The 52,974-nt window shown below is 71.4% G+C and carries 40 protein-coding genes; 24 read left to right on the plus strand and 16 right to left on the minus strand.

Going from position 1 to position 52,974, the window contains the following annotated elements; genetic code table 11:
- The first annotated feature begins 252 nt into the window (after positions 1-252).
- From DSC45_RS34080 to DSC45_RS34090, 3 genes are all read left to right on the plus strand, one after another.
- A complete protein-coding gene (locus DSC45_RS34080) occupies positions 253-1,107 on the plus strand; it encodes a GNAT family N-acetyltransferase (protein ID WP_205571491.1) in 855 nt (284 codons plus the stop codon).
- A gap of 64 nt (positions 1,108-1,171) precedes the next feature.
- Complete coding sequence (locus tag DSC45_RS34085; protein ID WP_119295917.1) at positions 1,172-1,714, plus strand: GNAT family N-acetyltransferase; 543 nt, start codon at positions 1,172-1,174, stop codon at positions 1,712-1,714.
- A gap of 72 nt (positions 1,715-1,786) precedes the next feature.
- Positions 1,787-3,481 carry a proline--tRNA ligase gene (locus DSC45_RS34090; RefSeq protein ID WP_119295918.1) on the plus strand — a complete coding sequence of 565 codons (1,695 nt, stop codon included), beginning with the start codon at positions 1,787-1,789 and terminating at the stop codon, positions 3,479-3,481.
- A gap of 155 nt (positions 3,482-3,636) precedes the next feature.
- On the opposite strand, the gene DSC45_RS34095 is transcribed toward DSC45_RS34090, so the two are convergent.
- Genes DSC45_RS34095 through DSC45_RS34105 form a run of 3 tightly spaced genes read right to left on the minus strand, consistent with a single transcriptional unit; the run spans position 3,637 to position 5,704 of the window.
- A complete protein-coding gene (locus DSC45_RS34095) occupies positions 3,637-4,536 on the minus strand; it encodes an aminoglycoside phosphotransferase family protein (protein WP_119295951.1) in 900 nt (299 codons plus the stop codon).
- 56 nt (positions 4,537-4,592) lie between these two features.
- Positions 4,593-5,126 (minus strand): ferritin-like domain-containing protein, encoded by a 534-nt coding sequence (locus tag DSC45_RS34100; protein ID WP_119295919.1) that lies wholly within the window; start codon positions 5,124-5,126, stop codon positions 4,593-4,595.
- Complete coding sequence (locus DSC45_RS34105) at positions 5,123-5,704, minus strand: hypothetical protein (RefSeq protein WP_119295920.1); 582 nt, start codon at positions 5,702-5,704, stop codon at positions 5,123-5,125. Before DSC45_RS34105 ends, DSC45_RS34100 begins: the two co-directional genes overlap by 4 nt.
- Before the next feature lie 263 nt (positions 5,705-5,967).
- Here DSC45_RS34105 and rimP point away from each other — a divergent pair, with 263 nt between their 5' ends.
- From rimP to DSC45_RS34150, 9 genes are all read left to right on the plus strand, one after another.
- Complete coding sequence (gene rimP, locus DSC45_RS34110; RefSeq protein WP_119295921.1) at positions 5,968-6,495, plus strand: ribosome maturation factor RimP; 528 nt, start codon at positions 5,968-5,970, stop codon at positions 6,493-6,495.
- A 2-nt stretch (positions 6,496-6,497) separates the two neighbouring features.
- Positions 6,498-7,499 (plus strand): transcription termination factor NusA, encoded by a 1,002-nt coding sequence (gene nusA / locus DSC45_RS34115; protein ID WP_119295922.1) that lies wholly within the window; start codon positions 6,498-6,500, stop codon positions 7,497-7,499.
- A gap of 164 nt (positions 7,500-7,663) precedes the next feature.
- Positions 7,664-7,942: a YlxR family protein gene (locus DSC45_RS34120; RefSeq protein WP_119295952.1), complete on the plus strand. Its 279-nt coding sequence runs from the start codon at positions 7,664-7,666 to the stop codon at positions 7,940-7,942.
- A 144-nt stretch (positions 7,943-8,086) separates the two neighbouring features.
- Positions 8,087-11,167 carry a translation initiation factor IF-2 gene (gene infB / locus DSC45_RS34125; RefSeq protein WP_119295923.1) on the plus strand — a complete coding sequence of 1,027 codons (3,081 nt, stop codon included), beginning with the start codon at positions 8,087-8,089 and terminating at the stop codon, positions 11,165-11,167.
- Positions 11,168-11,302: 135 nt separating this feature from the next.
- Complete coding sequence (locus DSC45_RS34130) at positions 11,303-11,596, plus strand: DUF503 domain-containing protein (RefSeq protein ID WP_119295953.1); 294 nt, start codon at positions 11,303-11,305, stop codon at positions 11,594-11,596.
- A gap of 127 nt (positions 11,597-11,723) precedes the next feature.
- Positions 11,724-12,173 carry a 30S ribosome-binding factor RbfA gene (gene rbfA / locus DSC45_RS34135; RefSeq protein WP_119295924.1) on the plus strand — a complete coding sequence of 150 codons (450 nt, stop codon included), beginning with the start codon at positions 11,724-11,726 and terminating at the stop codon, positions 12,171-12,173.
- Entirely contained in the window at positions 12,170-13,129 is a 960-nt protein-coding gene (gene truB / locus DSC45_RS34140; RefSeq protein WP_119295925.1) for a tRNA pseudouridine(55) synthase TruB, read from the plus strand. Before rbfA ends, truB begins: the two co-directional genes overlap by 4 nt.
- Before the next feature lie 270 nt (positions 13,130-13,399).
- Positions 13,400-18,292 (plus strand): hypothetical protein, encoded by a 4,893-nt coding sequence (locus DSC45_RS36690; protein WP_240435007.1) that lies wholly within the window; start codon positions 13,400-13,402, stop codon positions 18,290-18,292.
- Positions 18,293-18,416: 124 nt separating this feature from the next.
- Positions 18,417-19,361, plus strand: coding sequence for a bifunctional riboflavin kinase/FAD synthetase (locus tag DSC45_RS34150; protein WP_119295926.1), 945 nt, complete (start codon positions 18,417-18,419; stop codon positions 19,359-19,361).
- 118 nt (positions 19,362-19,479) lie between these two features.
- On the opposite strand, the gene DSC45_RS34155 is transcribed toward DSC45_RS34150, so the two are convergent.
- From DSC45_RS34155 to eccB, 10 genes are all read right to left on the minus strand, one after another.
- On the minus strand, positions 19,480-20,469 hold the full coding sequence (locus tag DSC45_RS34155; RefSeq protein WP_119295954.1) for an ABC transporter ATP-binding protein: 990 nt from the start codon (positions 20,467-20,469) through the stop codon (positions 19,480-19,482).
- Positions 20,470-20,623: 154 nt separating this feature from the next.
- The gene (locus DSC45_RS34160) at positions 20,624-21,601 is read right to left on the minus strand and encodes an ABC transporter ATP-binding protein (protein WP_119295927.1); all 978 of its coding nucleotides are present in this window, start codon (positions 21,599-21,601) and stop codon (positions 20,624-20,626) included.
- Complete coding sequence (locus DSC45_RS34165) at positions 21,598-22,554, minus strand: ABC transporter permease (RefSeq protein ID WP_119295928.1); 957 nt, start codon at positions 22,552-22,554, stop codon at positions 21,598-21,600. The genes DSC45_RS34160 and DSC45_RS34165 overlap by 4 nt, the downstream gene beginning before the upstream one ends.
- Positions 22,551-23,624 carry an ABC transporter permease gene (locus tag DSC45_RS34170; RefSeq protein ID WP_119295929.1) on the minus strand — a complete coding sequence of 358 codons (1,074 nt, stop codon included), beginning with the start codon at positions 23,622-23,624 and terminating at the stop codon, positions 22,551-22,553. The genes DSC45_RS34165 and DSC45_RS34170 overlap by 4 nt, the downstream gene beginning before the upstream one ends.
- Positions 23,625-23,627: 3 nt before the next feature.
- On the minus strand, positions 23,628-25,493 hold the full coding sequence (locus DSC45_RS34175) for an ABC transporter substrate-binding protein (protein ID WP_119295930.1): 1,866 nt from the start codon (positions 25,491-25,493) through the stop codon (positions 23,628-23,630).
- 256 nt (positions 25,494-25,749) lie between these two features.
- A complete protein-coding gene (locus tag DSC45_RS34180) occupies positions 25,750-29,421 on the minus strand; it encodes an SCO5717 family growth-regulating ATPase (RefSeq protein WP_119295931.1) in 3,672 nt (1,223 codons plus the stop codon).
- Between the two features lie 352 nt (positions 29,422-29,773).
- Positions 29,774-30,073, minus strand: a complete 300-nt coding sequence (locus DSC45_RS34185) for a WXG100 family type VII secretion target (RefSeq protein ID WP_119295932.1) — start codon at positions 30,071-30,073, stop codon at positions 29,774-29,776.
- A gap of 147 nt (positions 30,074-30,220) precedes the next feature.
- Positions 30,221-30,589: a WXG100 family type VII secretion target gene (locus DSC45_RS34190; protein WP_119295933.1), complete on the minus strand. Its 369-nt coding sequence runs from the start codon at positions 30,587-30,589 to the stop codon at positions 30,221-30,223.
- A gap of 62 nt (positions 30,590-30,651) precedes the next feature.
- Positions 30,652-32,061, minus strand: coding sequence for a type VII secretion-associated serine protease mycosin (gene mycP, locus DSC45_RS34195; protein WP_119295934.1), 1,410 nt, complete (start codon positions 32,059-32,061; stop codon positions 30,652-30,654).
- A complete protein-coding gene (eccB, locus tag DSC45_RS34200; protein ID WP_119295935.1) occupies positions 32,062-33,624 on the minus strand; it encodes a type VII secretion protein EccB in 1,563 nt (520 codons plus the stop codon).
- 519 nt (positions 33,625-34,143) lie between these two features.
- Here eccB and eccE point away from each other — a divergent pair.
- The 3 genes from eccE (at position 34,144) to DSC45_RS34215 (ending at position 36,544) form a co-directional block, all read left to right on the plus strand.
- Positions 34,144-35,364, plus strand: a complete 1,221-nt coding sequence (gene eccE / locus DSC45_RS34205; protein WP_162929425.1) for a type VII secretion protein EccE — start codon at positions 34,144-34,146, stop codon at positions 35,362-35,364.
- A gap of 50 nt (positions 35,365-35,414) precedes the next feature.
- Positions 35,415-36,116: a hypothetical protein gene (locus DSC45_RS34210; RefSeq protein ID WP_119295955.1), complete on the plus strand. Its 702-nt coding sequence runs from the start codon at positions 35,415-35,417 to the stop codon at positions 36,114-36,116.
- A gap of 194 nt (positions 36,117-36,310) precedes the next feature.
- Entirely contained in the window at positions 36,311-36,544 is a 234-nt protein-coding gene (locus DSC45_RS34215) for a DUF397 domain-containing protein (RefSeq protein WP_119295937.1), read from the plus strand.
- Here DSC45_RS34215 and eccCa read toward each other — a convergent pair.
- The gene (eccCa, locus tag DSC45_RS34220; protein ID WP_119295938.1) at positions 36,537-40,496 is read right to left on the minus strand and encodes a type VII secretion protein EccCa; all 3,960 of its coding nucleotides are present in this window, start codon (positions 40,494-40,496) and stop codon (positions 36,537-36,539) included. The two genes, DSC45_RS34215 and eccCa, sit on opposite strands and share 8 nt — an antisense overlap.
- A 241-nt stretch (positions 40,497-40,737) precedes the next feature.
- On the opposite strand from eccCa, the gene eccD reads away from it, so the two are divergent.
- The 6 genes from eccD (at position 40,738) to DSC45_RS34250 (ending at position 48,003) form a co-directional block, all read left to right on the plus strand.
- Positions 40,738-42,267 (plus strand): type VII secretion integral membrane protein EccD, encoded by a 1,530-nt coding sequence (eccD, locus tag DSC45_RS34225; protein ID WP_119295939.1) that lies wholly within the window; start codon positions 40,738-40,740, stop codon positions 42,265-42,267.
- A gap of 229 nt (positions 42,268-42,496) precedes the next feature.
- Positions 42,497-42,784, plus strand: a complete 288-nt coding sequence (rpsO, locus tag DSC45_RS34230) for a 30S ribosomal protein S15 (RefSeq protein ID WP_119295940.1) — start codon at positions 42,497-42,499, stop codon at positions 42,782-42,784.
- A gap of 385 nt (positions 42,785-43,169) precedes the next feature.
- Positions 43,170-45,398 (plus strand): polyribonucleotide nucleotidyltransferase, encoded by a 2,229-nt coding sequence (locus tag DSC45_RS34235; protein WP_119295941.1) that lies wholly within the window; start codon positions 43,170-43,172, stop codon positions 45,396-45,398.
- The gene (locus tag DSC45_RS34240) at positions 45,395-46,774 is read left to right on the plus strand and encodes a M16 family metallopeptidase (protein ID WP_119295942.1); all 1,380 of its coding nucleotides are present in this window, start codon (positions 45,395-45,397) and stop codon (positions 46,772-46,774) included. Before DSC45_RS34235 ends, DSC45_RS34240 begins: the two co-directional genes overlap by 4 nt.
- A gap of 19 nt (positions 46,775-46,793) precedes the next feature.
- Positions 46,794-47,549, plus strand: a complete 756-nt coding sequence (gene dapB / locus DSC45_RS34245) for a 4-hydroxy-tetrahydrodipicolinate reductase (protein ID WP_119295943.1) — start codon at positions 46,794-46,796, stop codon at positions 47,547-47,549.
- Positions 47,550-47,553: 4 nt separating this feature from the next.
- Entirely contained in the window at positions 47,554-48,003 is a 450-nt protein-coding gene (locus DSC45_RS34250) for a hypothetical protein (protein ID WP_119295944.1), read from the plus strand.
- Between the two features lie 11 nt (positions 48,004-48,014).
- On the opposite strand, the gene DSC45_RS34255 is transcribed toward DSC45_RS34250, so the two are convergent.
- Together DSC45_RS34255 and DSC45_RS34260 are read right to left on the minus strand one after the other, a co-directional pair.
- A complete protein-coding gene (locus DSC45_RS34255; RefSeq protein WP_119295945.1) occupies positions 48,015-48,572 on the minus strand; it encodes a hypothetical protein in 558 nt (185 codons plus the stop codon).
- A 121-nt stretch (positions 48,573-48,693) separates the two neighbouring features.
- Positions 48,694-48,933 (minus strand): hypothetical protein, encoded by a 240-nt coding sequence (locus DSC45_RS34260; RefSeq protein ID WP_119295946.1) that lies wholly within the window; start codon positions 48,931-48,933, stop codon positions 48,694-48,696.
- Between the two features lie 200 nt (positions 48,934-49,133).
- Here DSC45_RS34260 and thyX point away from each other — a divergent pair, with 200 nt between their 5' ends.
- The 3 genes from thyX (at position 49,134) to DSC45_RS34275 (ending at position 52,805) form a co-directional block, all read left to right on the plus strand.
- A complete protein-coding gene (thyX, locus tag DSC45_RS34265; RefSeq protein ID WP_119295947.1) occupies positions 49,134-49,874 on the plus strand; it encodes an FAD-dependent thymidylate synthase in 741 nt (246 codons plus the stop codon).
- Between the two features lie 217 nt (positions 49,875-50,091).
- Positions 50,092-50,991, plus strand: a complete 900-nt coding sequence (gene dapA / locus DSC45_RS34270) for a 4-hydroxy-tetrahydrodipicolinate synthase (protein WP_119295948.1) — start codon at positions 50,092-50,094, stop codon at positions 50,989-50,991.
- A 128-nt stretch (positions 50,992-51,119) separates the two neighbouring features.
- On the plus strand, positions 51,120-52,805 hold the full coding sequence (locus tag DSC45_RS34275; RefSeq protein ID WP_119295949.1) for a ribonuclease J: 1,686 nt from the start codon (positions 51,120-51,122) through the stop codon (positions 52,803-52,805).
- Positions 52,806-52,974 lie beyond the last annotated feature (169 nt).

Here is a 52,974-nt window from a genome sequence, read left to right on the forward strand (position 1 = left end):
ATCTCCGGCGAACCCGAGGTCTCCGTCGGCTGACCCGACCGAGACTTCGAGCACGCCGATTCCACCGGCGGTTCACGACGACCCGAGGCCCGTGACGGGCCTCGGGTCGTTCCGTCACCGGGCCCCGCCGTCCGATGCCGAACTTCCTCGACGGCGGCCCCCCGTTGATCGTCCCTGATCAGGAGCGCGCGGCGACGAGCCGACAGGTACAGTGCGGAGATCAGTAGCCCGTACGGTGAGGCCCCCGTTCTCGTGTTGACTCAGACCACCACCAAGGTCCTGGAAGCCGGTGACCCCGGTGTGCTTGCCGCCGCCCTCGAGATTCTCGAGCGCGAGCCGGTGAACAACGCTTTCGTCGCCGCCCGGGTCCACGTCGCGGGCCTCGACCCGTGGCGCCTCGGTGGCGAGATGTGGGGCTGGTACGCCGACGGAAGGCTGCGCTCGCTCTGCTACGCCGGCGCGAACCTGGTGCCGATCTGCGCCACCCCCGATGCGGTACGCGCTTTCGCCGACCGGGCCCGCCGGGCCGGCCGTCGCTGCTCCTCCGTCGTCGGACCCGCCGAGCCGACCGCGCTGCTGTGGAAGCTGCTCGAACCCAGTTGGGGCCCGGCCCGCGAGGTCCGCTCCCACCAGCCGCTGATGGTCACCGACCGGATGCCGCACGACATCGAACCCGACCCGGGCGTCCGCCGGATCCGCAAGGACGAGATGGACGTGATCATGCCGGCCTGTATCGCCATGTTCACCGAGGAGGTCGGAGTCTCGCCGATGGCCGGCGACGGCGGACTCCTCTACCAGGCGCGAGTCGCCGAACTCGTCGGCTCCGGACGCTCGTTCGCCCGCATAGAGAACGGCCGAGTGGTCTTCAAGGCCGAGATCGGCGCCGCGACTGCCGGCGCCTGCCAGATCCAGGGCGTCTGGGTCGCACCCGAGTACCGCGGCCAGGGCCTGTCCGTCCCGGGCATGGCGGCCGTACTGCGCTACGCCCTCGCCGACGTCGCGCCGGTGGTGAGCCTGTACGTGAACGACTTCAACACCCCCGCCCGCGCCTCGTACCGCAGAGTGGGCTTCCGGGAAGTCGGCGCGTTCATGAGTGTGCTCTTCTGAGCCGCCGGGCGTGCGTGGCCCTGAAGCCCCATTGACCTCCCTGAGCGGCCAGTAGGGTTCCCCCATGACAGACGTAGCCGCCGCGATCGAGCCGCTCGACCTCGCCGCACACGTCGACGAGGCGCTCGCCGTGCAGGCCCTCGCCTTCGGCCTCAGCGACGACGAGGTCGAGGTTCGCCGACAGATCGTGCTGCGCCACATCGGCTGCCCCGGAGCCCGCGCCCTAGGTGCCACGAACTCAGAGGGCCGCCTGGTCGGCTTCGTCTACGGCATGCCCAACGACCGCGCCCACTGGTGGTCCACGGTGGTCGAGCCGTACCTGCGGGGCCTCGACAGCGACGACTGGCTCGACGACTCCTTCGTCATCACCGAACTCCATGTCCATCCACGCCACCAGAACCGCGGCATCGGACGCGCGCTGATCACCACGATCACCGACTCCGCCGACGAGCCCCGCTCCATCCTGTCGGCCATCGACACCGAGAGCCCGGCCCGCGGCCTGTACCGCTCGCTCGGCTACGACGACCTCGCCCGCCAGGTGATTTTCCCCTCCGCGCCCAGGCCGTACGCCGTGATGGGAGCCCCGCTGCCGCTGCGCCGGCACTGAACGGATTACCGCCCCCGGCCGGGGCCCGGCTAACCTCCTGGCTATTCACAGGTTTCCACGCAGGAGTTCACCATGGCCCAGGTCCAGCGCATGTCCCGCTTGATGATCAAGACACTGCGCGACGACCCGGCGGACGCCGAGACGCTCAGCCACAAGCTGCTCGTCCGCGCCGGATACGTGCGCCGGAACGCGGCGGGCATCTGGACCTGGCTGCCGCTCGGCAAGAAGGTCCTCGAGAACGTCACGCGCGTCGTCCGCGAGGAGATGGACGCGATCGGCGGCCAGGAGGTCCTGCTGCCGGCTCTGCTTCCCAAGGAGCCCTACGAGGCGTCCGGCCGCTGGGAGGAATACGGCGACCTCCTGTTCCGGATCAAGGACCGCAAGGGCGGCGACTACCTCCTCGGCCCCACCCACGAGGAGATCTTCACCCAGACCGTCAAGGACCAGTGCACGTCCTACAAGGACCTGCCGGTGATCCTCTACCAGATCCAGACCAAGTACCGCGACGAGGCCCGCCCGCGCTCCGGCGTGCTGCGCGGGCGCGAGTTCCAGATGAAGGACTCGTACTCGTTCGACGCCACTGACGAGGGCCTCGAGCAGGCGTATGCGCTGCATCGCGAGGCGTACCAGAAGATCTTCGCTCGCCTCGGCCTCGACTACCGCATCTGCTCCGCCGTCTCCGGCGCGATGGGCGGCTCGGCCTCCGAGGAGTTCCTGGCCCCGGCCGCGGCCGGCGAGGACACCTTCGTCGACTGCCCGGCCTGCGACTACGCGGCCAACACCGAGGCCGTCACCTTCGCCCTGCAGCCCGTCGAGGGCCAGGACCATCCGGCGATCGAGGAACTCGACACCCCGGACACCCCCACCATCGAGACCCTCGCCGCGCACCTCGGTGTTCCCGCGTCGGCCACTCTGAAGAACCTTCTGGTCAAGGTCGACGGCGAGATCGTCGCCGTGGGCGTCCCCGGCGACCGCGAGGTCGACCTCGGCAAGCTCGGCGAGCAGCTGGCCCCCGCCGTCGTCGAGCTCGTCACGGCCGAGGACTTCGAGGGCCGCGACGACCTGGTGCGCGGCTACGTCGGACCGCAAGGCCTGGAGAAGGTGCGCTACATCGCCGACCCGCGAGTGGCCCCCGGCACCTCCTGGGTCACCGGGGCCAACAAGCCCGACACCCACGCGAAGAACGTGGTCTGCGGCCGGGACTTCGAGGTCGACGACTATCTGGACGTGGTCGTCGTCGAGGAGGGCGACCCCTGCCCGAACTGCGGCGCCGGCGTGAAGCTCGACCGGGCGATCGAAATCGGCCACATCTTCCAGCTGGGTCGCAAGTACGCCGACACCTTCCAGCTCGACGTGCTCGGCAAGGAGGGCAAGCCGGTCCGCGTGACCATGGGCTCGTACGGCATCGGCGTCTCGCGGGCCGTCGCCGCACTCGCCGAGCAGTCCGCCGACGAGCAGGGCCTCTGCTGGTCAGCGGAGGTGGCGCCGGCCGATGTGCACGTCGTCGCCGCGGGCAAGGCCGCGCAGACCGAACTGGCCCTCGAAGTCGCCGAGAAGCTCGGCGCCGCGGGCGTCCGGGTCCTCGTCGACGACCGTGCCGGCGTCTCGCCCGGGGTGAAGTTCACCGACGCCGAGCTGATCGGCGTGCCCACCATCCTGGTCGCGGGCCGCCGCACCGCGGAGGGCGTGGTGGAGCTGAAGGACCGCCGCACCGGCGAGCGCGAGGAGCTGCCGGTCGCCGAGGCGATCGCCCGCGTCACGGCCTGACGCACCCCGCACGGCGAACGGCGGGTGTCCCGGCTTCCCGGGACACCCGCCGTTCGTACGGGGCCTCAGTCGTACGGGGCCTCAGTCGTACGGGGCCTCAGTCGTACGGGGCCGGCGGCGTGCGGCCACGTCGCTCGTACGGGTGTCCCGGCCGCTCAGAGCCAGGCGGCGAACTCGAGCAGCAGCTCCGCCCGCGACCGCCGGCCTTCGCGCCGAGCGACGAGCGCGTTGTCCACGGCACGGAACAAGGTCCAGCCGCGCAGCCGGTCACGGTCCACGTCGAGCGAGTCCGCCAGCCTGTTCACCCGCCTGCGGGCCGTCGAGGCGCCGCTGCTGGACGCCACCAGGTCGTCGAGGCGGTCGAGCGCGGGCCGGGCCAGTTCGTACGCCCGCTCGCCGACCACGGGCACCGGGCCCACCGCCAGCCAGTGGGTCCGGTCGCCGGCCAGTGCCTTGCCCTGGTGGAACTCGCCGTGCAGCAGCAGTTGTTCGGCCGGGTGGGCCAGTAGTTCGGCCCGTGCCTCGAGCGCCGATGTCGCCAGTGGCCGGATCTGTTCGTCCACGGTGGCCATCGCCTTCGCAGGCCCCTCGGTGCGCTGGAGAACCGTCTCGAACCCGTGGTCGGCGGGGGGCTCGACCCACAGCCTGCGCACCACACCGGCGGCCTCGAGCAGCGCCTTCGCCTCCGGCAGGGAGCGCAGCGTGACATCGGGCTGCAGCCGCTCCAGGAGCAGCGCGCCGGGCACGCTCGAGTCGAGGAGCCGGCAGGCGCCGTGCCCGTCCCAGTGGACGAGCGCTTTCGCCTCACGTTCCGGAAGTGCCTGCGGAGGCGCCAGCTTCAGTGCGGCCGGGGTGCCGTCGGCGCGACGCACCAGAACCACGACACTGGAACGCCCGCCCGGCAGCTGCACCCGCTCCACGCTCAGACCGAGCAGCCCGGTGGCCTCCCGCACCAGCTCCGGCACCCGGGCCGGCCAGTGGGCACCGTCTCCGGGAGCGGCGTCCGTGGCGTCGCCGAGCGCCCGTACCAGCCGTGCCGGTGCCTCGAATTCCATCCGCGACATGCGCGCTGTGCTCCTTTCGGCCTGCTCGGTCCTGCTGTCCGGCTCGCTCAGGCCCTGCCCGCCGGGTCGGGCGCGGCCGCGCTGCCGGATGCCGCGCCCCGTTCGTTCGTCGGACCGTCCGTCGGGCCGCTGGTCGGGGTGGCGCTCGGGCTCGGTGCCGTGGACCGTTCCGCGAGCCCGGGGAAGGCTACGCTGCCGCCGCGCCAGCGCGCCGCGCGGACGGCGGCCTCCCGCAGCGCATCGGCCGCGGCCGCACGCCGCTCGCCCTCGGCGGTCCGCACCAGGTCCGCGTACACACCGGCCACCCGGTCCTCGAGTTCCGCGGCGAGCCGGGCCGCGGCCCCGGCGTCCGGGACGGGGAAGGGCAACGCGTAGGCCGCGGCGGCCTGTTCGGGGGACTCGCCCAGATCGCGCACGGTGCGCCGCAGGCCGTCCCGCCGGGACCGGTGCGCGTCGTAGGCGGAACGCGCCTCGCCGCGGCGATCCTCGCCGATGCGGCCACCGACCACCCCGTAGCCGTACACCGCGGCGTGCTCGGCGCGCAGTGCCGCCTGACAGGCCGCGATCACCTCGGCGCTCACTTGTCCCCCTCGGTCAACAGGTAGGCGTGGGCGTCACCGGCGGCGGCGACGGAGGCGAGCAGCCGGGCCCGTTCGCCCGGGGCGTCCTCGAGCACCTTGCGGCGCCGGCCTGCGAGTTTCTGCTCGGCCGCGGCAAGGGTCCGCAGCGCCTCCTTCTCGTCGGCCGGTACGTCGAAGGAACCGGACCCCGGCGACGCCGCAGCGGACGGTGAACCCGACACGGGTGGCGGCTCCGGAGTGCTCGACGGTCCGCCGGACGCGGAAGCGGACGGAGACGCCGAGTCGTCGGACGGCCCGGCGTCGAAGGCGTCCGCATGCTGCAGCGTCTCGGTGCGCAACTCCCGCAGCCGTCCGGTGAGCCCGGGGTGCGCGGCGATCACGGCGTCGTAATGCGCGGCGAGCCGCCGGCTGTCGAGCGAGGCACGCGCGCGTGCCCGGCGTTCCGCGGAGGGCCGCTCGTCGTCGGACCCCGCCCCGCCGCCCGAGCATCCGACGAGCAGCGCGGTACCGGCCGCCGTGGCGAGCAGGCTCCTTCTACGCGGCCCAGTGCGGGGCGGCGGCGAATTGGTGAACGGCACGGCAGGCGTCCTCGTGGGCTCGTGACCAGCAGCAACGGCAGGGCTCGGGAAGGGCTGCGAACGGCACATCGGGCGCGGCCCGGCCCGCGATCACCGTACCTTCGGCCGGGCCTCGCACAGTCCAGCGGCTCGTACGACCGGCACAGACGTCCACAGGTGGCCGTCTCGGTACAGGTGGACGGCAACACCCCTGGCGACCGGATACCCTTTCACCTGACACGCGACGAGACCACAACAGCACACGCGGCCGAGGAGTCACCCGGATGAGCACCACCCAGAGCGAGAGGCTGCGCGGACTCGTAGAACCGCTGGTCAGCTCCAAGGATCTGGACCTCGAAGAGATCACCGTGACCCCGGCCGGAAAGCGGCGTGTGCTGCGCATCGTGGTCGATGCGGACGACGGCGTGCAGCTCGACACCTGCGCCGAGCTCAGCCGCGAGATCTCCGAGCAGCTGGACACCACCGACGCGATGGGCTCGGGCGAGTACGTCCTCGAGGTGACATCGCCCGGAGCGGACCGGCCACTGACCGCGCACCGGCACTACGTCCGTGCGACGGGCCGACTGGTGAAGTTCCGGCTGACCGAGCAGGCCGGCTCCGGCGAGCTCGTCGCCCGCATTCTCGAAGTGGACGAGGACGGGCTCGACCTCGAAGTACCCGGCGTCAAGGGCCGCAAGCCCACCACGCGGCGGCTCGCCTTCGCGGACATCGACCGCGCGCGCGTGGAGGTCGAGTTCAACCGCAAGGAAAACAACTCCAAGAACAACACGAACAACGAAGAGGAGGCGTAGCCGTGGACATCGACATGAGCGCCCTCAGGGGCCTGGTCCGTGAGAAGGAGATCTCCTTCGACCTGCTGGTCGAGGCGATCGAGTCGGCCCTCCTCATCGCCTACCACCGCACCGAGGGAAGCCGCCGCCACGCGCGCGTGGAGCTCGACCGCCACAGCGGACATGTGACGGTCTGGGCGAAGGAGGACGCCGCCGACCTCGAAGAGGGCCAGGAGGCCCGCGAGTTCGACGACACCCCGTCCGGCTTCGGACGCATCGCGGCGACGACGGCGAAGCAGGTCATCCTGCAGCGCCTGCGTGACGCCGAGGACGACGCGACGCTCGGCGAGTACGCGGGCCGCGAGGGAGACATCGTCACCGGCGTCGTCCAGCAGGGCCGCGACCCGAAGAACGTCCTGGTCGACATCGGCCGCCTCGAGGCGATCCTGCCGGTCCAGGAGCAGGTGCCCGGTGAGACGTACCCGCACGGCATGCGCCTGCGCAGCTACGTCGTACGCGTGGTCAAGGGAGTGCGCGGACCGTCCGTCACGCTGTCGCGCACCCACCCGAACCTGGTGAAGAAGCTCTTCTCGCTCGAGGTCCCCGAGATCGCGGACGGATCGGTGGAGATCTGCGCCATCGCGCGCGAGGCGGGCCACCGCACCAAGATCGCCGTGCGCTCCACCCGCTCCGGCCTGAACGCCAAGGGCGCCTGCATCGGCCCGATGGGCGGCCGGGTGCGCAACGTCATGGCGGAGCTCAACGGCGAGAAGATCGACATCGTCGACTGGACCGACGACCCGGCCGACATGGTGGCGAGCGCTCTCTCGCCGGCCCGTGTCAGCAAGGTCGAGGTCGTGGACCTCGCCGCCCGCTCCGCCCGGGTCACGGTGCCGGACTACCAGCTGTCGCTCGCCATCGGCAAGGAGGGCCAGAACGCCCGCCTGGCCGCCCGGCTGACGGGCTGGCGTATCGACATCAGGCCCGACACCGAGCAGCCGGACCCCGCCGACGACGATCGCTGAGGTCCGGTCGGAAGGTCTCCGGGACCGACGGAGCCTTCGCGGACCGGCGAGTGAACGCAAAGATCCGGTCGAAGATCACCTGGATCAGGACGACCGATCGTGAAAACAGCCGTTCGACTTCTGCCCCAATGGGGTGAGGTCGGTACGGGGAGGTAGACTTGAGCGTGTCTGGCCGGACGCCCGCCCGAGCATGCCCTGAGCGCACATGTGTGGGGTGCCGGGAGCGAGCGGCCAAGAGAGATCTGTTGCGCATCGTGGCGATCGAGGGCGTATGTGTCCCCGATCCTCGCGGTACGCTGCCCGGCCGGGGTGCCTATGTGCATCCCGCCCTGGTCTGTCTCGACCTGGCGGTCCGCCGCCGAGCGTTCTCCCGGGCCTTCCGAGTCCGGAGTCCGCTCGACACCGCGGATCTGAACCGGTATGTCGAGCAGGCGACACCGTAAGACATGCCGTACGGAACCCCGTGCGGCTTGGTACCTCGCGAGTCGGAAGTAGGTCGAGATTGCGATGAGCACTCGATGAGTACGCGATGAGTACGCCCATGAAGTAGCGACGGTCCGGCGTAACCCGGACCTAAAAGGAGCGAAGTGGCTAAGGTCCGGGTATACGAGCTCGCCAAGGAGTTCGGCGTAGAGAGCAAGGCCGTCATGGCCAAGCTCCAAGAACTCGGGGAGTTCGTCCGTTCGGCGTCTTCGACGATCGAGGCGCCCGTAGTACGCAAGCTGACCGACGCGTTCGAGCAGGGCAACGGCTCCGGCAAGTCCGGTGCGAAGCCCGCGGCCCCGCGCAAGAGCGCGGCGCCGAAGCCCGCGTCCCCGTCGGCACCGTCCCCCGCGCAGGCAGCACGACCTGCCGCGCCCAAGCCCGCACCGGCCCCCAAGCCGGCTGCGGCAGAGACACCGGCGGCCGAGAAGCCCGCCGCGGAGACTCCCGCGGCGGAGAAGCCGGCAGGCCCGCGTCCGACGCCGGGCCCCAAGCCCGCGCCGAAGCCGGCGCCGGCTGCTCCGGTCCAGTCGGAGTTCACCGCACCGCCCGCCGCGCCGTCCGGCCCCAAGCCCGGCGCGCGTCCCGCGGCGCCCAAGCCCGGTGGCCGTCCGGCCCCCGGTCAGGGTGGCCAGGGTCAGGGCCAGGGTGGTCAGGGCCAGGCCCGTCCCGGTGCTCCGCGCCCCGGTGGCGAGCGTGCCCCGCGTCCCGGCGGACGGTCCTCGGGCCCCCGTCCGGGCAACAACCCGTTCACGTCCGGCGGCTCCACCGGTATGGCGCGCCCGCAGGCGCCCCGTCCCGGCGGCGCCCCGCGTCCCGGTGGCCAGGGTGCGCCCGGCGGCCCGCGTCCGCAGGGCGGCGGCCAGGGTGGGCCTCGCCCCCAGGGTCAGGGCCAGGGCGGCGCCAACCGCCCCTCGCCCGGCAACATGCCCCGTCCGCAGGGAGCGGGCCCCGGCGGCCCCCGTCCCGGCGGCGGTAACCGTCCGAACCCGGGCATGATGCCGCAGCGTCCCGCGGCCGGTCCGCGTCCCGGTGGTGGCCCCGGCGGTGGCCGTGGCCCCGGTGGCGGCGCTCGTGCCGGTGGCGGCGGTGGCGGCGGCGGTCGTCCCGGATTCGCCGGTCGTCCCGGCGGTCCCGGTGGCGGTGGCGGCGGCTTTGCCGGTCGTCCCGGTGGCGGTGGCGGCTTCGCCGGTCGTCCCGGTGGCGGCGGTCGTCCCGGATTCGGTGGACGTCCCGGCGGTCCCGGTGGCCGTGGTGGCACGCAGGGCGCCTTCGGTCGTCCCGGCGGTCCCGCGCGTCGTGGCCGTAAGTCGAAGCGGCAGAGGCGCCAGGAGTACGAGGCCATGCAGGCCCCGTCGGTCGGCGGCGTGATGCTGCCTCGCGGCAACGGCGAGATGGTTCGCCTGTCGCGCGGTGCCTCCCTCACCGACTTCGCCGAGAAGATCAACGCCAACCCGGCGTCGCTGGTCGCGGTGATGATGAACCTCGGCGAGATGGTCACGGCCACTCAGTCGGTCTCCGACGAGACCCTGAGCCTCCTCGGCGATGAGATGAACTACACGGTTCAGATCGTCAGCCCCGAGGAGGAGGACCGCGAGCTGCTCGAGTCCTTCGACATCGAGTTCGGCGAGGACGAGGGTGGCGAGGAGAACCTCGTCGCGCGTCCGCCCGTAGTGACCGTCATGGGTCACGTCGACCACGGTAAGACCCGCCTCTTGGACGCGATCCGCAAGACCAACGTCCTCGCGGGCGAGGCCGGCGGCATCACGCAGCACATCGGTGCGTACCAGGTCGGCGCCGAGGTCAACGGCGAAGAGCGTCGCATCACCTTCATCGACACCCCGGGTCACGAGGCGTTCACCGCCATGCGTGCCCGTGGTGCCAAGTCGACCGACATCGCGATCCTCGTGGTGGCGGCCAACGACGGTGTGATGCCCCAGACCATCGAGGCGCTGAACCACGCCAAGGCGGCCGAGGTGCCGATCGTGGTCGCGGTCAACAAGATCGACGTCGAGGGTGCCGACCCGACCAAGGTGCGCGGTCAGCTCACCGAATACGGCCTCGTGGCCGAGGAGTACGGCGGCGAGACCATGTTCGTCGACATCTCCGCCAAGCAGGGCGAGAACATCGACTCCCTGCTCGAGGCCGTGGTCCTGACCGCGGACGCCTCGCTCGACCTGCGGGCCAACCCGGAGCAGGACGCGCAGGGCATCGCGATCGAGGCCCACCTGGACAAGGGCCGCGGCGCCGTCGCGACCGTCCTGGTCCAGCGCGGCACGCTGCGCGTCGGTGACACGATGGTCGCCGGTGACGCGTACGGCCGAGTCCGCGCGATGCTCGACGACAAGGGCGAGAACGTCGAGGTCGCTGAGCCCTCGACGCCGGTCCTGGTCCTCGGTCTGACCAACGTCCCGGGCGCGGGTGACAACTTCCTGGTGGTCGACGAGGACCGTACGGCCCGTCAGATCGCCGAGAAGCGTGCCGCCCGTGAGCGCAACGCCGCGTTCGCCAAGCGCACCCGCCGGGTGTCCCTCGAGGACCTCGACAAGGTGCTCAAGGCCGGCGAGGTCGAGCAGCTCAACCTCATCATCAAGGGCGACGCGTCCGGTTCGGTCGAGGCTCTCGAGTCCTCGCTGCTGCAGCTGGACGTCGGCGAAGAGGTCGACATCCGCGTGCTGCACCGCGGTGTGGGTGCGGTCACCGAGTCGGACATCGACCTGGCCATGGGCTCCGACGCCATCGTCATCGGCTTCAACGTGCGTGCCGCAGGGCGTGCCACGCAGATGGCCGAGCGCGAGGGTGTGGACGTCCGGTACTACTCGGTCATCTACCAGGCGATCGAGGAGATCGAGGCGGCCCTCAAGGGCATGCTCAAGCCGGAGTACGAAGAGGTCGAGCTCGGCACGGCGGAGATCCGCGAGATCTTCCGCTCGTCCAAGCTGGGCAACATCGCCGGTGTGCTGGTCCGCTCCGGCGAGGTCAAGCGCAACACGAAGGCGCGTCTGCTCCGCGACGGCAAGGTGATCTCCGAGAACCTCACGATCACCGGTCTGCGCCGCTTCAAGGACGACGTCACCGAGATCCGCGAAGGCTTCGAGGGCGGTATCAACCTCGGAAACTTCAACGACATCAAGATCGACGACGTCATCGCGACGTACGAGATGCGCGAGAAGCCGCGAGGCTGATCACGCGGTAGGCCGGGGCCGGTCGACGGGAGAATTTCCGTCGATCGGCCCCGGTCGTTCCGTGTACGGTTTGGATGTCCCTGCCAAGTGGTTGGCGGGGCACCGATCCCGTACCGGCGGGTCATCCGGGTGACCATGTATGTGGGGACTCTGTCCTTCGATCTGCTCCTCGGCGACGTACGGTCCCTGAAGGAGAAGCGCTCCGTCGTCCGGCCGATCGTCGCCGAACTGCACCGGAAGTTCTCCGTGAGTGTGGCGGAGGTCGGTGTGCAGAACCTTCATCGCAGGGCCGAGATCGGCGTGGCGATGGTGTCCGGGGAGACCGGGCATCTCTCGGACGTACTGGACCGGTGCGAGCGGCTGGTCGCCGCCCGACCGGAAGTGGAACTGCTGTCGGTGCGTCGGCAGCTCCACGGTGACGACGACTGAGTGCCGACGACCGAGAGCCGACGGCTCACGGCCGACGGCGACCGGCACGAATGCGCGTGGTCGCAGCCGTGCCGACGCACCGACCTGACGACGCACGTAGGAAAGCAAGTAAAAGGGAGACGGACCAGTGGCCGACAACGCGCGGGCGAAGAAGCTGGCGGACCTCATCCGAGAGGTGGTCGCCGAGAAGCTGCAGCGTGGGGTCAAGGACCCGCGCCTCGGTTCGCATGTGACGATCACCGACACCCGGGTCACCGGCGACCTGCGGGAGGCGACGGTCTTCTACACGGTCTACGGCGACGACGAGGAGCGGGAGAACGCCGCCCGTGGCCTGGAGAGCGCCAAGGGTGTGCTGCGTTCCGCGGTGGGCGCCGCGGCCGGTGTGAAGTTCACGCCGACCCTGGCGTTCGTGGCGGACGCGCTGCCGGAGAACGCCAAGACCATCGAGAACCTGCTCGACAGGGCACGGGCGTCCGACGCCAAGGTGCGCGAGGTGTCCTCCGGCGCCGACTACGCCGGTGAGGCGGACCCGTACCGCAAGCCGGGTGACGACGAGGCCGGCGACGAAGCCGAATGAGCAAGCAGAACACGAGGGCCGGCCGGCACGGTGAGCGCGGGCCGGCCTCCGGCACGGGTGGGGGCGGTCCGGCCGACGGGCTCGTCATCGTCGACAAGCCGTCCGGTTTCACCTCGCACGACGTCGTCGCCAAGATGCGCGGCATCGCCAGGACGCGCCGGGTCGGTCATGCGGGAACGCTCGATCCGATGGCGACCGGTGTGCTCGTCCTCGGCGTCGAACGGGCGACCAAGCTTCTCGGTCACCTCGCGCTGACCGAGAAGGAGTACCTCGGCACGATCCGCCTCGGACAGAACACCCTGACCGACGACGCGGAGGGCGAGATCACCTCGTCGGCCGACGCCTCCGCGGTGACCCGCGAGGCCATGGATGCCGGGGTCGCGGAGCTCACGGGCGACATCATGCAGGTGCCGTCCAAGGTCAGCGCGATCAAGATCGACGGCAAGCGGTCCTACAAGCGGGCGCGGGAGGGCGAGGACTTCGAGATTCCGGCCAGGCCGGTGACCGTGTCCACCTTCACCGTGTACGACGTACGGGATGCGGTCGCGGAGGACGGAACGGCGGTCAAGGACCTGGTGGTCTCGGTGGTCTGCTCGTCCGGGACCTACATCCGTGCGCTCGCCCGCGATCTCGGCGCCGGGCTCGGTACGGGCGGTCATCTGACGGCGCTGCGGCGCACCAGGGTCGGCCCCTACGGGATCGACCGGGCGTACACCCTGGACCAGCATCAGGAGGAGCTGACCGTACTGCCGGCAGGCGACGCCGCGGCTGCGGCCTTCCCGCGGTGGGACGTGGACGCGCGCCGGGCCGAGCTGCTGCTCAACGGCGTGCGGATCGAGCTGCCCGAGGAGTACGGGTCGGGGCGGGCTGTCGCGGTGTTCGACCCCGAGGGGCGGTTCGTGGCGCTGGTCGAAGGGCTCAAGGGCAAGGCGAAGAGTCTGGCCGTGTTCGCCTGAGACCGGCGGGCTTCGCCTCTCCTGCCGGGTGGGTGCGTGGCCCGTAGCGCACGGATCCGTCGCCGGAATTCCGTGGAGCGGGCCGCCGGTGCCCGCTCCACGCTCCCCCTCCGTCAAGTTCTGTCCCTGGTCGACCGTCGATTCACCCCATCGTGCAGGCGCTCGGAGTGAATTCCGGGGGTGCGAGGGGGCGCATCCGGCGAGAGTTCTGTCGCGCTGATCATCGCGGGCCTACCGTCGAACGCACAGGCGCGGCAGGGAGGTTCGACGATGCTGGCAGTCGGTTCCCGGGCGGGCGCCGAAGAGGCGCTCGTCCGGATCTGCGACCCGGCCGGGCGGCTGCGTGGCGCGGCCTTCGCGGCCGACGACCGGGGCACCCTGATCACCAGCCATGAGGCCGTCGACGGCCTGCCCGGGATCGTGCTGCACCTGCCCGTCGGCGCTGCTGTCGGCAAGCCCTCCGGATGGACCGATGACGACGGCGCGCCTGACGCTCGTGCCACGCCTGGCGACGCTTCGTCGACTGCTGCCGGACAGGCCGCCCCTGCCGACGACTTCACGTACGCCGTGGATGCCTCCGACATCGTGCTGCTGCCCGAGGCCGGGCTTGCCCTGATCCGCACGCGGGATCTTCAGGTGCCGACACTGCCCTTGAGCACGCGCGCGTACGGGGCGTTGGAGCCCGGGACGTACGTCCACTTCCACGCGCGCGGCTGGCGCGAGGCACGTGTTCTCGCCGCCCACGACTCCGTCGTCTACGAGGCGACAGCCGGTCGGCGCGAGATCGGTGCCGTCCTCGAACTCGCCGTCGGCACCGACGGGAGCGATGCGCTGCGGCGCGGGGGAGGGGCGACCGGCGGTCCTGTCATCGACACCCGCACGGGGGCGGTGCTCGGCATCCTCGGTACGGCGCTGCGGGCGGAGCACGGCAGCGCCGCGGGTTTCGCCGTCCACCTCGCCTCCGCAGCGGCCGCGGAACGCCCCGAGGGCCCGCTCACCGCCGTGCTGCGGCGCAACGAAGTCGCGGTCCCCGCTCACGGCGACGACCTCAACCTGGCTGCAGTGCTGCAGCTGGCGGCCACGTCGGTCGGTTCGGAGGGGCCGAGGGACGGGGCATGTGCGGGGGACGCTGTGGAACGGCCCGCGCTGGAGCGGGAGTTCGGCCGGTTTCTCCAGGGTGGCGGGGCTGTCGGCGGGTGGGGCGATGCTGTGTCCCGGGCCGGCTTCTCCGGACGGGGCGCGGTGTCCGGGCCGCCTCAAGTGTTGGCTCTGGTCGGGGATCCGGGATCGGGGCGTACGACCGCGCTCGCATCGCTTGCCGCTCGCCGGGCCAGCGGTGCGGAGCCCGCGCCGACGCTGTGGCTGCGGGGTGCGACGCTGCGGGGAGGCGACTCGTCCGTGGCCGATGCGGTGGCGCGGGCGTTGGGGGAGGCCGGACGGATCGTCGCGGCGTCGGGGGAGTACGTGGCCGGGGGTGCGGGTTCGGGGACGGCGGACGAGCGGACTTCGGCGGTGCCGGGTGGTGTCCGGGGCGCGCACGGTCCGGGACGGCCGGCCGGTGCGACGTCCGACGAACGGGGTGCGGGTGCCGCCGGGTCGGGTGCCGCGGACAACGGACCGCTCGGCGACATCGGGCCCGAACGCGTCGCTCGGCTCGCGCGCGATGCGGGGCGCCCGTTGCTGGTGGTGCTCGACTGTCCCGAGGAGATGCCGCCTGGTCTGGCCCACCGCCTCGCCGAGTGGACCGCGGGGACGGCCGACTGGCTGAGGGCCACCGGCGCACGCATGATCGTCGCCTGTCGCGGGGCGTACTGGGAGCAGGCCGGAACGCACCTGCCCGCCGACCTGCTGTACGGGCGCGACCCGCGGCTGCCGGGCTGTGTGCGGATCGGCGACCTCACCGGGGAACAGGCTGCACGCGCGCGTGCCCGGTTCGGCGTGCCCGACAACGCACTCGGGCCCGCCGATGCCGGACATCCGCTGACGCTGCGGCTCGTCGCGGAACTCCGGGGTGCGCTGCCGGACGGCTTCTCGGGGCGTCCGGCCAGGGACGACGTTTTCGCCGCCTACCTGGACCTGATGTGCCTGCGGGTCGCGGTGCGGCTGGCGGCGCCGCGCGGGCTGCGCGGGACCGCGGTCACCCGCCTCGCCGCGAAGGTGGCGGGACAGGTGCACGAGGCCGCGCGGCGCTGTCTGGGGCCGGGGCAGGGGGAGTTGGACCGGGCCGGCTTCGAGTCGGTCTTCCCGTGGTCGAGCGGACTCGCGTCCGCGGTGCTGACCGAGGGGCTGCTGGTCCCGGCCGGAGACGGATACCGGTTCGCCCACGAGGAGTTCGCGGACTGGATGCAGGGGACGCACCTGGATCTGGACGCCGCGCTGTGGGCGCTGGTCCACCGGGTCGTACGGGACACGGATGCGGCATCGGCCGCCTCGCGCGACCACGGGGAGGGCCTGGACGGCCGGGCCCGGGCTGCTGAGGGCTCTGCCGCGGTCACCGAACGGGAGCGGTTCGTACCCCGGCAGGGGGGTGGTCGGGCGGGACGTGGGTCTGCGCGGCGGCGGAGTGCCGGGCGGGGGGCCGGAGTGCGTACGGAAGGGCCTCGGGCGGAGTCTCCTGCGGCGGAACCGCGTGCGGGACGGGCCAGGGCGGAGACGGCGTCTCCACGGCTCTCGGCGGCACGCGGAGGGCCGCCCGTTCCGCGGCATCGGATCGGGCCCGTGGTGCAGGCTCTGCTGCGTCTGGACCGTCAGGGCGGTGCCGCTGAAGTGGCCCGGCGCCTGGCCGAGTTGGTCCGCGTGTGTCAGTACTTCGAGCGGATCGGGGTGGGAGCGCCGCGGAGTGACGAAGCGGCTGGGTCCCCGGGCGGGCGCGCCGGTGGGGCCGTTGCCGGGAGTCGGGAGTCCGCTGAACGGGGACCCCGTGGAACGGCAGCCGGAGACGTGACGGCGGCGTACGCAGCGGGCCGGGAAGCGGCGAGCGGGGCGGAGGGAGTCCGTGGTCGGGGCATGTCCGGTGCGGTGGTGGCCGGCGAGCACACGGACGGCGTGGACGCGGACCGTGGGCCGTGGGCGGCCGGTGCCCCGGGAGCGTCGCGAGCGGACCGACAGGTGGCCGTTGAAACGGCGGCTCCTGGTGGCGCGGACGGCTCCGGTCGGGCAAGTGGTGCCGGCAGCGCGGGACTTGAGGACGACACTGCGGCCTCGCAGCAGCGTGCGGCCCTCGCACGCGACGCCGCCGCGGCCGACGCGGTGTGGTGGGCGGCGCAGTTGACGGCCGAAGTGCTGACTCGAGTGCCCGACGCCGGGCCGTACTCGCCCGTGCTTCGGCTGCTCGTGGAGCGCGTCGGCGACACCGGGGTGCTGCCGCGCACCGGGCGGGGCGACGACTGGGCCGGTGAGCCGGCCGGTTCGTCCCGGGTTCGGCAGGGAACGGGTCCGATCGGTCTCGAACGGCATGGAGCCGAGGCTGTCCCGGCACAGAGTCCGGGGAACACGCGTACCTGTCCGGACGACGCTGACGAGGTGTCCGGCGGCGCGGCTCAGGCGGCCGAGGAGTCCGGAGCGGCGTCCGCGAGTGTCGATCCGCTCGGGTGGCCGCGGGAGAGCACGGAGCCCGCGCCGGCCGGAGCGTCCTGGGGGATCGGACCGTACGGAGCGGCTCCGACGACCGGGACGAACCGGACGGTGGACGTGCTGCCGGCGACGGAACAGCCGCAAGACGCGGCCCGCCCGCACCCGCAGGCACCGGACCACGCCCCCGTCGGCCCCGGCGCCACGGACGGGCACGCAGCGGGGAGGCGGCCCTTCGACACGTTCGGCGTGTGGTTCTGGCGCGGCCTCGCCCTGCCCGCGGTGGAGCGGATGGAGCTGCTCCGGTGTCTGGTGGTGGCCGACGGCGGCCGGGGCGACGAACGCTTCCTCGACGGGGTGGCCGAGTGGCTGCGGGACGAGCCAAGGGTCGTACAACCGTTGCTGACCGGGTGGTTCGGGGACCGGCGGGCGCTCAGGTCGGCGCCGGAGGCGACCGTCGAGCGGGCGGCGCAGGCGCTGTTGCACACCCACCGCCACGGGGCCATCGACGACCTGATGGAGGCCCTCGTCGGCTGCGCCCACCCGCTGGGCGACGAACTGCTCGGTGCCCTCGCCGAGGACGAACCGTCCGCGATGTGCCGCGCGGTCGACCGCTGGGCGCACGACCAGCGCCCCGAGCGCCGGGTGGCCGCAGCCGCGTACGGCCTCCGGGCGGCTCCGGGTGCCAGGAGCGAGGCCGACCACAGTCTCCTGCGGTACGCGGCCCTGGCGCTGCTCGCCCGCCCGGCCGACTGCACGCTGCACGGCAGCGCACTCGCCCTGCTCGTACGCGACCCCGTGAGCCGGGACCGCTACCTGGAGCTTGCGCTCACCCGCTTCGAGGCAGGGGACCCGCAGGTGACCGCCGCAGCGGTCGCCGCCGCGCTGCCCACCCACCCGGATCCGGTGCTGGCCGCCTTCCGGCGGCGGCTCGCCGAACCGGGTCCGGTACCGGGTGACCTGCTGCGGACCCTCGCCGCGGTCACCACGCCGCCCCTGGCCCGCCGGGTCGCCGTCCTGGTCCGGGACTTCCTGGCGGTGCGTCCCGAGGCGGCGGGCGAGGCGGCCGTGTACATCGACGCCTGTCTGGAACAGGGCCGCCACGCGCGCGTGGTGCTGCATCCGCTGGTGTCCGGACTGATCGGCAGCGCTCCGGTGCGGATCAGGACCGCGCTGGCCCGGGTGCTCGCGGACCCGGGTACGCCCGCGTCCGAGGAGCTGCGTGGCGAGCTGCTGGATCTGCTGCTCGACACCGAGCAGGACCCGGACGTTCTCGACGCGGTCCTGTGCGCGCTCGCCGCGCGCCGCGCCGGACGGTCCGGGGCCGCCACCCGCGGTCTCGTGCGGCGTACCGGCCTGCTCCTCGTCCGTACACCCGAGGGGGCGGGCCGCTTCGACCGGCGGCTCGTCGACCTCGCGCGCGTGGACGACGATCTGGCGCGGACCGTCGCGGGCTGGATGGCGGAGACCCCCGGGGAGTGGGCCGCCCTGATCGGCCCGAGCGCCCGCCGCATGATCGCGAACCTGGCGGGTGCCGGCGAAGACCCGGCGTCCGTCACCGACGGCGTCGCCGGGCGGCCCGCCGTCGTGTGACCTGGGTGGCTTCCCGGCCGGAAGGCGGCATCCGATGCGAGCTGCCCGGGCCCGGCATGGCACCCTTGGATCTGCGCAACGCAACCCATCAGGACGTACACAGGTTCGGCGAGGAGCAAACACCGTGCAGCGCTGGCGTGGCTTGGAGGACATCCCCGAGGACTGGGGGCGCAGCGTCGTCACCATCGGTTCCTACGACGGGGTGCACCGCGGCCACCAGCTGATCATCGGGCGGACCGTGGAGCGGGCCCGTGAGCTCGGCGTTCCCTCCGTCGTCGTCACCTTCGACCCGCATCCGAGCGAGGTCGTACGTCCGGGCAGCCATCCGCCGCTGCTCGCGCCGCACCATCGCCGTGCCGAGCTGATGGCCGATCTCGGTGTCGACGCACTGCTCATCCTGCCGTTCACGGCGGAGTTCTCGAAGCTGTCGCCGGCCGACTTCGTGGTCAAGGTCCTGGTCGACAAGCTGCACGCGCGCGTGGTCGTCGAAGGCCCCAACTTCCGTTTCGGCCACAAGGCCGCCGGCAATGTCGCGCTCCTGACCGAGCTCGGCACGACCTACGACTACGAGGTCGAGGTGAACGACCTGCGGGTGACCGGAGAGGCGGGCGGCGGCGAGCCGTTCTCGTCGACCCTGACGCGCCGCCTGGTCGCCGAGGGGGACGTGGCCGGCGCCGCGGAGATCCTCGGGCGGCCGCACCGGGTCGAGGGCGTGGTGGTGCGCGGCGCGCAGCGCGGGCGTGAACTCGGCTTCCCCACGGCGAATGTGGAGACCCTGCCGCACACGGCGATCCCCGCGGACGGCGTGTACGCGGGATGGCTCGAAGTCGCCGGCGAGGCGATGCCCGCGGCCATCTCGGTCGGGACGAACCCGCAGTTCGACGGGACCGAGCGGACGGTCGAGGCGTACGCCATCGACCGGGTCGGGCTGGATCTGTACGGGCTGCACGTGGCGGTGGACTTTCTCGCCTTCGTGCGCGGCCAGCGGAAGTTCGACTCCCTCGAGCAGCTGCTCGAGGCGATGGGCGAGGACGTGAAGCGGTGCCGGGAGCTGATCGGGGCGGCATAGCCGCTGACGGGTCCCTCGGCCGGAGGTGCGCGCCTGACGCCTGGGCGGCCGGTCCCCGCACGCCGAGCGGGCCGGTCGTTCGGCCCGCCCGGCGCTCCCGCCCGTAGGGCAGACGCCGTCAGGGCGCCGGGGCCCCCGCCACGGCCCAGTGGCAGGCCACCTGGGTCGCTCCCGTACCCCCGAGGACCGGCAGGTCCTCCCGGCGGCATGCGTCCGCGACGCCGGCCCGCTCCGCCTCGCCCGAGGCCAGCACCTGGCACCTCGCGTGGAAGCGGCAGCCCGACGGGATCCGGGTCGGGTCCGGCGGCTCGCCCGCGAGCACCACGGGTTCGCCGCCGGCCTCCGGGAGGACCGACAACAGGGCCTGGGTGTACGGGTGTTGAGGGGACGTCAGGACGTCCTCGACCGACCCCGTCTCCACGATCCGGCCCAGGTACATCACCGCGACCCGGTCCGCGATGTTCCAGGCGAGACCGAGGTCGTGCGTGACGACCAGTGCGGAGAGGCCGAGTTCCTCGCGCAGGCTGAGCAGCAGCGCCAGGATCTCGCCGCGCACCGAGGCGTCGAGCGACGCCACCGGTTCGTCCGCCACGATCAGTTCGGGGTCGAGCACCAGGGCTCCGGCGATCACCACGCGCTGTCGCTGGCCGCCGGACAGCTCGTGCGGGTACCGGAGGAAGAAGCGCTCCGGCGGCCGAAGCCCGGCCCGGGACAGTGCCTCGGTCACCTTCTCGCGCTCGTCGCCTGCGTACCCGTGGATGCGCAGGCCCTCGGCGACCGCCTCGTACACGGTGTGCCGGGGGTTGAGCGAGCCGCTCGGGTCCTGCAGCACCAGCTGTACGCGCTTGCGGTACGCCTTCAGCGCGCGGCCCTCGTACCGCAGCGGGCCCCCGTCGAAGGACACGGCGCCCGCGGTCGGCTTGACGAGGCCCAGCAGTGAACGGGCCAGCGTCGTCTTGCCGCAGCCGGACTCGCCGACCAGCGCGACGATCTCGCCCGGTGCGATGTCGAGATCGACCCCGTCGACCGCGCGCGCCTCGGGGGCTCCCCGGCGGCCGGGGAAGGTGATGTGCAGCCCGTCGGCGCTGAGCAGGGGGGAATCGGTCATCGTGTGCTCCTCGGCGGACGCCCGCTGCGTCGCCCTGTGCTTGTCGGCGGGTTCCGGTGTCATGACGTGGGACCAAGGGGGCGTGTACGTACGCCGGTCGGCGCCGAGGGACGCGACTGCGGACCTGTCCGGCGGCTCGCCGAGTGCGGCGGCGTCATCGTGCCTGCTCGACCACGGCCGAGGACGCGCCCACATGGACGCAGGCCGCCCGCCGCTCCGGTGCCGCCGAACGCAGTTCCTGGTCCTCGGTGGCGCAGATGTCCAGGGCGACCGGGCATCGCGGGTGGAAGGTGCAGCCGCCCGGCAGCGCCGAGGGGTCCGGCGGGTCGCCGGCGAGGCCGCGCGGCGCACGACGGGACGCCGGGTCGCCGATCCGCGGGAAGGCGCCGGACAGCGCCTTGCCGTACGGGTGCCTCGCGTCCTCGTAGACCTGCGCGGCCGGGCCCTCCTCGACGACGCGTCCCGCGTACATCACCGCGAGGCGGTCGCAGGTGTCCGACAGGACGGCCAGGTCGTGACTGATCATCACCAGGCCGAGGCCCTTCTCGGACACCAGCTCCTCGATCAGGCGCAGGATCTGGGCCTGGATCATGACGTCGAGCGCCGTCGTCGGTTCGTCGGCGACGATGAGGCGGGGGTCGCAGGCGAGTGCCATGGCGATCATGACGCGCTGTCGCTGGCCGCCGGAGAGCTCGTGCGGGTAGGCCTCGGCGCGGGCGGCGGGCAGGCCGACCTGCTCCAGGAGTTCACCGACCCGCTTCTTCGCGGCGGCCGGAGAAGCCGTGCGGTGGATGAGCATGGGCTCGGCGATCTGGTCGCCGATACGGTGCACCGCGTTGAGCGAGTGCATCGCGCCCTGGAAGACGATCGACGCACCGGCCCAGCGCACCGCGCGCAGCCGGCCCCACTTCATGGTGAGCACGTCCTCACCGTCCAGCAGCACCTCGCCGGTGGTCCGGGTGCCGGCCGGGAGTAGCCGGAGCAGGGCGAGCGCCAGGGTGGACTTGCCACAACCGGATTCGCCGGCGATGCCGAGCTTCTGGCCGGCCGCGAGCGACAGGTCCACGCCACGTACGGCGGCCGCCCCTGAGGCGTAGGTCACTTCGAGATTCCGGATGTCCAGGAGACTCAACGGGTCACCCCCAGCTTGGGGTTGAGTACGGATTCGATGGTGCGTCCGCACAGGGTGAACGCGAGGGCGACGACGGCGATGGCCAGCCCGGGAGGAGCCAGGTACCACCAGGCACCGGAGCTCACGGCGCCCGCCTCGCGGGCGTCCTGGAGCAGTCCGCCCCAGGAGACGATCATCGGGTCACCGAGCCCGAGGAAGGCGAGAGTGGCCTCGGTCAGAATCGCCTGGGAGATCACCAGGGTGGTCTGGGCGAGCACCAGCGGCATCACGTTGGGCAGCACATGGCGGCCCATCACGTGCCGGTGGCCGCCGCCGAGCGCCGTGGCGCGTTCGATGTACGGCCGGGACTCCACGGCCAGCGTCTGGGCGCGTACGAGCCGGGCTGTCGTGGGCCAGGCGGTGACGCCGATCGCGATGACCGTCGTCCAGATGGACTTGTCCATCACGGTGGCCAGCGCGATCGCGAGCACCAGGGTCGGCATCACCAGGAACCAGTCGGTGATCCGCATGATCACGGTCGAGTACCAGCCGCCGAAGTGCCCCGCGGTGATCCCGACCAGAGTGCCGATGGCCACGGTCAGGAAGGCCGCGAGCAGCCCGACGGTCAGTGACACCCGAGCGCCCCACAGCAGCAGGGCGATCAGATTGCGGCCGAACTGGTCGGTGCCGAGCGGGAATTCACCGGTCGGCTCCTCGAGCGGTGCGCCCGGCGCGTCGGTGACGTTCTGCGCGTCCGAGCCGGTGATCAGCGGCGCAGCGAGGGCGAGCACCGCGATCAGGACGAGGATCGCCAGGCCTGCGACTCCGGCCCGGTGGCTGCGGTACTGCTTCCAGAACTGGACCACCGCCCGCCGGCGCCGGGCGCGGGCCACGCTCCGCGCGCTCGTGGCGGCGGACTTGGCCGTCTCACCGGCCGGTGCGGCCGCCTCGGGCTTCGTGCTGTCGGTCTTCATCGGCCCACCCGGGGATCGAGCAGCGGATAGATCAGGTCGGCCAGCGTGTTCATCAGGATCACCGCGGCGGCGAACACGAAGAACAGGCCCTGTACCAAAGGCAGATCGGGCACACTCAGCGCCTGGTAGAACAGTCCGCCGAGCCCGGGCCAGGAGAAGACGGTCTCCACCAGGATGGCGCCGGCCACCGTGTTGCCCAGGTTCACGAACAGCAGGGTCACCGTCGGCAGCAGGGCGTTCGGCACCGCGTGCTTGCGGCGCACCTCGTCGTCCCTGAGGCCCTTGGCGCGGGCCGTGGTCAGATAGTCGCTGCCCATCTCGTCGAGCAGCGAGGAGCGCATGACCAGAAGGGTGCGCGCGTACTCGACGGCGACCAGGGTGAGTACCGGCAGGATCAGGTGGTGCGCGACGTCGATGACGTAGCCGAAGCCGCTCTCGCCGCCGGACTCCATACCGCCGGTCGGGAACATGCCCGGGATCGGGCCGATGCCGACCGACAGGGTGATGATCAGCAGCAGTCCGAGCCAGAACGAGGGCACCGAGTACAGCGTCAGTGCGAACGCCGTGTTGAACCGGTCTCCGAAGCGGCCGTGCCGCCATGCCGAGCGAGAGCCGAGCCAGATGCCGATGAGGGTGTACAGGACGAAGGCGGTGCCGGTCAGCAGCAGGGTGGCCGGAAGCGCCTCACTGATCTTGTCGACCACCGGGGCCTTGAACTGGTACGAGGTCCCCAGATCGCCGGTCAGCGCCTTGCCGCAGTAGTCCGTGAACTGCTGCCACATCGGCAGATCGAGCCCGAACTCCTCGCGCATCGCGCGGATCTGCTCACTGCTGACCTGCCGCCCGCCGGTCATCGCCTTGACCGGGTCACCGGGAATCAGCCGGAACAGGAAGAAGCTCGTGACGAGTACGGCGAACAGTGACACGGCCGCGCCGGCCAGCTTGCCCGCCACGTACCGCAGATACGCGGCGGTCGATCGGTTGAGGGGCCCGCGGGCCGACGGCCCGGCCGAGGCCGGACCGTCGGGCACCGCGTCCTGATCACGTGCGGTGGTGCTGTGCGTCGTCATGGACTATTCGCGCTCTTCCGCCGTCGAGCGGCGGCGCCGTGCGATCAGGAAGCCGCCACCGGCGAGCACCACGGCCGCGACCGCGATGCCGACGACGACGCCCGTGGAGCTGCCGCCGCTGTCACCGGAGCTCTCGGAGGAGTCGGCCGGGACCGCCGACCACCAGCTCCAGTAGCCGTCCTGGCCGTAGATGTTGCCCGCGCTCTTCGGCATCGTGGTGATGGACTTGATCTGGTCGGTGCGGTAGGCCTCGACCGCGTTCGGGTACGCCATGACGTTCATGTACCCGCTGTCGTAGAGGCGCGACTGCATCTGCTTGACGATGTCCGCCCGCTTGGCCGGGTCGTACTCGGCCAACTGCTTCTCGTACAGGTCGTCGAACTTCTTGTCGCAGATGAAGTTGTCGGTCGCCGCCGTCTCCTTCGGCTTGGCGGGGAGCGCCGCACAGGTGTGGATCGACAGGACGAAGTCGGGGTCCGGGTTGACGGACCAGCCGTCGAAGGCCAGGTCGTACTCGCCCGCGTACCAGGGGTCCGTGACGTTGTCCATGCAGTCGACCTTCAGGCCGATGCCGAGGTCGCCCCACCACTCCTTGAGGTACTTGCCGATCGCCTTGTCGTTCGGGTCGGTGGCGTGGCACAGCATGCGGTACTCGAGCGGCTTGCCGTCCTTGCCGACGCGCTTGCCGTCGCCGTTCTTCTTGTAGCCCGCGTCGTCGAGGAGTTGGGCCGCCTTCTTCGGGTCGTACGCCAGCTTCTGGTCGGCTTCCGGTTCCCAGAAGTAGTCCTTGAAGCGCGGCGGGATGTAGCCGGCGCCTTCTTCCGCGTAGCCCTGGAAGACCTTGTCGATGATCGTCTTGCGGTCCACCGCGGTGAACAGCGCCTGACGGACCTTCTGGTCGTGCAGTGAGGGGTGCCCGTCACCGAACTTCTTGCCGTCCTTGGTGCGGGCGCCCGGGTTCGCGGCGATCGCGAAGAAGCGGCGGCCCGGGGCGTCGTTGACCTTGATGTCGTCGGTCTTCTTCAAGGATGCGGCCTGCGCCGGAGTGAGGCTCGGGCTGCCCGCGACGAAGGAGACCTCGCCCTTGCGCAGAGCGGCGACCGCGGCGTCCTGGTCCTTGTAGTAGCGGAAGACCAGCTCGTCGAACTTGGGTGTGCCGCGCCAGAAGTCCTTGTTGGCCTTCAGCTTGACGTAGCTGTCGACCTTGTAGTCGGTGACGATGAAGGGGCCGTTGCCGACGATCGGGAACTTCTTGTCGTTGTTGAACTTCGCCAGGTCACCCTCCTTCTCCCAGACGTGCTTGGGCACGATCGGGATGTCGAGCGCCGTCATGGTGGCCTGCGGCTTCTTCAGCTCGACGACCAGCTCGGTGGGGCTCGGCGCGGTGACCTTCTTGAAGTTGGTGACGAAGCTGGCGTTCTGGAGGGCCGAACCCTCCTTGGTCATCAGCTTGTTGTACGTCCAGGCGGCGTCCTCGGCGGTGGCCTGCTTGCCGTCGGACCACTTGGAGTTGTCCCGGATCTTGTACGTCCAGGTCAGCTTGTCCTTGGAGGTCTTCCACTCGGTGGCGAGGCCGGGGATCGTCTTGCCCGTCTCGGCGTCGTAGTTGGTGAGGAAGTCGTACATCAGGCGGTGCACGCTGGTGCTGATCAGGCGCTGGGCCACGAACGGGCTCAGGGAGTCGACACTTTGGGCCACCGCGACCGTCAGAGTCGACTTGTCGTCCTTGGCCTCCGCCTGCTGCGGGACCGGGTTGAGTGGCGTGGCGAGCCCGGCGGTCAGGGTGAAGGCCGCGGCGCCCGAGGCGAGCAGCAGCCGCAGCCGACGGCGCGCTCGAACCGGTCTGGCGTGTAGATCTCTTCTGTCCATGGGGCGTTGACCTCGGATCGGTGCTCGACGCTGCTCGCGCAGGAAGGGCAGTACGAATACGACGGGTGAAACGGAACCTCTGGTGGATCAGGGTGGAACGTGCTGCGCCTGTGGGCGTGGATGGTGAGAGTGTCTATCAGCGGTGGTTTAGACATGTCAACGGTAGGTGAACACGGTGTGGCCTGCGGGAACGCGTGAGGGCTCACGCCGTTTTCGCGGCGTGAGCCCTCATTGGTTTAGTCCCCTGAAAGGGGCGTCAGTGGGGAGCCGTTGGCGGCTGGCCTCCCTGACCTCCCTGGCCAGTGGGTGGCATACCTCCTGGTGGGACAGGTCCGTGCAGGCCGTGGTCGGGTTGCCCGGCCTGCCCCGGTTCCTGCAGCTGCTCCGGGTACGGCTGCTGTCCCGGCGGGAGCGCCTGGCCGGGCCCGCTCGGCTGAACGGGTTGTTCCGGCTGTGGAGTTGAGCCCGCGGGCAGCTGTGGCTGCTGCCCGGGCGCCTGTTGCCAGCCACCCGGGGACTGGGGGTGGCCGGGCTGCTGGGGGTACGGCTGGGCCTGGCCCGGGTACGGCTGTTGTCCAGGTTGCTGGGGCTGGCCCGGCTGCGCCCCGCCGTACGGGGGCTGTTGGGCGTACGGCTGTCCTTGTTGCTGGGGCAGCGGCTGGCCCGGCAGCGGGGGCGCCACGGTCGGCGGGACGCTGCCGCTGCTCTGCGTCCACAGACCCTGCTGCTGCTGGTGGCGGGCGAAGTCCTCGGCGACCAGGGCGGACAGGTTGAAGTACGCCTCGCGGACCTTCGGCCGCATCATGTCGAGGTCGACCTCGGCGCCGGCTGAGAGGTGCTCGTCGAAGGGGATGACGACGACGTCGCGGCAGCGCGTCTTGAAGTGGCTGACGATGTCGTCGACCTTGATCATCTTTCCGGTGTCCCGGACGCCGGAGATGACCGTGAGCGAACGCGACACCAGGTCGGCGTAACCGTGCGCGGACAGCCAGTCGAGTGTGGTGCTCGCACTGCTCGCGCCGTCCACCGAAGGCGTCGAGATGATGATCAACTGGTCGGCCAGGTCCAGGACTCCACGCATCGCGCTGTAGAGCAGTCCGGTGCCCGAGTCGGTCAGGATGACCGGGTACTGCTTGCCGAGTACGTCGATCGCGCGGCGGTAGTCCTCGTCGTTGAACGTCGTGGAGACCGCCGGGTCCACGTCGTTGGCGATGATCTCCAGGCCGGACGGCGCCTGGGAGGTGAACCGCCTGATGTCCATGTACGAGTTGAGGTGCGGGATCGCCTGGACCAGGTCGCGGATCGTCGCACCGGTCTCGCGGCGCACCCGGCGGCCGAGCGTGCCGGCGTCCGGGTTGGCGTCGATGGCGAGGATCTTGTCCTGCCGTTCGGTGGCGAGGGTCGCGCCCAGCGCGGTCGTGGTGGTCGTCTTGCCCACGCCGCCCTTGAGCGAGATCACCGCGATCCGATAGCAGGAGAGCACCGGCGTACGGATCAGCTCGAGGCGCCGCTGCCGCTCCGCCTCCTCCTTCTTGCCGCCGAACTTGAAGCGCGACGCTCCGCTCGGGGAACGGCTGCTCTTCGTCTTCTGCTTCTTGCCGATCAGCCGGTCCGACGACAGCTCGACCGATGCCGTGTACCCGATGGGCGCGCCCGGAACCTGACGGTCCCGCTGGTCGTGGGTGATCGGCTGGGGCCAGGCGGCTCCGGTGCGGGGGTCGGCGGTGGGAGGTACGGGCGGTGCCGTGTCGCCGGACTGGGGGTAGGCGTAGCCGCCCGGGGCCTGGGGTGCCTGGGACTGGGCGGATCCGTCGGCGTACGGGGGTTGTTGCTGTTGCTGCTGGTGCGGGATCGGGGCCGGCAGGTTGGGAGTGGGTTCGCCCGGGGTGGGCTGAGGTGCGGCCGGGGTGCCCGGGTGGGGGAAGCCGTAGCCGGGGGGTGGTGTCTGGGGCGCCGCCTGGCCCTGGGGGGCGGGGTAACCGCCTTGCGGAGCTTGGGGGTTGGGCGCTGGGTGGGCCGGGGCCGCAGGGAAGCCGGGGGGCGGCGACGGCTGCCCCGAAGGGGCGGCCGGCGGCAGCGGGCCGGCGTCGGGGGCCGCGGTGGGCTCGCCCGGGTGGGCCGGTGTGGCCGCGGGCGGCGGGAAGGCGGTGCCGCCCGCAGGGGGCGGTGCGGACTGTTCGTCGGCGCCGGAAGGTGCCCCGGACGCGCCCGCCGTGGCGGGCCAGGCCGGCGGCGCGGGCTGCGGGCTCGGTGCCTGCGGCTGGGCCGGGGACTGCGCCTGGGCGGCGGGCTGTTCCGGCTTCGGCCACTGCGGCGCGGGCGCGGGTGCCTGCGGCTGCGCCTCGCCTGCGGACCTGAAGGCGGGCGGCAGCGGCGGGAGTCCGCCGGCACCCTGGCCCGTGGTCGCCGGCCAGGCCTGACCGGTGTCGGGGGCCGCCTGCGGGGGAGCGGCGGGTGCATCGTGCTGCTCGTCGCTCGGGGCGGACGAGGGCAGGCTGCCCGGCGCGGGCGGAACGCCGTCCTGCACCGACGGCACGCTGTCGTGCACGGGCGGGATGCTGTCCTGGACGGGTGGGGCGCTGTCCTGGGTCTCGGGGATGCGGTCCTCGATCTCGGGTGAGTCCGGGACGACCGCGTCGGCGGACGACGGGGGCAAGTCCTGGGGCTCCTGCGGCAGTCCGGGGACCGCGTCGTTCACGGCGGCGGAGGCGTCCTCGGCATCGGGAGCGAGTTCCGGTTCCGGTTCCGGTTCTGCCACTGGTCCGGCCTCCGCGTCCTCCGGTGCATCCGGTTCCGCTGTCGTGGCGCTGGGGGACGGGAACGGGGTTGCGACGTCGCCCCGGTCGACCTGCTTGTCCCAGGGGCTGGGCGGGGGAGCGTCGGCGGGGGTGGCGTCCGATACCTCGGCGTCCTCGGTGGAGTCGTTCACCGCGGAGTGGAAGCTGTCGATGGCGTCCGGCTTGCTGTCGGCGATTCCGGCGCTGTGCGTGCTGTCTGTGCTGTCGGTGCTCTCGGCGTCGTCCGAGCTGTCGATGCCGTGAGAAAGGGACGTCAGGCTGTCCGACGCAGGGGCCCCGGCTGCTGGAGCCCATGCGTCTGCGTCTGCGTCGGCGTCCGCATCCGAGAGGGCATCGGCAACCGCGTCCGCGTCCGCAACCGCTTCCTCGGACTTGACCTCGTCGAGTTCCGCTTCGTCTTCCGCGGCGAAGGGGTTCCCGAGGTCGGAGTCGCTCGCGTACGAACGCTCGCCGTCCACGCCGTCCGCGCTCACACCGTCCGCGCTCACGCCGTCCTCGGCTTCGTCGCTCGCATCCGTCGCCTGGTCGAAGCCGCCGGGAAGGTCGATGCCGGGGTCTGCCGAGCCTCCCGCCGCCAGGACGGCGGCCGAACCGTTGGCCGACGACCGTGCAGCGGCGGAGTCCGCGTCCGCGTCGTCGCGTATCGGCTCCCCGTCGCCGGAGGCAGCGGCCCGCTCCGCGATCTCCCGCTTGAGTGAAGCAGCGGAGAACCGGATGGTCGCCGGGCTCTCCAAGTCCCCGCCACCCACGGCGTCGTCGGGCACCGCGGTGAGCCGAGCCGTCTCGGGGGTCGGCTGAGGTCCCGGCGGTACGGAGGCCGCGGCGGGCGGCGCATCCGGAGCGGCGGGCGGCGCCGGGGGCGCCGGCGGGGTGGCGGAGGAGGGCCAGTTCGGCTCGAAGCCGCTGCCCGCCGGGAGCCCGGGAACGCTGACGGGTGGCCCGGAGGGCGGCGCCGGCGGCGGAGCGGCCGGACTGCTGTCGGAATCACCCGAACTCGCCGCATTCTGGGTGTACCAGGCGGGCGGCGTGTAATCGATGGTGAACTCGCCCGTCACCTCGGGCTCCGCGTCGGACTGATCATCGCCGGGTGTGTTCCAGCCCCCGCGGATCTCGTTCCGATCGCTGTTCACAATGCCTCCTGGTGTGGTCGAGCACCCTGTTGCCGTGGATGGGGGCGAACGTGTGTCGCCAGTCGTCCAGCCCCGGCTCTCCCCCAAGGGACGCGCACGAACCGGCTACGGGTTCTGGCACCGCTCCCCGGGCCAAGACTAATCACCAGGAGTGCCCGTACGGCAGGCCCGGCAACGTGCGTTCGCGTGCCCCCTGCGTCACGTCCTGCCCTGAAGTGACCTGTCTACGCCGCACGGTGACGGCGGAATCCGACAAGACCGGCCAAAAGTGGACCCGGTCTCCTCCAACCGTTCACGTGATCGGCACAGTCCAACGATCCGGTCTCGCTGCCGGTGTGGCACGCCCCACTCGTCACAGGTAGTAGCTCGCCGCCTTCCGGTCACCGGCCTGATACGCGGGCGCCGCGTCGAGGACGGCCTGCGCGATCGACTTCAGTGCCAGGTGGATCTCCTTGGCCTGACGGTCCCAGTCCCGGTGCATGCTGTCGGCGGCGTTCTTGGCCTCGCCCTCGAAGTGCTGGGAGACGTCCCGGATGCGGGACTGCAGGGCCTCGAGATCCGTTTCGAGCTGGCGGCCCTGGCGGTCGATGGTGCCTGCCGCCCGGTTGAGTTCCGCGTAGGTGACGACCAATGCGTCGGGTTGAGTTGTCATGGAGCGCCTCCGTAGGGGGTGGGTTGCTGATGGGAGCCCGCGCGGGTTGGGGTTTCGTCCTGAAAACGCGGGTCTACGCGCGCGTGCCCCGCGAGTGAGCGGATGACCGGCGGCCCGACGGCGTCGGAGTCCGCGAGGCCGCCGGGATCAGTAGCCGTTGAAGCTCGAGGCGGGCCGGGCACCGGGCCCGGACGACGTACCACCGCCTCCGTCGTCTCCCACGTCCACCCGCTGCAGTGCCTGGTACACCTCGTGGTCCGTACTGCCGGCGATCTTCCGGTTGTTCTGCACCGCGTCCTCGAACCGAGCGAGCAGCCGGCCGATGCCGGCCATCCGCTGGTTGATACGGGATTGCTGAGCGTTGAACGAATGGGCGCCCTGCCCCTGCCACTTGCCCTCGATCTCATCGATCACCGCGTTCAACTGAGTCAGCTGCGCTCTGACGGACGCGAAGCGCTCGTTCAGCTCGAGCCCGAACCTGCGCAGTACCTGATCGCTGACTACTTGCCGTGTCATCCGCCGCTGTTCCTCTCCCTGTCATGAACCGTGAATTCCCTGCTGTCCCCCGAAGCCCCAGCTCACCGCGCCGCGAGATCCGCCCCCTCCCGACGTACCCGCCGTACCCGCCGTGCCCGACGCCCGGCCACCGCCGCGCCGGCCACGGAAGCGGCCAGCGCCGCACCCGCGAGCACCGCGTACGCCGCAAGCCGCCCGTCCCGTTCGTCGGCGGTCTCTGTCACGCGCAGACCGCCGGGCACGGGCGCCTCGCGCGCGCTCGCGTGTCCCGCCGCCTCGGCCACGGGCCGCACCGGCGGTTCGGCCACACCGTCCGTGTCGAGTGCACGCACCGGATCGACGACGCCCCAGCCCAGCAACCGGTCGGCGCCCGGAGCCGACCGCTCGGCCGTCTGCTGAATGCGGGCGACGATCTGCTGCCGCGTCCAGTCGCCGTGCTTGGCCCGCAACAGAGCGGCCACACCGGCCGCATAGGGCGCCGCGAAGCTCGTTCCGTGGTCGGCACAGTGACCGCCGCCCGGCACCGTGGAGACGATGTCGACCCCCGGCGCGGCCACCCCGACGAAGTCCCCGGCCTGGGAGAAGGGCGCCCGCTCGTTGCTCCGGTCCGACGCGGCGACGGCGAGCACTCCGGGGTACGAGGCGGGATAGGTGGGCCTCGAGCGGCCGCCCGTACCCCGGTTCCCCGCCGCCGCGACCAGCACGACGTCACTGCGCAATGCGGCGGCGACGGCCTCTTCGAGTGCGGCGGAGGGACGCACGGCACCCGCCGTGTCCTGGGAGATGTTGATGACGTCCGCATCCGCGGCGACCGCGTACCGGATGGCCTGGGCCAGCGTGCCGGCACTGCCGTTGCCCGCCGCGTCGTTGTGCCGTACGGGCAGGATCGTCGCGTCGGGCGCAAGCCCGGCGAACCCGGTGCCGGGCGTCGGGCGGGCGGCGATGATGCCCGCCACGCGGGTGCCGTGGCCCGCGGAGTCGCTCGTGCCGTTCGCGGCGCCCCGCTCCAGCGGCCTGCCCCGGCTGTCCTTCGCCGGAAGGAAGTTGCCGCCGCCGCTGTCGACGTTGGCCGCGAGCTGCGGGTGACGCGCGTCCACGCCGGTGTCGACCACGGCGACCCGGACGCCCTTGCCCGTCGACTCCTTCCACAGGTCGTCGAGCAGCACTCGCTGCAGGGCCCACGGGCGGCCGCGGTACGTCTTTCCGGGGTAGGTGCAACTGCCGTCCGCCGAGGGCGCGTTCTGCTCGAGTGCGGCCGTCGTCGCGCGAGCCGCTGCGCGGTGGGTCGTTCCCTGCGTACGAGCGGCGGCAGCGGCGAGCACTGTCGGCGAGCCGAGCTGCTGGCACAGGTGCAGCGTCAGGCAGAGCGACAGCGGCAGGGCGACGCGGACCGCACAGGACGCGCCGAACCGCCGCGCAGGCCGCTGTTCGCGCTGTGGTCCACCGCTGGCGACCGATGTGTCCCGCCGCATTCAAGACCCCTGCGGCTGCCGCGCCGAGCCGGTCGACAGACGGGGGCCCATCGGCAGGAGCGAGGCCCAGGGCGCGGGTACCGGAGCGGGTTCGACGTCCGCGTAACCGAGCCGGGTCTGCGCCTGCCGGGCCTCGGCACCCACCGCCCCGCCCGCACGTGCGGACCGTGCAAGGCCGATCCCCGCGTCCTGGCTCGCAGTGTCACCGTTGGACTGCATCGCGTACCGCAGACCCGTGTCCGTCACCAGGAACAGCGGCCCCGACCCGGTCCCCGTCCCCTGGAACTGCCGGACCAACTGCCCGGCCCCCGGGGTCACATACGCGCTCGCGCGCCCGTCCGGCAGGGCGACCGGATACTCCGTACCGGCCCAGGTGCCGACCGTCGTCCGGCCGGTTCCCCGGTCCACACCTTCGAGCACACTGCAGACGGTGGTCCTGACCGCCGGGGCCGACCCGGCGGAAGCGGCGGACGGTGACGTTCTGGGTCCGGCCGCGGCACGCACGGGCGTGGAGTTCACGACGCGAGGCAGCTCGTGCGGCCAGGCCCGGTGCGCGCCGTAGGCCGGACCCGGCTGAATGCTGGCCGCGCTCACCCGGCGCGGCCGGCCGTGCTGGCCGAGAGACTCCAGGGCCGGACTGTTCAGGAGCAGCCGGGCGGTGAAGTCGCTGACGGGCGCCACCCGGCCCGGAAGCACCACGTACATCCGGTCCCCGGTCCCGTCGGCCGCCTCCAGGACCGTTCCGACGCGAAATCCGCCGCCGACTCCCGCGTCCGCTCCGGGAGTTCCGGAGATCCGCGGGAACCGGATCGGGTCGCCCTTGTGCAAGGTCGCCAGCCACGCGGCGGACACCTGCTGCGGGGGCCGGCCCTGTCCGGCCACTTCTCTGAGCAGCAACTCGTCGGCGGGCAGCGGGTACGCACGGCCGGCCGCATCGACCACGTAGCGAACGCCGTCCGGACCCTGGACGTACAACAGCTCGCCCCTGCCCAGCCGTTGGCGCCCGGTGAGCGCGTCGCTCTCGCGCGGCGCGAGGACGAAGACCGCCTCGTCCGGTGACCCGTCTTCGGCGCCCGCCGAACACACGGCCCACCGCATGGCCGCGCCCGCCTCGTCCGCGGAGGGCAGCCGGTCGGGTGCGTAGGGGATCCCGAGCGTCGGGCCGTGCGGCAGTCTGCCGCTGTCGAGCACCGACTCGTCCACCGTGACGACCTCGTCCCGGTCCGGGGTCAGGAGCAGGCGCGCAGAGGTCATGTTGAGTACCGGATGGAGCCGCGCGCCGCGTCCCTCGGTCCGCAACACCACGTACCGCGTGGTCGATTCGTCGGCCACGATCACGTTTCTGCCCGGGGTGTCCCAGCCGGCGGGCGCCACCGGACGGAACATCCCCCAGGCGCCGAACGCGGCCAGCACCACCGCCCCGGCGACGGCTCCCGGCACCACCGCGCGCAGCGGCCGCGGAGCCTCCTGCCGGGCGTCGGCCGAGGCGCCTTGGAGGAAGTGCGATACGAGTCGCTGCTTCGCAAACGTGTACGCGTTCAGCTCGTCCCGCCGCGTGGTCATACGTGCCCTCCCTCCTCGGCCCGGCGGGCCCGGAACCCGCCTGCTGGGGCGGATCCGCCCCGCGCGCAGCGCCCCTACTATGCATCCGAACGGCCCAGTGGATCCGCTGTCGGCGGGACATGCAGACGGCTCCGACCAGCAGTAGGACACGGCAACTTCAGCCCTCGGGGGAACGCCGAAATGATCACGACGCGAAGAAGTCCGGCCCGCGCGGAAGGCGTTCGGCCCTTGCCCCGACCGGCCGTGGTGTCCTTCGCCGCTTCCCGGTGGCAACGGGCAACTTCACGTGTGCACGGCATCCTCGATCCACCGTCACTCGGCACCGTGACCTTGATCCACCCCTCACTCGATCCAGCGACGTCGAAGCTCCGGCATCCACTCCGAAGAGCGTTTCCGGGGCAGCTCAACTCGCCGGCACCAGGCGGCGATCACACCTGCGGCACCGGTCCTGGACGCGGCCGGAGACGTCCGCCGCTCGCCGCCGACTGCGGCCTCGTCGCCCTGCAGGGCCTCGTACTCGTGGAGTTGGCGGTCGCGCTGGTGGTGGCAGGAGCGCTCCTGGGAGGTGCCTGGTACGTCCCCGCCGTCACCGGTGCCGTCCTCCTGCTGCTCGGGTGCCTGCGCCGCAAGGGGCGTTCGCTCCCCGCATGGACGGCCGTGGTCATCGCCCAGCGGCAGCGCTCCCAGGAAGCCACGGCGACCCTGGCGACCGCCTGTACGACGGGAGTCGGGCGCTCGGCAGCGGCGAGCCACCCGCCCTCAGGGCCTCCCGCCTCGCCACCGTCTGCGGATGGCCGACCGGCCGGCGCCACTCCGGATCCCCTCCAGCCGCTCCCCACTCTCGCGCCCGCACTGGGGCCGGCACCCCACGGCGACACAACCATCGGGATGGTCAGCGACGGCACCCGTCTCACCGCAGTCCTCCAAGTGGAAGCGGCCGACGAAACACCGGGCCTACGCGCGCGTGGCCACGCGCTCCGCACAGCGGGCGGCGCCCCGTTCCCTCTCGGCCTGCTCGTCGGGGCCCTGCACACCGATGGCATCCCGCTCGCCTCCGTGCAGCTCGTCCAGCAGGTGCGCCCGGCCGTCACACCCCAGCTGCCCTCCGACTCGGTCGCCCGCCTCGCCTACGCGCCCCACGGAACGAGCGCTGCCGCGCCGGCACTCCGGCTCACCTGGATCGCCCTACGCCTCGATCCGGAACTGTGCCCCGAAGCGATCGCCGCGCGCGGCGCCGCCGCATCCGGCGCCCAGCGCTGCCTCTCCCACGCCACCCGCCTCCTCACGACCCGCCTCGCCGCCGTGGGGTTGCGCCCAACTCCCTTGAGTCAAAGGGGCCTTCACGCCGCGCTGGCCACCGCGGCCTGCGCCCCCGGCCGATCGGAGGACACTCCGACACCGTGCGCCGAATCCGCATACGCGGTGCACCACGCCGGCCTCTGGCACTGCAGCCACACCGTCGACCGCATCCCCGCCCAGCTCACCCCGCTCCTCCCGGCCGCCACCGACGCGAACGCGTACGCCACGACGCTGTCGCTCACCGTCCGCAGCAGCGCCCACCGGGACGCGCTGCGGATCGATGCCCGCGTACGCACGACCGCCTGCAGCTCCGACGCTCTGCACCGAGCCCGGCACGACCTGGAACGCGCCTGCCGCGCCGCACACGTGCCCCTGACCCGCCTCGACCGGCAGCAACTCCCCGGCCTGCTCGCCACCTTGCCCCTGGGCGGTGCCACGTGACCTCACTCCTGCCCTCCCTCGCACACCGCTCCCTGTCCGCGTTCGCCGGCCTGTGCCGTCCGCCGCTCGCGGCGCCCGAGGGGCCCGGACACGCGGGGCACCTCGTCCCCGCCTCGCAACTCGCCGACCTCTGTGTCCCCCTCGGTGACGACGGCGTGGTGATCGGCCAAGACGCCGCCGGAACCCCGCAGTTGCTCGGCCTGCAACGCCCCGCGCCCTACACCGTCGTACTGGTCGGCGGACTCTGGACCGCGCAGATCCTCGCGCTGCGGGCGGCCGCCACCGGCATCCGCGTCGCCGTCGAGACGGGCCGCGCACCGGCCTGGAGTGCCGTGGCCGGTGCGGGTGCGCAAGGGCCGCACCCCATCACGCTGCACCGTGTCGGTGACCTGCCACCGCTGGACGCTGCCCCGGCCACCCCGGCCCTCGTCGTACGCGACTGCGGCGTACAACCCCCGCGCTCTCCCGCGGCGGCACCCTGGCAGTCCGTTCTCACGCTCCTCCCGCACCTGGGGCCCGCCGCACCGCGCCTGCTCCGTACGGCGGCCCTCGTGGGCCTGCAGCGCCTCTCGCCCGAGGAGGCGGAGCAGGCCGCGCCGGCCCTCGGACTCACCGGGCAGGAGCGCGCCCTGCTGCCCGGACTTCCCGGCGGCGTCACGCTCTGGTGCGCGGGAGCGGACCACCGGAGGATCGCCACCACAGTGACGGACGCAGAGACCGGCCTGCTGGGAAATCCCCGCCGGATCGACTGACTTACCGCGGATACCTCCCCGCCGGGGCAAGGATCCCGGCACCATGACGACCACAACGACCGCAAACCCGTCCGGCCCCGACGAGGCCGGGCACCCGACCCCGCATCATGGCCGTGAGACCAGCCATCCCGACGGCCCCCGCACCACACCACCCCTCAACAGAACAACCGCACAACCGAAAGGACCCGCCGACCATGGGAACCCAGCAGGAGAAGGACGAGCTCTACGCCCTCGACATCTCCGACGTGACATGGCTCAGCCCTCCCGGCACCGAGGACGCCGAGGAGCGCGTCGAGATCGCCCACCTGCCCGGCGGAGCCGTGGCCATGCGCTCCTCTCTGGACCCCGGCACCGTCCTCAGGTACACCGAGGCCGAATGGCGGGCCTTCGTACTCGGCGCCAGGGACGGCGAGTTCGACCTCAAGTAGCCGACGGCGCGGCCCAGCCCGTCTGTACCAGCGGACATCCGCCCTTCCGCGACACGAAGACACCTCGTCCCGGCGGCATCCGCCGAGGGCTCACGCCGCCGAGGATGTCGCCCTCCGCGGGATCCCCGGACAGCACCACTCCTTGCGCACCGAGTTCCTGGACGCGCTGCATGAACGGCTCGTACGCCGTGCGTCCGGCCCCGGCCGTACTCCGGGCGACGATGAACCGGACCCCGACGTCCCGGGCGTACGGCAGCGATTCCGTGAGCCGGGCCAAGGGGTTGCCCGCCGAGGTGCACACCAGGTCGTAGTCGTCCACGACCACGTAGACCGTCGGCCCCTGCCACCAACTGCGGTCGCGCAGCTGCTCGGGCGTCACATCGGCGGGCGGCGTGCGGCGCCGCACGAGACCCGCCAGGGCCTCGACGTGATGGTCCATGTGCGTGGACAGCGGGACGTACTCCGCGAGGTGGGACGGCGGGACGGCGCCGAGCAGGGATCTGCGGTCGTCCACCACGAAGATCTTGCAGTCGTCCCCGTCGTACCGTTCGGTCAACTGCCTGATCAACAGCCGCAGCAGACCCGATTTACCCGACTCGGCCTCGCCCATGACGAGGAAGAACGGGTCCCGCTCGAAGTCGACGTAGACCGGGTCGAGGCCGTGCTCGTCGACTCCGAAGGCGATGCCCAGGCCCGGGTGCGTACCGCCTCGCGGCAGGTCCTCCGCCGTCAGTGACCGCGGCAGGAGGCGGACGCCCGGGGCCCGTTGCGCCGGCCGGCGTCGGGCCACCTCCCGGGCGGCGGCGGCCGAGGCCTCGGCCAAGCCGGCGGCGGATCCGACACCGTCCGTCCTCGGCACCGCCGCCATGAAGTGCAGCCCGTCGGGGGTGACACCCCGGCCCGGCACTCCGGTGGGCACCCGAGCAGCCACCCGGCGGTCCAGCTCCGAGTCCATCGCGTCGCCGAGCCGCAGTTCCAGGCGATTCATCAAGTGGTCCTTCAGCCCTGCCCTGACCTCCATCGACCGGGACGCGGTGAGCAGCACATGGATCCCGTACCCGAGGCCGCGCGCGGCCAGATCGACCACTGCTCCCTCGAGCGCCTCGTGATCCGCGCGGAACGGCCCCCACCCGTCGACGACAAGGAACACATCACCCCACGGCTGGTCCTCGACCCCGATCGCGCCCTGCGCGCGCAGCCTCCGGAACGTCGCGATCGAGTCGATGCCCGACGCGCGAAAGTACTCCTCACGTGCGGCGAGCACCCCGTACACCTCGGCCACCGTCCGCCGCACCCGCTCCGGATCCAGGCGCGAGGCGACGGCCCCCACATGCGGAAGCTCCGCCAGGGACGAGAGCGAGCCGCCACCGAAGTCCAGGGCGTAGAACTGCACTTCGTACGGTGTATGGGTCAGTGCGAACGACGTGACCACCGTCCGCAGCAGCGTCGACTTGCCCGACTGCGGCCCGCCCACGACCTGCAGATTCCCGGCGGCCCCCGCGAAATCCAGCCGTAGTGCGTCGCGCCGCTGCTCGAACGGCCTGTCCACCACGCCGACCGGCACCACCAGTCGGTCCTCCGGCCGGCACGCGCCGGCGGAACCGGGCCCGCCCGCGACCCCGGCGAGCAGCCCGTCGAGCGAAGGCGGCGCATCGAGCGGCGGCAGCCACACCTGGTGGGCGGGCAGCCCGCTGCCCGCCAGTCGCCGCACCACGACGTCGAGGACGGTGTCGGCGAGCGCATCGTCGTCGGTGGCGGGGGAGTGCGGCGGAGCGGTGCGATCCTCCGGCGGCGCGTACCGGACCGGGACCCGCGCCGCCGTGAAGACGACCGGCCGCCTGTCCACCGGGACGGTCCCGGAGGCGAGCGGTTCCGTGCGTCCCCGGTGCGGAGCGGACACGTAGGCCGCCTTGAAGCGGACCATCTCGTCCGTGCCGAACTTCAGATACCCCGAGCCCGGCACATTGGGAAGCGCATAGGCGTCCGGGACGCCGAGTGCCGCCCGGGACTCCGCGGCGGAGAACGTCCGCAGCCCGATCCGGTACGAGAGGTACGTCTCGAGCCCGCGCAGCCGGCCCTCCTCCAGCCGCTGCGAGGCAAGCAGCAGATGCACGCCGAGCGACCGGCCGATCCGCCCGGTCTGCACGAACATCTCGATGAAATCGGGCTGGGCGGCAAGGAGTTCACTGAACTCGTCGATGACGACGACGAGGGACGGGATCGGCTGCAGGGGAAGGCCGGAGGTTCGCGCCCGCTCGTAGTCGTGGACGCTCGCGAAATTGCCTGCCGCACGGAGCAGTTCCTGGCGGCGGTTCAACTCGCCGCGGATCGCGTCCCCCATGCGGTCGACGAGCGTCAGATCGTCGGCGAGGTTCGTGATGACCGCCGCGACATGCGGCAACGAAGCCATCCCGGCGAACGTCGCACCACCCTTGAAGTCGGCGAGCACGAAGTTCAGTGACTCGGACGAATGCGTCACGGCGAGGCCGAGCACCAACGTCCTCAGCAGCTCGGACTTGCCGGAACCGGTCGCCCCCACGCACAGCCCGTGCGGCCCCATACCGTCCTGCGAAGCCTCCTTGAGGTCCAGGAACACGGGCTCGCCGCCCTCGCCCACGCCGATCGGCACCCGCAGCCGCTCGGCGGCGGACCGCGGGCACCACGTCCGCGCGACGTCCACGGAGCCCGCGTCCCCGAGCTCCAGCAGGTCGGTGAACTGCAGCTCGGCCAGGAGCGGTTCGCCGTCCTGCGCGCCGCCCGCCGGGACCAGCGGAGCCAACTGCCGTGCGAGAGACTCGGCCGCCTCGTACGACAGGACGTCCGGTGCGGCCTCGAACACCGCGTCCGGGCCCGCGTCGAGCCGCAGCCGCTCGGCGTCCACGGTGACCGCGAGTCCTCCGGCGGGCGGCAGCGCCTCGCCCGGGACGACCTCCACGACGGTCACGCCGTGCACTCCCTCCGCGGCGGCCAGGTGCGAAGTGGGCTGCACGGCCAGGCCGTCGAGTACGACGACCAGGTGCGGCCGGTCGAGCAGCGGGGGAGCGCCGGACCGGAACGGGGGCCGCGAGTCCACCTGCCCGGCGACCAGCGTCTCCAGGGCCTCGGCATCCGTCACGAAGCGCCGCGGACTGCCGGCGCCGTCCGGAGCGCCTGGCGCCGCGAGATGCGGAAGCCACTTCGTCCACTCCCAGTGCCCCGCACGATCGGCGGAAGCCGCGACCGTCACCACCAGATCCTCGGGCGAGTGCAGGGCACACAGGGAGCAGAGCACCGCCCTGAGCTCGGCCCGCACCGCCTCCGGCCGGCCGCCGACCACCATCCGCGGGAACGCACGCAGGGACACGGCGAGCGGCAGTCCCTCCACCCGTCCGTGCGCGTGCACGAAGCGACGGAGCGCCGCCGCCGTCAGCGGCTCCGGCTCCTGCGCCGGACCGGTCGTCGGGGCGACAAGTTCCGTGGCGAGCGGCTGACTCGCGAGGCCGAAACGGACCTGACCGAAGTCGGGATCGCCGATACGCCGCTCCCACAGCCGGCACTCGTCGGCCACCACGGCCCACAGCTGGTCCGGATCGGGGTGCCGGCGCAACTGATCGTCCCGCTGCAGCCGGGCCGTCCGCAGCACCGCACGCCTGGTGCGCGAAAGGTAGGTGAAATAGTCCCTGCGCAGGTCGGCCAACTGCCCCTGGGTGCCACGGCGATGCCGTACGAGCATGGCCACGCCCATCGCGATCGTCGATGCGATCATCACCATGCCCATGACCCGCATGATCGGGTTCGGCGTGATGAAGAAGAAGACCACCGAACCGCCCATCCCGAGCATCGGCAGCAACTGCAGCAGGACACCCTCCTGCTGCCCGCGGGACAGCGTCGGCGGCGCCTGCAACTGCACGCCCTCGCACGGCACATCGGCCGCTCGCGTCCGCGGCGGACGCCTCACGATCAACCGGCTCATGCACCCAACACCCTTTCCGGGTGGTGCCGTTCGGGTCCGGTGACCCGGCGGCCTCCGTCCCGTTGAAACGAAGTGATCACCCGTGCCTGCCCAACGGGCCGAACGCCGTCAAGGTGTCGGAACCCGGAGCAGAAGCCGCGCCGCAGGATCACGCGGCAGAGCCCCGAACCCCCGGACGGATCGGGCGACTTCGACGGAGACCGACCGCCGCCCCCGACCATGGCCGAAGGGGAACCACCCAGTGACCACCGACCCACACCCCGCACCGCCCGACCCTGGCCGCCCCACCGCCACGTCCCCCCAGGTCCCGCCCCAGCGCCCGGCCCCGCGCACGACACCGTCGTCACCCCGGACCGACACCCGCACCGGCTTCTGCCGCATCACCGTCGTCACCCCGGACCGCCGCGTCGACCTCGCCCTGCCCGACGACCTGCCGCTGACGGATATCCGCCCCGACATCCTCCGCCTCACCGGCCCGCACTCGGCCGAAGACGCCCTGGCCGGCCACCACTTGGTCCTCCGCGACGGCACGGTCCTCGACACCACGGAGTCCCTCGCGGCCCAGCGCGTGACGGACGGCGAAGTGCTCCTGCTCCGCCCTTTCGCGGACTCGCTGCCACCGCCCGTCCACGACGACGTGTCCGAGGCCGTCGCCGCAGCCGTTGCACGCGACCACACCCGCTGGAGCGACGCCCACACCCGTACCGCGGGACTGACCGGGACAGCGGTCCTGCTCGCCCTCCTCGCGTTCGCCCTGTGGCAGAGCCCGCCCGGCCACGTCACACACGGCCTGCCCGCGGTCCTCGCCGCGTCGATCGCCATCCTGCTCGTCGCCCTGGCGGGCACCCGCGCGCGGATCTACGGCGACCGGGACGCGGCCGCCGTCTTCGGCACGGCAGCGCTCGCCCACGCCGCCGTCGCCGGATCAGGCCTGGTTCCGCCGTCGCCGGGGCACGGCGCGGGAAAACTGCAGTTCCTCACCGCCTGCGTCGCCGTCGTCCTCGGCGCCCTGGTCCTGGTGATCGCCACCCCGCGCGGCGACAGCGTGTTCGTCGCCGTCCTGGGCGCCGCCTCCCTCGGTGTCGCCGTCACCTTCCCGGTGATCCTCGCCGCCGCACGGTCCGTCGACGCCGCGGCCCTGTGCCTACCCGCGGCCGTCGGTCTCCTCGCCTTCCTGCCCGGCCTCTCCGCCCGCTGGGCCCGGCTCCCCAGCGCCTTCGAACCACCCCGCGCCGCACCCGGCCCGTACGACCCCGACGAGACGCCGTCACCACCCGAACCCGTGGACTACGCGCGCGTGGCGGCCCGGTCCGGACGCGGTCACGAACTCCTGGTCGGACTCGTCGCCTCCTGCGGCCTGGCAGTCACCGCCGCGGCCGCCGTCCTCGCCTACACCGGGGACGTCTGGGCGCAGCTCCTCACCCTCGCTGCGGGCCTCGCACTGCTCACCAGGGCCAGGCTGTTCCAGTACACCGCCCAGGTCGCCGTCTGCCTCACAGCAGGCCTCGCCACCCTGACCCTCCTGATCACCGGTGTGACCCTGAGCGCACCCGCCGACGGTCTCCACGCGCGCGTGATCTGGCTCACCGCGGCGCTCGCCGCCGTCGCCGCCCTGTTCGCGACCACGGGCCTGGTGGTGTCCCGCCGCGGCACGACCCCGTTCTGGGGACGCCTGCTCGAAATCGTGGAAGCGGCTCTCCTGTTGACCCTCGTACCCCTGTGCCTGGCGGTTCTCGGCGTCTACCACGGCGTACGGGCCATGACGTCATGACCGGCCCCTCAGAGCCCGCGCCCGAGGCAGAGGCGGCCCGCGACCGGACAGCGCGGGGCCGGGGGCATGGCGGCCGACTGGTAGCCTGTGTTCAGCCCGCGTGTGTACGCGCCCCGGTCATCGAGATCCGAGGCGGCGCCCCGCGGATCACCGCCTCCCGAGTCACGGAAGCTCCCCTGAGATTTAGACCAGGGGCACTCGGAGGCACCTGAGACAACGAGGAGTACCAGTGTCGCTCGACACCGCCACGAAGAAGCAGATCATGGGCGAGTTCGCCACCAAGGAGGGTGACACCGGCTCCCCCGAGGTCCAGGTCGCACTGCTTTCGCGTCGCATCTCGGACCTGACCGAGCACCTCAAGACCCACAAGCACGACCACCACTCCCGCCGTGGTCTGCTGATCCTGGTCGGCCAGCGTCGCCGTCTGCTGCAGTACCTGGCCAAGAAGGACATCCAGCGCTTCCGTACGCTGGTCGAGCGCCTCGGCATCCGCCGCGGTGCGGCGGGCGCGAAGTAAGACATCCGAAGGGAGCGGTTCCCACACACGCGGGGGCCGCTCCCTTTGCCGTACGTGCGCAGTGTCACCCCGGCTTTGTAGTCTGGTCGCACGGCGTCGTACCGGACGCACCGGTGAAGCACCGCGTACCTCCCGTACGCAGTGCACGCGGTAACGCAGGACGAGCAGTACCGAACGGCCGGTAGCACAGTGGTACCGGCACCACAGAGCAGTACCGCACGAGGAGAAGCGGCCGAGCCGTCGCCGGTCCTCGGTAGTGGCCCCCGGGACACATCACCCGGGTGCTTCGATCGAAGACCGGCCCGCAACCAAGGCGCGCTTCTCCGACCCGTCCCCCCGCCACACGGGCGAGGGAACGAAAGACGACAAGTAGGAGAAAACGCTAGTGGAGAACGAGACCCACTACGCCGAGGCCGTCATTGACAACGGCACCTTCGGCACCCGCACCATCCGCTTCGAGACGGGCCGCCTCGCCCGTCAGGCCGCCGGCTCCGCCGTGGCCTACCTGGACGACGACACGATGGTCCTCTCGGCCACGACCGCGTCCAAGAAGCCCAAGGACCAGCTCGACTTCTTCCCCCTCACGGTGGACGTCGAGGAGCGCCAGTACGCGGCCGGCAAGATCCCCGGATCCTTCTTCCGCCGCGAGGGCCGCCCCTCCGAGGACGCCATCCTCACCTGCCGTCTGATCGACCGCCCGCTGCGCCCGTCCTTCAAGAAGGGCCTGCGCAACGAGATCCAGGTCGTCGAGACGATCATGGCGCTCAACCCCGACCACCTCTACGACGTGGTCGCGATCAACGCCGCCTCCTGCTCCACGCAGCTGGCCGGCCTGCCCTTCTCGGGCCCGATCGGCGGCACACGCGTGGCGCTCATCAAGGGCCAGTGGGTCGCGTTCCCGACGCACACCGAGCTCGAGGACGCCGTCTTCGACATGGTCGTCGCCGGTCGCGTCCTCGAGGACGGCGACGTCGCGATCATGATGGTCGAGGCCGAGGCCACCGAGAAGACCATCGAGCTCGTCAAGGGCGGCGCCGCCGCCCCGACCGAGGAGATCGTCGCCGCCGGCCTCGAGGCCTCGAAGCCGTTCATCAAGGTGCTCTGCAAGGCTCAGGCCGAGCTGGCCGCCAAGGCTGCGAAGCCGACCGGCGAGTTCCCGATCTTCCTCGACTACGAGGACGACGTCCTGGAGGCCCTCACCGGGGCCGTCCGCACCGAGCTCGCCCAGGCCCTCACCATCTCCGGCAAGCAGGAGCGCGAGGCCGAGCTGGACCGCGTCAAGGCGCTGGCCGGCGAGAAGCTGCTCCCGAAGTTCGAGGGCCGCGAGAAGGAGATCTCCGCCGCGTACCGCTCGCTGACCAAGACCCTGGTCCGTGAGCGCGTGATCAAGGAGAAGAAGCGCATCGACGGCCGCGGCGTCACGGACATCCGTACGCTCGCCGCCGAGGTCGAGGCCATCCCGCGCGTGCACGGCTCGGCGCTGTTCGAGCGTGGCGAGACCCAGATCCTGGGCGTCACCACCCTCAACATGCTCCGCATGGAGCAGCAGCTGGACACCCTCTCCCCGGTGACCCGCAAGCGCTACATGCACAACTACAACTTCCCGCCGTACTCCACCGGTGAGACCGGCCGCGTCGGCTCCCCGAAGCGCCGCGAGATCGGCCACGGCGCGCTCGCCGAGCGCGCCCTGGTGCCGGTCCTGCCGACGCGCGAGGAGTTCCCGTACGCGATCCGTCAGGTGTCCGAGGCCCTCAGCTCCAACGGCTCGACGTCGATGGGCTCGGTCTGCGCCTCCACCATGTCCCTGCTGAACGCCGGTGTGCCGCTCAAGGCCGCCGTCGCCGGTATCGCCATGGGTCTGATCTCCCAGGAGATCGACGGCGAGACGCACTACGTCACCCTCACCGACATCCTCGGTGCGGAGGACGCCTTCGGTGACATGGACTTCAAGGTCGCCGGCACCAAGGAGTTCGTGACCGCCCTCCAGCTCGACACCAAGCTGGACGGCATCCCGGCCTCCGTCCTGGCCGCGGCCCTCAAGCAGGCCCGCGACGCCCGTCTGCACATCCTCGACGTGATGACCGAGGCGATCGACGTTCCGGACGAGATGTCCCCGAACGCGCCGCGGATCATCACCGTCAAGATCCCGGTGGACAAGATCGGTGAGGTCATCGGCCCCAAGGGCAAGATGATCAACCAGATCCAGGAGGACACCGGCGCCGACATCACGATCGAGGACGACGGCACCATCTACATCGGTGCCCAGCAGGGCTCGCAGGCCGAGGCCGCCCGCAACACGATCAACGGCATCGCCAACCCGACCATGCCCGAGGTCGGCGAGCGTTACCTGGGCACGGTCGTCAAGACCACGACCTTCGGTGCCTTCGTCTCCCTGATGCCCGGCAAGGACGGTCTGCTGCACATCTCGCAGATCCGCAAGCTCGCCGGCGGCAAGCGCGTGGAGAACGTCGAGGACGTCCTCGGTGTGGGCCAGAAGGTCCAGGTCGAGATCGCCGAGATCGACTCCCGCGGCAAGCTCTCCCTGCACCCCGTCATCGAGGGTGAAGAGAACGCCGACGAGGACGACGAAAAGAAGGACGACGCCGAGAAGTGACGTCTCGTAGTTCCGCGGCGACGGCCCGCGCCTCTTCGGAGGCGCGGGCCGTCGCCCGTACCCAAACCCTGCTCAAGGGCGAGAACGGCATCGGCACGGTGCGCCGCACCACCCTCCCGGGTGGTCTGCGCGTCGTGACCGAGACGCTGCCGTCGGTGCGCTCGGCGACGTTCGGCATCTGGGCCCACGTCGGCTCCCGGGACGAGACACCCTCCCTCAACGGCGCCACCCACTATCTGGAACACCTCCTCTTCAAGGGCACCCGCAAGCGCTCCGCCCTCGACATCTCCGCCGCGATCGACGCGGTCGGCGGCGAGATGAACGCCTTCACGGCGAAGGAGTACACCTGCTACTACGCACGCGTGCTCGACACCGACCTGCCGCTCGCCATCGACGTGGTGTGCGACATGCTCACCGGCTCGCTGATAGAGCAGGACGACGTCGACGCCGAGCGCGGGGTGATCCTCGAAGAGATCGCCATGACCGAGGACGACCCGGGCGACTGCGTCCACGATCTCTTCGCGCACACGATGCTCGGAGACACCCCGCTCGGCCGCCCCGTCCTCGGCACGGTCGACACGGTCAACTCCCTGGACGCCAACCGGATCCGCCGCTTCTACAAGCGGCACTACGACCCGACCCACCTGGTCGTCGCCGCCGCGGGCAACGTCGACCACCAGCAGGTCGTACGCCAGGTCCGCGCCGCCTTCGAGAAGGCCGGCGCACTCGGCACCCCGGGCGCCGCGCCGGTCTCCCCACGAGCCGGCTCGCGCGCCCTGCGCACCAGCGGCCGCGTCGAGCTCGTCGACCGCAGGACGGAACAGGCCCACGTCATCCTCGGCATGCCCGGCCTGGCGCGCACCGACGAGCGCCGCTGGGCTCTCGGCGTGCTCAGCACGGCACTGGGCGGAGGCATGTCGTCACGCCTGTTCCAGGAGGTCAGGGAGAAGCGAGGTCTGGCCTACAGCGTGTACGCGTACACCTCGGGCTTCGCCGACTGCGGTCTCTTCGGCGTCTACGCGGGCTGCCGCCCGAACCAGGTGCACGACGTCCTGAAGATCTGCCGCGACCAGCTCGACCAGGTCGCCGAACACGGCCTGCCGGACGACGAGATCGCCCGTGCCATCGGCCAGCTCGCCGGCTCCACCGTCCTCGGTCTCGAGGACACGGGCGCGCTCATGCACCGGATCGGCAAGAGCGAGCTGTGCTGGGGCGAGCACATGTCCGTCGACGCCATGCTGGAGCGGATATCCGCGGTCACCCCGGACGACGTGCGCCAGGTCGCACGCGACGTACTCGGCCGGCGCCCCTCCTTGTCCGTCATCGGCCCCCTCAAGGGCAAGCAGGCGGAGCGCCTGCACGAAGCGGTCTCCTAACTCGCAAAAGGATCAAGCAATGAGCAAGCTGCGCGTGGCCGTCATCGGCGCCAAGGGCCGCATCGGGTCCGAGGCGGTACGAGCAGTCGAGGCTGCCGACGACCTGGAGTTGGTGGCCGCACTCGGCCGGGGCGACACACTGGAGGCCCTCGTCGAATCCGGCGCCGAAGCAGTGGTCGAACTGACCACCCCCGCCTCGGTGATGGACAACCTCGACTTCTGCGTACGGAACGGGATCCACGCCGTAGTGGGCACGACCGGCTGGACCGAGGAGCGCCTCGCCCAGCTCGACACCTGGCTGGCGGCCTCGCCGAGCACCGGCGTCCTCATCGCCCCGAACTTCTCCATCGGCGCCGTACTGACGATGCACTTCGCCCAGCAGGCGGCCCGCTACTTCGAGTCCGCCGAGATCGTCGAGCTGCACCACCCGAACAAGGTGGACGCCCCGTCCGGCACCGCCACCCGCACCGCCCAGCTGATCGCGGCGGCCCGCTCCGGCGCCGGACTGCCCGCCCAGCCGGACGCCACGGAGACCGCGCTCGACGGGGCCCGCGGCGCGGACGTCGACGGAGTGCCGGTGCACGCGGTGCGCATGCGCGGCCTGCTCGCCCATCAGGAGGTGCTGCTCGGCGGCGAGGGCGAGACCCTCACCATCCGGCACGACTCCCTGCACCACAGCAGCTTCATGCCCGGCATCCTGCTCGGCCTGCGCCGCGTGGCGCACACTCCCGGCCGCACCTTCGGCCTGGAGAACTTCCTGGACCTCGGTAACTGACGCCGTGCGAGCCAAGATCACGTATTTCCTGCTGGCTGCCGTCCTGGTCGTCTACTTCGTCCTGGTCGGCAGCCGCGGTGTGCTGCTTCTCCGCGAAGGCACCATCCTCACGGTCACCTTCGGCGTCGCGGTGCTCATTCTGCCGCTGATCGGTATCTGGTTCCTCTGGAAGACCACCCAATTCGCCCGCCGCGCAGGCCAGTTGGCCGCGGAGCTGGAGGAGGAGGGCGGTCTGCCGGTCGACGAGCTGCAGCGCACGCCCGGTGGCCGTATCGACCGCGACTCCGCCGACGCCGTGTTCGCCGAGCGCAAGGCGGAGACCGAGGACGCTCCGGAGGACTGGCGCAGCTGGTTCCGTCTCGCGGTGGCCTACCACGACGCCCGGGACACCCCTCGCGCGCGCAAGGCGATGCAGCGGGCGATCGCCCTGCACGACCGGGCTCCGGCCGCCTGACCCGATCCGCGTCAGGCGGGACCGCTGTATTCGTACGCCCAGGCCTCGACGGTGTCCGCCGCACGCTCGAAGGCCGTTTCACGGCCGAGGAAGTCGGCATTCCGGTTGGTCATCAGCGGCCCCGGCAGGGGCTCCCCACCGCGTCGTACGAGGGCCAGCGCCTGGCCCTGGACGGTGCGCGGCAGCCCGAGCCAGCGCACGGGCTGCTGCACCGTCCGCACGGCCGCGACCGCGTTCCACGGCACCGTACGGGTCACGAAGAACCCGGTCTGCCGCAGTCCGCGCGCGCTCACCCAGGTGCCGATACGCAGCATGCGCAGCGCGGCCGCGATCACCACAAGGGCGGCGAGCGCGCAGATCAGTGCACCCTGAAGCCCTCCGGCGAAGGCGATGATCATCGCCGCGATGAGCATGAACGAGGCGAGCAGCAGCACGACCGCCGACGCACCCACTCGCCAGGGCCCCGGCCGGTAGGGCCGACGCCACTGGTCGCGGTCGTCGTACGGCAGCGCGATGTCGTCGGTCGCCTCGTCAAAAGCGCGGTCGGCCGTCAGGAAGGGCAGGGGCACGACGGAGTTCCTCACTCGGGGCACACGTGTTGGGCTGTGCCCGGTGAGGCTACCCAGGCCTGCGGCGACCGGCCACCCCGGGGCGCCAAAGGGGGCGCGGGCCCGTCAGGAGCCCGCTCGATCAGCGGTGATCGGTGGCCTCGGACTGCTGCGTGTGGGCCGGCGCCTGCTCCTGCGAAAGCGCTGGCAGGCCGAACAGGAGCGAGCCCACGAGCCCGGCGACGATGGTCAGTCCGACCAGTGCGCGGCCGGCGATCTCACCGGCCGAGGCACGATCGGGAGGCGGTGGAGTGACGTTACTGCGGAACTTGTCGGCCTCCGCGATGAAGGCGAACGGGACGGGCTCTCGCCGTCGGAACATGAAGGGCGCTTCTCCTCACGGGTCTCAGGGGTGCCGTACGACATCCCTGCTACTGGTGAAGACGTTCGAAAGGGCGCATTGGTGCCCTCAACCACGGAATTCGTCGAAGAACGTCACAGAGCAATGCCGAACGGTCCGCTGTCAGTGCCGAGCCGTAGAGTGGGCGCCGCCCGAGCGAGCACGATGGAAGGACCCCGCCGGTGAGCGAGACCCCCGCCGAAGATCTCAAGCCGAGCTTCCGCAGCGATGTGACTGTGGAGCTGGTCAAGCACTCCGCGAGCGACTCGGACGTCCTGTGGGCGGCGCGGGTGTCCACCGCGGGCGAGCAGTCCCTCGAGGAGCTGACCAAGGACCCGGAGCGCTCGAAGGGCCTGATCAACTACCTGATGCGGGACCGCCACGGCAGTCCCTTCGAGCACAACTCGATGACGTTCTTCATCAGCGCCCCGATCTTCGTCTTCCGCGAGTTCATGCGTCACCGCGTCGGCTGGTCGTACAACGAGGAATCGGGCCGCTACCGGGAGCTGCAGCCCGTCTTCTACGTCCCTGGCGAGTCCCGCAAGCTCGTCCAGGAGGGCCGCCCCGGCAAGTACGTCTTCGTCGAGGGCACCGAGGCGCAGCAGGAGCTCACGGGCCGCGTCATGGAGGACACCTACCGCCAGGCGTACGAGTCGTACCAGGAGATGCTCGCCGCCGGCGTGGCCCGCGAGGTCGCCCGCGCGGTCCTGCCGGTAGGCCTCTTCTCCTCGATGTACGCGACGTGCAACGCCCGGTCGCTGATGCACTTCCTCGGCCTGCGCACCCAGCACGAACTGGCCAAGGTCCCGTCCTTCCCGCAGCGGGAGATCGAGATGGTCGGCGAACAGATGGAAGAGCACTGGGCCTCGCTCATGCCCCTTACCTACGCGGCGTTCAACACGAATGGCAGGGTCGCCCCGTAGACGCCTGGAACCGCTGCGGCACACAGGCAGGCGCACATAGGTACGGACGCACGGGAGAAGTGTCCGTATTGCGGCATTTCGCGAAGTTCATCTAGCCTGATCAAACGGACCCGGCACTGCTTGAACCCCCGAGCAGGCAGTGCCGGGCTCCGTATGTCTCCCCGCTCATGTCCCCCGAGGGGCGACCTGGTGCTGAGCAGCGAGTAGCGTGTGCCCCATGGCTCCGACCTCGACTCCGCAGACCCCCTTCGGGAGGGTCCTCACCGCCATGGTCACGCCCCTGACGGCGGACGGCGCACTCGACCTCGACGGCGCGCAGCGGCTCGCCACCCACTTGGTGGACGCAGGCAACGACGGCCTGATCGTCAACGGCACCACGGGCGAGTCCCCGACCACCAGCAATGCGGAGAAAACCGAGCTCGTACGAGTCGTGGTCGAGGCCGTGGGCGACCGGGCCCACGTGGTTGCCGGCGTCGGCACCAACGACACCCGCCACAGCATCGAGCTGGCGCGCGCCGCGGAGAAGACCGGCGCCCACGGCCTCCTCACCGTCACGCCGTACTACAGCAAGCCGCCGCAGGAGGGCCTGCTGCAGCACTTCACCGCGATCGCCGACTCCACCGAGCTCCCGGTGATGCTCTACGACATCCCCGGCCGCAGCGGTGTCCCGATCAACACGGAGACGATCGTCCGGCTGGCCGAGCACCCGCGCATCGTGGCCAACAAGGACGCCAAGGGCGACCTCGGCCGCGCGAGCTGGGCGATCGCACGCAGCGAACTGGCCTGGTACTCCGGCGACGACATGCTCAACCTGCCGCTGCTCTCCGTCGGAGCGGTCGGCTTCGTCTCGGTGGTCGGCCATGTGGTCACCCCCGAACTCCGCGCCATGCTCGACGCATTCACCACGGGCGACGTGCGCAAGGCGACCGAGATCCACCAGAAACTGCTTCCCGTCTTCACCGGAATGTTCCGCACCCAGGGCGTCATCACGACCAAGGCCGCGCTCACCCTCCAGGGTCTTCCCGGCGGCCCGCTGCGCCTGCCGCTGGTGGAACTCTCCCTGGAGGAAACGCACCAGCTCAAGATCGATCTCGCCGCCGGTGGGGTACACCTGTAGTCACAGACTTCACAACTGAATACGCAGACACACGCAACACAGACAGCACAGACGACAACTGCTATTGCACGAATGTCACGCGCGCCACGTGCCTCTGGGTACGTGGCGCGTGTGGGTAGGAGAGTCTTTTGAGTCACCCGCATCCTGAGCTCGGCTCCCCGCCGAAGCTGCCCGAGGGCGGCCTCCGGGTCACCCCCCTCGGCGGCCTGGGCGAGATCGGCCGCAACATGACCGTCTTCGAGTACGGCGGACGCCTGCTGATCGTCGACTGCGGAGTTCTGTTCCCCGAAGAGGAACAGCCCGGCATCGACCTGATCCTTCCGGACTTCAGCAGCATCCGTGACCGCCTCGACGACATCGAGGGCATCGTCCTCACCCATGGCCACGAGGACCACATCGGTGGCGTCCCGTATCTCCTCCGCGAGAAGCCGGACATCCCTCTGATCGGCTCCAAGCTGACCCTCGCCCTGATCGAGGCGAAGCTGCAGGAGCACCGCATCCGCCCGTACACGCTCGAGGTGTCCGAGGGGCACCGTGAGCGCATCGGCCCCTTCGACTGCGAGTTCGTGGCGGTCAACCACTCCATCCCGGACGCGCTCGCGGTCGCAGTCCGTACCCCGGCAGGCATGGTCGTCCACACCGGCGACTTCAAGATGGACCAGCTTCCTCTGGACCATCGCCTCACCGACCTGAACGCCTTCGCGAGGCTCAGCGAGGAGGGCATCGACCTGCTCCTCTCGGACTCGACGAACGCCGAGGTGCCAGGGTTCGTACCCCCCGAGCGCGATATCTCGAACGTGCTGCGCCAGGTCTTCGCAGGAGCCAGCAAGCGGATCATCGTGGCCAGCTTCGCCAGCCACGTCCACCGCATCCAGCAGATCCTCGACGCGGCACACGAATACGGCCGCCGGGTCGCCTTCGTCGGCCGTTCGATGGTGCGCAACATGGGCATCGCCAGGGACCTCGGCTATCTGAAGGTCCCGCCCGGTCTGGTGGTCGACGTCAAGACACTCGACGACCTGCCGGACCACGAGGTGGTCCTGGTCTGCACCGGGTCGCAGGGCGAGCCGATGGCGGCCCTGTCCCGGATGGCCAACCGCGATCACCAGATCCGCATCGTCCAGGGCGACACGGTGATCCTGGCTTCGTCCCTGATCCCGGGCAACGAGAACGCGGTGTACCGCGTGATCAACGGCCTGACGCGCTGGGGAGCCCACGTCGTCCACAAGGGCAACGCCAAGGTGCACGTCTCCGGCCACGCGTCGGCCGGCGAGCTCCTGTACTTCTACAACATCTGCAAGCCCAAGAACCTGATGCCGGTACACGGTGAATGGCGACACCTTCGGGCGAACGCGGAACTCGGCGCGCTCACCGGAGTGCCGCACGACCGCATCGTGATCGCCGAGGACGGCGTCGTCGTCGACATGGTGGAGGGCAAGGCCAAGATCGTCGGCAAGGTCCAGGCCGGTTACGTCTACGTCGACGGCCTGTCCGTCGGCGACGTCACCGAGTCCTCTCTCAAGGACCGCCGCATCCTCGGGGACGAAGGCATCATCTCGGTCTTCGTCGTCGTCGATTCGACCACCGGCAAGATCACCGGCGGCCCCCACGTCCAGGCTCGTGGCTCCGGCATCGAGGACTCCGCGTTCAACGCGGTGCTGCCGAAGGTCCATGAGGTACTGGAGAAGTCGGCGCAGGACGGGGTGGTCGAACCCCATCAGCTGCAGCAGTTGATCCGCAGGACCCTCGGCAAGTGGGTCTCGGACAACTACCGTCGCCGGCCGATGATCCTGCCGGTGGTCGTCGAGGTCTGACCGTCGCCGGAGCTCAACTGGAGCGGGGCGCCTCGATTTGCATCGGGGCGCCCCGCTCCAGTACGTTTACGGCTCCACCTCACGCGAACGGGTGCACGAAGTGCGCCCGCAAGCCCCCGCTGGGGAGGGTGGAAAACCCGGCCGAATTTCTCTGATAAAGTCGGGTCTC

Source organism: Streptomyces sp. YIM 130001 (assembly GCF_003574445.1).
Classification (GTDB): Bacteria; Actinomycetota; Actinomycetes; order Streptomycetales; family Streptomycetaceae; genus Streptomyces.

What these genes read in the sequence shown, in the direction of transcription:
- eccB (WP_119295935.1), bottom strand. Translation starts at nt 33,624, where the DNA reads ATGACCACGCGGCGGGACGAGCTGAACGCGTACACGTTTGCGAAGCAG.
- DSC45_RS34170 (WP_119295929.1), bottom strand. Translation starts at nt 23,624, where the DNA reads ATGACGACGCACAGCACCACCGCACGTGATCAGGACGCGGTGCCCGAC.
- DSC45_RS34130 (WP_119295953.1), top strand. Translation starts at nt 11,303, where the DNA reads ATGTATGTGGGGACTCTGTCCTTCGATCTGCTCCTCGGCGACGTACGG.
- DSC45_RS36690 (WP_240435007.1), top strand. Translation starts at nt 13,400, where the DNA reads ATGCTGGCAGTCGGTTCCCGGGCGGGCGCCGAAGAGGCGCTCGTCCGG.
- eccCa (WP_119295938.1), bottom strand. Translation starts at nt 40,496, where the DNA reads ATGAGCCGGTTGATCGTGAGGCGTCCGCCGCGGACGCGAGCGGCCGAT.
- DSC45_RS34185 (WP_119295932.1), bottom strand. Translation starts at nt 30,073, where the DNA reads ATGACAACTCAACCCGACGCATTGGTCGTCACCTACGCGGAACTCAAC.
- DSC45_RS34085 (WP_119295917.1), top strand. Translation starts at nt 1,172, where the DNA reads ATGACAGACGTAGCCGCCGCGATCGAGCCGCTCGACCTCGCCGCACAC.
- DSC45_RS34260 (WP_119295946.1), bottom strand. Translation starts at nt 48,933, where the DNA reads ATGTTCCGACGGCGAGAGCCCGTCCCGTTCGCCTTCATCGCGGAGGCC.
- mycP (WP_119295934.1), bottom strand. Translation starts at nt 32,061, where the DNA reads ATGCGGCGGGACACATCGGTCGCCAGCGGTGGACCACAGCGCGAACAG.
- DSC45_RS34095 (WP_119295951.1), bottom strand. Translation starts at nt 4,536, where the DNA reads ATGGAATTCGAGGCACCGGCACGGCTGGTACGGGCGCTCGGCGACGCC.
- truB (WP_119295925.1), top strand. Translation starts at nt 12,170, where the DNA reads ATGAGCAAGCAGAACACGAGGGCCGGCCGGCACGGTGAGCGCGGGCCG.
- DSC45_RS34190 (WP_119295933.1), bottom strand. Translation starts at nt 30,589, where the DNA reads ATGACACGGCAAGTAGTCAGCGATCAGGTACTGCGCAGGTTCGGGCTC.
- rimP (WP_119295921.1), top strand. Translation starts at nt 5,968, where the DNA reads ATGAGCACCACCCAGAGCGAGAGGCTGCGCGGACTCGTAGAACCGCTG.
- DSC45_RS34165 (WP_119295928.1), bottom strand. Translation starts at nt 22,554, where the DNA reads ATGAAGACCGACAGCACGAAGCCCGAGGCGGCCGCACCGGCCGGTGAG.
- DSC45_RS34215 (WP_119295937.1), top strand. Translation starts at nt 36,311, where the DNA reads ATGGGAACCCAGCAGGAGAAGGACGAGCTCTACGCCCTCGACATCTCC.
- dapA (WP_119295948.1), top strand. Translation starts at nt 50,092, where the DNA reads ATGGCTCCGACCTCGACTCCGCAGACCCCCTTCGGGAGGGTCCTCACC.
- DSC45_RS34155 (WP_119295954.1), bottom strand. Translation starts at nt 20,469, where the DNA reads ATGACCGATTCCCCCCTGCTCAGCGCCGACGGGCTGCACATCACCTTC.
- DSC45_RS34090 (WP_119295918.1), top strand. Translation starts at nt 1,787, where the DNA reads ATGGCCCAGGTCCAGCGCATGTCCCGCTTGATGATCAAGACACTGCGC.
- DSC45_RS34175 (WP_119295930.1), bottom strand. Translation starts at nt 25,493, where the DNA reads ATGGACAGAAGAGATCTACACGCCAGACCGGTTCGAGCGCGCCGTCGG.
- dapB (WP_119295943.1), top strand. Translation starts at nt 46,794, where the DNA reads ATGAGCAAGCTGCGCGTGGCCGTCATCGGCGCCAAGGGCCGCATCGGG.